This window comes from Streptosporangium jomthongense (assembly GCF_042650425.1).
In the GTDB taxonomy this organism is placed as follows: domain Bacteria; phylum Actinomycetota; class Actinomycetes; order Streptosporangiales; family Streptosporangiaceae; genus Streptosporangium.
This window is the reverse complement of sequence record NZ_JBHSBC010000049.1, coordinates 1-57095: the sequence shown is the minus strand read 5'-3', so window position 1 is coordinate 57095 and position 57095 is coordinate 1. Positions and strand designations below refer to the sequence as shown.

The 57095-nt window shown below is 70.5% G+C and carries 48 protein-coding genes and 1 tRNA gene; 19 read left to right on the top strand and 30 right to left on the bottom strand.

What is annotated here, in order from left to right:
- Window positions 1-132: 132 nt before the first annotated feature.
- From ACFOYY_RS37070 to eno, 5 genes are all read right to left on the bottom strand, one after another.
- Complete coding sequence (locus tag ACFOYY_RS37070) at window positions 133-1482, bottom strand: hypothetical protein (protein ID WP_352013889.1); 1350 nt, start codon at window positions 1480-1482, stop codon at window positions 133-135.
- 201 nt (window positions 1483-1683) lie between these two features.
- Complete coding sequence (locus ACFOYY_RS37065) at window positions 1684-2643, bottom strand: Ppx/GppA phosphatase family protein (protein ID WP_352013890.1); 960 nt, start codon at window positions 2641-2643, stop codon at window positions 1684-1686.
- Window positions 2640-3179: a DUF501 domain-containing protein gene (locus ACFOYY_RS37060; protein WP_352013891.1), complete on the bottom strand. Its 540-nt coding sequence runs from the start codon at window positions 3177-3179 to the stop codon at window positions 2640-2642. The genes ACFOYY_RS37065 and ACFOYY_RS37060 overlap by 4 nt, the downstream gene beginning before the upstream one ends.
- A gap of 40 nt (window positions 3180-3219) precedes the next feature.
- Window positions 3220-3642, bottom strand: a complete 423-nt coding sequence (locus ACFOYY_RS37055) for a septum formation initiator family protein (protein WP_352013892.1) — start codon at window positions 3640-3642, stop codon at window positions 3220-3222.
- A gap of 112 nt (window positions 3643-3754) precedes the next feature.
- Window positions 3755-5032, bottom strand: a complete 1278-nt coding sequence (gene eno, locus ACFOYY_RS37050; protein WP_352013893.1) for a phosphopyruvate hydratase — start codon at window positions 5030-5032, stop codon at window positions 3755-3757.
- A gap of 112 nt (window positions 5033-5144) precedes the next feature.
- Here eno and ACFOYY_RS37045 point away from each other — a divergent pair, with 112 nt between their 5' ends.
- Window positions 5145-5909, top strand: a complete 765-nt coding sequence (locus ACFOYY_RS37045) for a methyltransferase domain-containing protein (protein WP_362914029.1) — start codon at window positions 5145-5147, stop codon at window positions 5907-5909.
- Between the two features lie 6 nt (window positions 5910-5915).
- Here the strand turns inward: ACFOYY_RS37045 and ACFOYY_RS37040 are convergent, their stop codons facing one another.
- Genes ACFOYY_RS37040 through mfd form a run of 3 tightly spaced genes read right to left on the bottom strand, consistent with a single transcriptional unit; the run spans window position 5916 to window position 11082 of the window.
- Window positions 5916-6893: a MazG family protein gene (locus ACFOYY_RS37040; RefSeq protein WP_362776780.1), complete on the bottom strand. Its 978-nt coding sequence runs from the start codon at window positions 6891-6893 to the stop codon at window positions 5916-5918.
- Window positions 6894-6903: 10 nt separating this feature from the next.
- A complete protein-coding gene (locus tag ACFOYY_RS37035) occupies window positions 6904-7524 on the bottom strand; it encodes a SurA N-terminal domain-containing protein (RefSeq protein ID WP_352013896.1) in 621 nt (206 codons plus the stop codon).
- Window positions 7525-7551: 27 nt separating this feature from the next.
- Complete coding sequence (gene mfd, locus ACFOYY_RS37030) at window positions 7552-11082, bottom strand: transcription-repair coupling factor (protein WP_352013897.1); 3531 nt, start codon at window positions 11080-11082, stop codon at window positions 7552-7554.
- A 213-nt stretch (window positions 11083-11295) separates the two neighbouring features.
- Between mfd and ACFOYY_RS37025 the strand changes: the two genes are divergently transcribed.
- The 3 genes from ACFOYY_RS37025 to ACFOYY_RS37015 all read left to right on the top strand — a co-directional run bounded on the left by ACFOYY_RS37025 (window position 11296) and on the right by ACFOYY_RS37015 (window position 14352).
- Window positions 11296-12024 carry a class I SAM-dependent methyltransferase gene (locus ACFOYY_RS37025; RefSeq protein ID WP_352013898.1) on the top strand — a complete coding sequence of 243 codons (729 nt, stop codon included), beginning with the start codon at window positions 11296-11298 and terminating at the stop codon, window positions 12022-12024.
- Between the two features lie 78 nt (window positions 12025-12102).
- On the top strand, window positions 12103-13332 hold the full coding sequence (gene cysC, locus ACFOYY_RS37020; protein ID WP_386195926.1) for an adenylyl-sulfate kinase: 1230 nt from the start codon (window positions 12103-12105) through the stop codon (window positions 13330-13332).
- Window positions 13333-13446: 114 nt separating this feature from the next.
- Entirely contained in the window at window positions 13447-14352 is a 906-nt protein-coding gene (locus ACFOYY_RS37015; protein ID WP_386195924.1) for a sulfite exporter TauE/SafE family protein, read from the top strand.
- Here the strand turns inward: ACFOYY_RS37015 and ACFOYY_RS37010 are convergent.
- Window positions 14287-15360, bottom strand: coding sequence for a glycoside hydrolase family 26 protein (locus tag ACFOYY_RS37010; protein ID WP_386195922.1), 1074 nt, complete (start codon window positions 15358-15360; stop codon window positions 14287-14289). The genes ACFOYY_RS37015 and ACFOYY_RS37010 overlap by 66 nt on opposite strands.
- A 340-nt stretch (window positions 15361-15700) precedes the next feature.
- Between ACFOYY_RS37010 and ACFOYY_RS37005 the strand changes: the two genes are divergently transcribed.
- From ACFOYY_RS37005 to ACFOYY_RS36980, 6 genes are read left to right on the top strand one after another with little or no spacing between them, the layout of a single operon-like run.
- On the top strand, window positions 15701-16972 hold the full coding sequence (locus tag ACFOYY_RS37005) for a YveK family protein (protein ID WP_352013902.1): 1272 nt from the start codon (window positions 15701-15703) through the stop codon (window positions 16970-16972).
- Window positions 16969-18261, top strand: a complete 1293-nt coding sequence (locus ACFOYY_RS37000) for a hypothetical protein (RefSeq protein ID WP_352013903.1) — start codon at window positions 16969-16971, stop codon at window positions 18259-18261. Before ACFOYY_RS37005 ends, ACFOYY_RS37000 begins: the two co-directional genes overlap by 4 nt.
- Entirely contained in the window at window positions 18258-19178 is a 921-nt protein-coding gene (locus ACFOYY_RS36995) for a hypothetical protein (protein WP_386195920.1), read from the top strand. Before ACFOYY_RS37000 ends, ACFOYY_RS36995 begins: the two co-directional genes overlap by 4 nt.
- Before the next feature lie 5 nt (window positions 19179-19183).
- Window positions 19184-20032: a sulfotransferase family protein gene (locus ACFOYY_RS36990; protein ID WP_386195918.1), complete on the top strand. Its 849-nt coding sequence runs from the start codon at window positions 19184-19186 to the stop codon at window positions 20030-20032.
- Entirely contained in the window at window positions 20020-21336 is a 1317-nt protein-coding gene (locus tag ACFOYY_RS36985; RefSeq protein WP_386195916.1) for a lipopolysaccharide biosynthesis protein, read from the top strand. Before ACFOYY_RS36990 ends, ACFOYY_RS36985 begins: the two co-directional genes overlap by 13 nt.
- Entirely contained in the window at window positions 21333-22247 is a 915-nt protein-coding gene (locus tag ACFOYY_RS36980; RefSeq protein ID WP_352013907.1) for a sulfotransferase, read from the top strand. The genes ACFOYY_RS36985 and ACFOYY_RS36980 overlap by 4 nt, the downstream gene beginning before the upstream one ends.
- Window positions 22248-22254: 7 nt before the next feature.
- Here ACFOYY_RS36980 and ACFOYY_RS36975 read toward each other — a convergent pair whose 3' ends face one another.
- The 12 genes from ACFOYY_RS36975 to ACFOYY_RS36920 form a co-directional block, all read right to left on the bottom strand.
- Entirely contained in the window at window positions 22255-23112 is an 858-nt protein-coding gene (locus ACFOYY_RS36975; protein WP_386195915.1) for a WecB/TagA/CpsF family glycosyltransferase, read from the bottom strand.
- Window positions 23112-24035, bottom strand: a complete 924-nt coding sequence (locus tag ACFOYY_RS36970) for a glycosyltransferase family 2 protein (protein WP_352013909.1) — start codon at window positions 24033-24035, stop codon at window positions 23112-23114. Before ACFOYY_RS36970 ends, ACFOYY_RS36975 begins: the two co-directional genes overlap by 1 nt.
- Window positions 24032-24973: a sulfotransferase gene (locus tag ACFOYY_RS36965; RefSeq protein WP_386195913.1), complete on the bottom strand. Its 942-nt coding sequence runs from the start codon at window positions 24971-24973 to the stop codon at window positions 24032-24034. The genes ACFOYY_RS36970 and ACFOYY_RS36965 overlap by 4 nt, the downstream gene beginning before the upstream one ends.
- Window positions 24974-25177: 204 nt before the next feature.
- Window positions 25178-26440 (bottom strand): sulfate adenylyltransferase subunit CysN, encoded by a 1263-nt coding sequence (gene cysN, locus ACFOYY_RS36960; protein ID WP_352013911.1) that lies wholly within the window; start codon window positions 26438-26440, stop codon window positions 25178-25180.
- A gap of 115 nt (window positions 26441-26555) precedes the next feature.
- Complete coding sequence (cysD, locus tag ACFOYY_RS36955) at window positions 26556-27470, bottom strand: sulfate adenylyltransferase subunit CysD (RefSeq protein ID WP_352013912.1); 915 nt, start codon at window positions 27468-27470, stop codon at window positions 26556-26558.
- A 19-nt stretch (window positions 27471-27489) separates the two neighbouring features.
- Window positions 27490-28257 carry a 3'(2'),5'-bisphosphate nucleotidase CysQ gene (locus ACFOYY_RS36950; RefSeq protein WP_352013913.1) on the bottom strand — a complete coding sequence of 256 codons (768 nt, stop codon included), beginning with the start codon at window positions 28255-28257 and terminating at the stop codon, window positions 27490-27492.
- Window positions 28257-29723, bottom strand: a complete 1467-nt coding sequence (locus tag ACFOYY_RS36945) for a sugar transferase (protein ID WP_352013914.1) — start codon at window positions 29721-29723, stop codon at window positions 28257-28259. The genes ACFOYY_RS36950 and ACFOYY_RS36945 overlap by 1 nt, the downstream gene beginning before the upstream one ends.
- Before the next feature lie 98 nt (window positions 29724-29821).
- Window positions 29822-30427 (bottom strand): aminoacyl-tRNA hydrolase, encoded by a 606-nt coding sequence (gene pth, locus ACFOYY_RS36940; RefSeq protein ID WP_362914002.1) that lies wholly within the window; start codon window positions 30425-30427, stop codon window positions 29822-29824.
- Between the two features lie 197 nt (window positions 30428-30624).
- A complete protein-coding gene (locus tag ACFOYY_RS36935; protein ID WP_386195910.1) occupies window positions 30625-31236 on the bottom strand; it encodes a 50S ribosomal protein L25/general stress protein Ctc in 612 nt (203 codons plus the stop codon).
- Between the two features lie 251 nt (window positions 31237-31487).
- Window positions 31488-32480, bottom strand: coding sequence for a ribose-phosphate diphosphokinase (locus ACFOYY_RS36930; RefSeq protein ID WP_352013916.1), 993 nt, complete (start codon window positions 32478-32480; stop codon window positions 31488-31490).
- 76 nt (window positions 32481-32556) lie between these two features.
- On the bottom strand, window positions 32557-34008 hold the full coding sequence (gene glmU / locus ACFOYY_RS36925; RefSeq protein WP_352013917.1) for a bifunctional UDP-N-acetylglucosamine diphosphorylase/glucosamine-1-phosphate N-acetyltransferase GlmU: 1452 nt from the start codon (window positions 34006-34008) through the stop codon (window positions 32557-32559).
- Window positions 34009-34174: 166 nt separating this feature from the next.
- Window positions 34175-34246, bottom strand: a tRNA-Gln gene (locus ACFOYY_RS36920).
- A 319-nt stretch (window positions 34247-34565) separates the two neighbouring features.
- On the opposite strand from ACFOYY_RS36920, the gene ACFOYY_RS36915 reads away from it, so the two are divergent.
- From ACFOYY_RS36915 to ACFOYY_RS36900, 4 genes are all read left to right on the top strand, one after another.
- Complete coding sequence (locus ACFOYY_RS36915; RefSeq protein WP_386195908.1) at window positions 34566-35507, top strand: acyl-CoA desaturase; 942 nt, start codon at window positions 34566-34568, stop codon at window positions 35505-35507.
- 144 nt (window positions 35508-35651) lie between these two features.
- The gene (locus ACFOYY_RS36910; RefSeq protein WP_362913996.1) at window positions 35652-36656 is read left to right on the top strand and encodes a TetR/AcrR family transcriptional regulator; all 1005 of its coding nucleotides are present in this window, start codon (window positions 35652-35654) and stop codon (window positions 36654-36656) included.
- A 62-nt stretch (window positions 36657-36718) separates the two neighbouring features.
- Window positions 36719-38782 (top strand): RNA degradosome polyphosphate kinase, encoded by a 2064-nt coding sequence (locus tag ACFOYY_RS36905; RefSeq protein ID WP_352013920.1) that lies wholly within the window; start codon window positions 36719-36721, stop codon window positions 38780-38782.
- A complete protein-coding gene (locus tag ACFOYY_RS36900) occupies window positions 38775-39653 on the top strand; it encodes an NUDIX hydrolase (RefSeq protein ID WP_352013921.1) in 879 nt (292 codons plus the stop codon). The genes ACFOYY_RS36905 and ACFOYY_RS36900 overlap by 8 nt, the downstream gene beginning before the upstream one ends.
- Here the strand turns inward: ACFOYY_RS36900 and ACFOYY_RS36895 are convergent.
- Together ACFOYY_RS36895 and ACFOYY_RS36890 are read right to left on the bottom strand one after the other, a co-directional pair.
- Window positions 39646-41133: a CYTH and CHAD domain-containing protein gene (locus tag ACFOYY_RS36895; protein WP_352013922.1), complete on the bottom strand. Its 1488-nt coding sequence runs from the start codon at window positions 41131-41133 to the stop codon at window positions 39646-39648. The genes ACFOYY_RS36900 and ACFOYY_RS36895 overlap by 8 nt on opposite strands.
- 155 nt (window positions 41134-41288) lie before the next feature.
- Window positions 41289-42065, bottom strand: a complete 777-nt coding sequence (locus ACFOYY_RS36890) for a trans-aconitate 2-methyltransferase (protein ID WP_386195906.1) — start codon at window positions 42063-42065, stop codon at window positions 41289-41291.
- 56 nt (window positions 42066-42121) lie between these two features.
- Between ACFOYY_RS36890 and ACFOYY_RS36885 the strand changes: the two genes are divergently transcribed.
- Window positions 42122-42664 (top strand): MarR family winged helix-turn-helix transcriptional regulator, encoded by a 543-nt coding sequence (locus ACFOYY_RS36885; RefSeq protein ID WP_386195904.1) that lies wholly within the window; start codon window positions 42122-42124, stop codon window positions 42662-42664.
- Window positions 42665-42702: 38 nt separating this feature from the next.
- On the opposite strand, the gene ACFOYY_RS36880 is transcribed toward ACFOYY_RS36885, so the two are convergent.
- Complete coding sequence (locus ACFOYY_RS36880; RefSeq protein WP_352013925.1) at window positions 42703-44496, bottom strand: ABC-F family ATP-binding cassette domain-containing protein; 1794 nt, start codon at window positions 44494-44496, stop codon at window positions 42703-42705.
- A gap of 738 nt (window positions 44497-45234) precedes the next feature.
- Between ACFOYY_RS36880 and ACFOYY_RS36875 the strand changes: the two genes are divergently transcribed.
- A complete protein-coding gene (locus ACFOYY_RS36875; protein ID WP_386195902.1) occupies window positions 45235-45678 on the top strand; it encodes a DUF732 domain-containing protein in 444 nt (147 codons plus the stop codon).
- Window positions 45679-45693: 15 nt separating this feature from the next.
- Here the strand turns inward: ACFOYY_RS36875 and ACFOYY_RS36870 are convergent, their stop codons facing one another.
- Together ACFOYY_RS36870 and rsmA are read right to left on the bottom strand one after the other, a co-directional pair.
- Window positions 45694-46596 carry a 4-(cytidine 5'-diphospho)-2-C-methyl-D-erythritol kinase gene (locus tag ACFOYY_RS36870; protein WP_386195900.1) on the bottom strand — a complete coding sequence of 301 codons (903 nt, stop codon included), beginning with the start codon at window positions 46594-46596 and terminating at the stop codon, window positions 45694-45696.
- Window positions 46597-46679: 83 nt separating this feature from the next.
- The gene (gene rsmA / locus ACFOYY_RS36865; RefSeq protein WP_352013928.1) at window positions 46680-47525 is read right to left on the bottom strand and encodes a 16S rRNA (adenine(1518)-N(6)/adenine(1519)-N(6))-dimethyltransferase RsmA; all 846 of its coding nucleotides are present in this window, start codon (window positions 47523-47525) and stop codon (window positions 46680-46682) included.
- 138 nt (window positions 47526-47663) lie between these two features.
- On the opposite strand from rsmA, the gene ACFOYY_RS36860 reads away from it, so the two are divergent.
- Complete coding sequence (locus tag ACFOYY_RS36860; protein WP_386196170.1) at window positions 47664-49145, top strand: serine/threonine-protein kinase; 1482 nt, start codon at window positions 47664-47666, stop codon at window positions 49143-49145.
- The gene (locus ACFOYY_RS36855) at window positions 49142-50485 is read left to right on the top strand and encodes a hypothetical protein (protein WP_386195897.1); all 1344 of its coding nucleotides are present in this window, start codon (window positions 49142-49144) and stop codon (window positions 50483-50485) included. Before ACFOYY_RS36860 ends, ACFOYY_RS36855 begins: the two co-directional genes overlap by 4 nt.
- 166 nt (window positions 50486-50651) lie before the next feature.
- On the opposite strand, the gene ACFOYY_RS36850 is transcribed toward ACFOYY_RS36855, so the two are convergent.
- The 3 genes from ACFOYY_RS36850 to ACFOYY_RS36840 all read right to left on the bottom strand — a co-directional run bounded on the left by ACFOYY_RS36850 (window position 50652) and on the right by ACFOYY_RS36840 (window position 54642).
- The gene (locus tag ACFOYY_RS36850) at window positions 50652-51512 is read right to left on the bottom strand and encodes a TatD family hydrolase (RefSeq protein WP_386195895.1); all 861 of its coding nucleotides are present in this window, start codon (window positions 51510-51512) and stop codon (window positions 50652-50654) included.
- Window positions 51513-51539: 27 nt separating this feature from the next.
- Window positions 51540-53315 (bottom strand): methionine--tRNA ligase, encoded by a 1776-nt coding sequence (gene metG / locus ACFOYY_RS36845; protein ID WP_352013932.1) that lies wholly within the window; start codon window positions 53313-53315, stop codon window positions 51540-51542.
- Window positions 53316-53394: 79 nt separating this feature from the next.
- Window positions 53395-54642, bottom strand: a complete 1248-nt coding sequence (locus tag ACFOYY_RS36840; RefSeq protein WP_386195892.1) for a glycosyltransferase — start codon at window positions 54640-54642, stop codon at window positions 53395-53397.
- Between the two features lie 101 nt (window positions 54643-54743).
- On the opposite strand from ACFOYY_RS36840, the gene ACFOYY_RS36835 reads away from it, so the two are divergent.
- Complete coding sequence (locus ACFOYY_RS36835) at window positions 54744-56270, top strand: hypothetical protein (RefSeq protein WP_386195890.1); 1527 nt, start codon at window positions 54744-54746, stop codon at window positions 56268-56270.
- On the opposite strand, the gene ACFOYY_RS36830 is transcribed toward ACFOYY_RS36835, so the two are convergent.
- Window positions 56218-57095 (bottom strand): dolichyl-phosphate-mannose--protein mannosyltransferase (locus tag ACFOYY_RS36830; RefSeq protein WP_386195888.1); only part of this gene is annotated, 878 nt, incomplete at its 5' end. The genes ACFOYY_RS36835 and ACFOYY_RS36830 overlap by 53 nt on opposite strands.

Sequence of the window (57095 nt, the reverse complement as noted above, 5' to 3'; positions counted from 1 at the left end):
CACGCCCTTAACCTCGGGCACGCGAAAGCGGCGCCCGCCTGAGGCGAGCGCCGCTCTCTCAACTCGTTTCCGTCCCCACGTCAGACGTGGGACGGGCCGTCACGGAGCCGGGAGGGTTCCCCCGGCACGCGCTCAGGCCTGGCAGACCGCGTTGAAGTTCACCGACTGCGAGCCGGCCCCGTCGATCGCCAGCTTCGCGCTGCCGCCGTGGGTGCCGTTCGTCGCCTTGGTGAAGGTCACGGTCTTGGTGCCGGCCTCGGTGAAGACCAGCGGGCCGGACTCGACGGTCACGCCGTCAACGGTCCAGCGGTAGGTGAGCGTGGTCGCGCCACTGGCGTAGATCTGGCCGGAGCCGGACAGGGAGGCCGCGGGGCAGGCGCCCGCGGTCTGCGTGGCCGAGACGCTCTCGCCCACGACCCAGACCTTCACCTCGGGAGCGGGGGCCTGGCAGGTGACCTTGCCCTCGACGGTGCCGGTGGTCGAACCACGGTAGAGCTCGATCGCCCGCTTGCTCGTCCCGGAGGCCGAGGCGCCCCAGGAGTCGGTCACGGTGCGGGACTGGTAGCCGTGGCCACCGAAGTAGACGTCCTGCCAGGAACCGGCGACGCCGTCACGGATCCAGCGGTACTTGACGCTGCCACGACCCTCGGAGACCGAGATCGTGCCGGTGAAGTTACGGGTGACCGGGCAGGTGCCGGTGTAGGAGTCGGGAGCGCTGACGGACGCGGTCACCTTCGGCGACTCGTCCTTGCACCAGACCCTGAAGCCGACGCGGTTGGAGGAGTTCTGAACCGGGTCCACGATCTCCAGAACGGCCCAGCCGCTGAGGCTGTGACGCGGCCTGATCACGTGGAACACCTTGGTCGAGCTGCTGACGCGGACGACGTCACGGTCGACGACGTCACCGTTGACGACCCAGCGGTACCGCACCCAGGTGGGGCTGGAGGCGGTGATGCGGCCGACCAGCGTGGCCTGGCAGTTGCCCTCGTTGACCCACGCGCGGGCGCCGACGCCGACCTGGATGACTTCCTTGCCGCCGCCCTCGTCGCCACCACCACAGGAAACCCGGAAGCTTCCCTTCTTGGAGGTCGCGCCCCTGGGGGCCAAGACCTGCAGGGCCTGCCAGCCCTTGACGTCACCCTTGAACTTCGAGGTCTCCTTGACGGTGACCGACTTGTTGCCCTTGCCCTTCAGAACAAGGGTCTTGACCTTGCTCTTGGAGCCGTCGCCGCGCAGCCAGCGGTAGGCGACGGTGGTCCGGGAGGCGACGGCCTTCACCTTGACGGTCGAGGAGAAGGTCACGTTGACGGGGCAGTCACCCTTGTAGTTCGAGGGGGACGCCTTGGGGGTGCCGACCGAGACCGCGGGCCTCGGCTTGGCGACGGCCGTGGCGGCCGTCTGGGTGGATGCGCTCGCAGCGGCCGCGGGCGAGGCCATCAGGGCCGTCGCCATCGTCGCCAGCATGGCCGTGCCGGCGCTCACCGCGGCTAGCCTGCGTGCTAGTCCGGACTTCATGAGGGGTTGCTCCGTTTCGTTAGGAAGCGAATGCGCTCCGGAGACGGTTGCCGCCCCGACACCAGCTGTGCCGGGCCCCACGGCAAAGCCTCGCTAAAGCCCCTTTACCTAATCATGAACGGAACGATCTCTCAATACCCCATCAACAAGTCAAATGTCTAGATCTCATTAAAGTTTAGATGTCAGCCATGCGATTCCATCGAGGATGTCACGTTCGCTGACAACGACTTCGTCGAATCCGTACCGCTGCAGGACGCGGTCGAGAATGAGGGCACCCGCGCCGATGACGTCCACCCGGCCGGGATGCATGACCCCTATGGCCGCGCGTTCCTCGTGGGTCATCCCCAGCAGTCGACGGGAAATCTCATGCGCCCGATTTGCCGGAATTCGCGAGTGGTGAATTTTATCCGGGTCATATTCCGGCAGGTCAAGCGCTATTCCCGCGACGGTCGTCACCGAGCCCGCGAGACCCACCAGCGTCAGCGCCCGCTCTACCGGAACCTTCTCCGCGACCCGGTCGAGCGCGTCGTCGATGTCGGAGGTGATGGCCTCGACCACCTCGGGGGACGGCGGCGCCGTCGAGCCCCGCAGGTGCCGCTCGGTCAGCCTGACGCAGCCGATGTCCACCGAGATCGCCTCCTCGGCGTGCGTCGAACCGAGCACGAACTCGGTCGAGCCACCGCCGATGTCGAACACGAGGTAGGGCGGCCTGGTTCCCTCCGGGGTCGGCAGGCCGGTCTCCGGCGAGAGCCGTACCAGGTCACGGGTGGCCCCGGTGAAGGACAGCTCGGCCTCCTCGGCTCCGGTGATCACCTCGGGCTCGACGCCGAAGATCTCCCTGACACCGTCGACGAAGTCCTGGCGGTTGGCGGCGTCCCTGGTCGCGCTGGTGGCGACGACCCGCACCGCCGAGGCGCCGTGCCGTTCGATGAGCCCGGCGTAACCGCGCATCGCGGCGAAGGTGCGTTCGAGCGCCTCCGGGGCCAGCCTGCCGGTCCTGTCGACGCCCTGTCCCAGCCTGACGATCTCCATCTGACGCTCGACGTCGGTCAGGACGCCCCCGTCGATGTCGGCGATGAGCAGGCGGACGGAGTTGGTGCCACAGTCGATCGCGGCGACACGGGTCACATGGTCTCCTCGTTGGTTGTCGTGTCTGAAGACTGGGTTTCCCCGGCGCAGCAGGGGCCGTCCGCCCACCACTCGCCGAGCGCGTCCAGCGCCTCGCGGCCGAACGGGTTGGTCCCCGGCGCCGCCAGTTCGTGCCCGACCAGGGCGTGCAGGCACTTGACCCTGACCGGCATGCCCCCGGTGCTCTGCATGTCCCTGGGCAGCGGCTCGATGCCCAGCTCGGCCGCGGCCTTGTCGCGGCGCGCGACGTAGTCGTCGTGCGCGGCCTGGTAGGCCCGGGCCAGCTCGGGGTCCTCGGCCAGCCTGGCCTGCATGTCCCGCATCATCCCCGAGGTTTCGAGCCTGCCGATGGCCGAGGCCGCCCTGGGGCAGGTCAGGTAGAACAGCGTCGGGAACGGCGAGCCGTCGGGCAGCCTGGGAGCCGTCTCGACCACGTCCGGCAGTCCGCACGGACAGCGGTGCGCGACCGCCCGCAGACCCCGTGGGGTCCGGCCGAGCTGCCGCTCCACAGCCGCGACGTCGCGGTCGTCAACCATCTGTGACACCCCCTGAAAGACGACATCCAGGGTATCGGGGTCATCCGCCGGTCCCGGCCACCTTCGCACCGGTTCCCGAGTCCGCCGCCTCGACCGACTCCCAGAGCGTCTGGTACCACGGCGACGTCACGGCCTTCTTCCCCCCGGCCGGGATGCTTCCGCCCTGCCCCTGGCTCTGGCCCTGCCGCTCCCGCATGACGACGTAGCACTTGCGGCCCGGGTCGCAGTAGAAGAGCCGCTCCCTGCCCTGCCGCTTGATGTAGCCGGGGTCGAAGTGCTGGCGGTAGCGGTCCTCCTGCTCCTTGATCTCGGCCAGTTCCCTGGCCCGTTGCTGTTCGAGCTGGGCGATGTAGCGCCGCTGCGCGACGTACTCCCTGATCGGGTAGGCGAGGCTCATGGCGATCGCGCACACCACGATCGCGAGGACCGCGGCCCGTCCCGTCAACTGCGGCCGTCTCGCCACCCGCGCCTCCCCGTCCCCGCTCGCTTCGCCCGCCTCGCCGTACGGCCGGGCCCTGAGCGCCCGCCGTATGGCTCGCGCCCGAGCAAATCGGGCGCAAGCCATACAGGCGAAACTACCGCTGGAAGCGCGGGAAAGCGGCGCGACCCGCGTAGCGGGCGGCGTCGTCGAGCAGTTCCTCGATGCGCAGCAGCTGGTTGTACTTGGCCACGCGGTCGGAGCGGGCCGGGGCTCCGGTCTTGATCTGACCGCAGTTGGTGGCCACGGCGAGGTCGGCGATCGTGGTGTCCTCGGTCTCGCCGGAACGGTGGCTCATCATGCAGCGGTAGCCGCTGCGGTGCGCCAGGTCGACCGCCTCGAAGGTCTCGGTCAGGGTGCCGATCTGGTTGACCTTGACCAGCAGGGCGTTGGCGGTGCCCTCGGCGATGCCCCGGCCGAGCCGCTCGGGGTTGGTCACGAACAGGTCGTCACCGACGATCTGGATCTTGTCGCCGAGCGCCTTGGTGATGGCCTTCCAGCCCTCCCAGTCCTCCTCGTTCAGCGGGTCCTCGATGGAGACCAGCGGGTAGTTGGCGACCAGGTCCTCGTAGAAGGCCACCAGTTCGGCGGAGGAGAGGCCCTTGCCGTCGATGGTGTAGACGCCGTCGGAGTGGAACTCCGAGGCCGCGACGTCGAGCGCGAGGGCGACGTCCTCACCGGGCACGTAACCCGCCCGCTCGATGGCGACCAGGATCAGGTCGAGCGCGTCACGGTTGGAGGGCAGGTTGGGCGCGAAACCGCCCTCGTCGCCGAGCCCGGTGGCGTAGCCCTTCTCCTTGAGCACGGCCTTGAGCGCCTGGTAGACCTCGGTGCCCATTCGCACGGCCTCACGGAACGACTCGGCTCCGATCGGCGCGATCATGAACTCCTGGATGTCGACGTTGGTGTCGGCGTGCGCGCCACCGTTGAGGATGTTCATCATCGGCACGGGCAGCACGTGCGCGTTCGGGCCACCGAGGTAACGGAACAGCGGCAGCTCCGCGCTCTCGGCCGCCGCCTTCGCCACGGCGAGGGAGACACCGAGGATCGCGTTCGCGCCGAGACGGCTCTTGTTCGGCGTGCCGTCGAGGTCGATCATCACCTGGTCGATGCTGCGCTGCTCGGCCGCGTCGAACCCGAGAATCTCGTCGGCGATCTCGTCGGTCACCCCGAGCACGGCCTTCTCGACGCCCTTGCCGCCGTAGCGGTTGTCGCCGTCACGCAGCTCGACGGCCTCGAACTGACCGGTCGAGGCGCCGCTCGGCACCGCTGCGCGCCCCTCGCTGCCGTCGTCGAGCAAGATGTCGACCTCAACCGTCGGGTTGCCCCTGGAGTCAAGGATCTCGCGGGCGGTGACACCCTCGATGGAAGCCACGAAGCGCTCCTAAAGTCGCAGGACAGATTGCCGCAGAAGCCTATCGAGGCCTACCTCCCAGTACGGTGGGCGGCTTCCCCCTTCGAATTCCGGATGTGCTCAAATCAGAACCATGAGCCAAGCCACGGCACTCGACCGGGTCCGTGAACTGCTGGACCCCACCCTGCTCGACCTGGCGGGACGGGACGCCACGGCCGGCGGCTACCTGGACCTGCTCGGCGCGGAGCCCGCCGGATCGCCCGTCCAGTGGCTGATGCGTTCGGGATTCCTGCCGGGGATCTACGAGCGGGTCTGGCGCCCGGCGGTCCTCGGGGCGATGAAGGGCCCCTTCGGGCCGGGCACCCGCCAGGAGCTGGCACTGGTCGGCAGGATGCTCGAACTCGGCCCCGGCGACCGGGTGCTCGACGTCGCCTGCGGGCCGGGCAACGTGACCCGGGCGCTGGCGGACGGCGTCGGCCCCGCGGGCCTGGCCGTCGGCCTGGACGCCTCGGCGTCGATGCTCGCCCGCGCGGTGCGCGACACCCGGGCGCGTGACCTCGGCAACGTCGGCTACGTCCGGGGTGACGCCGCCGGCCTGCCGTTCCTGCCCGGCTGCTTCGACGCGGTCTCCTGCCTGGCGGCGCTCTACCTGTTCGAACACCCCTTCGAGGCTCTCGCCGGGATGGCCAGGGTCCTCAGGCCGGGCGGCAGGATCGCCGTCATGACGACCAGGCGGGTGCCGTACGGCGGGCCGCTCAACGCCCTCGTCGGCGTGGCCTCGGGGGTGCGCCTGTTCGGGGACGAGGAGGTGGTCGAGGCCCTGAACAGGCTCGGCTTCTCCGGCCTGCGCCACCGCGCCTACGGCCTCGTCCAGTTCGTCAACGGCCGTCTGGTCTGACCCGGTTCAGGCCTCCCCGGTCTCCCCCGCCTCCCAGGCGCGGACCCGGTCGCGGTAGCGGCGGGCGGTGGCGCGCAGTTCGGCCTCGGGGTCGAGACCGGCCTCGTGCGCCCGCCGTACGAGGGCGAACAGGCGCGCTCCCAGGTCGTCTCCGGCGGCCTCGGGATCGACGAGCAGGCCGTCCGGTGCGCCGACCCGCCCCGCGCGCCGGATGAGCTGCGCCGCCAGGGAGAGAGCGGGCTGGCCCATCGGGACCCCGTCGAGGACGGACCCGGCGTCGCCGTCGTTCTTGGCCGCGCGCTCGGCGGCCTTGATGGCCTCCCAGTTGTCGCCGACCTGCTCGGCGCCGGTGACCTTGACGTCCGCGAACACGTGCGGGTGGCGGCGGACGAGCTTGGCGACGATCCCGTCGGCCACGTCGTCGATGTCGAACCCGCCCTCCCCCGCGGAGCGCTCACGGGCGAGCCTTGCGTGGAAGGCCACCTGGAGGAGCAGGTCGCCGAGTTCCTCACGCAGCGCGGCGTGGTCGCCCTCCTCGATGGTCTCCAGCACCTCGTAGGCCTCCTCAAGGAGGTACGGCGCCAGCGACTCGTGGGTCTGTTTGGCGTCCCACGGGCAGTTCGTCCTGAGACGGTCCATCACCTCGACCAGGTCGAGCAGCCGCCCGCCCGGCAGGTCGTACGACCCCGGCACCACCTCGATCACCGGCGGGTCGTCGAGGGCGAGCGCCGCGTGCCCGACCGCGCGCATCAACGCCTCGTCGGCCCCGAGCCAGACCACGGTCCCGTCACGGGCCTCGCGCACCAGGGCCGCCGGATCGGGCTCGACGACCTCGACGGTGACGCCGGCCTCCTCCAGATGGGGCAGGTGCGGATGTCCGGCGGAGCCGGTGCGCACCGGCCCCTCCCTCAGGACCTGCCACGCGTGGTGGCTGAGCAGCCCGGGGGCGACCCTGGGCGAGGTGGTGACGACGATCAGGGGCATGCCCCCGAGACTACTGGGCCCGTGCGGCGGGAGGGATCGCGCCGAAACGGCCCGCGTCCACGAACAGCTGCGGAGACTGCTCGCTGCGGTTGTCGTTCAACACGCCGTAACGCGGGCTCCAGGTGACCTTGACGGCCTGCAGGTCCTTGATCGCCTGGGCCTGGCCCCGCTGGAGCGCCTCCTGGTCGGCGCCGCCGCCGTACTTGGCCATGAGCTTGGTGAGCATCAGACCGGCCTTGGTGAACTCGCGCGAGTGCGACGGCGCGACGGCCTGCTGGAGCATCCGCTGCTCGTGCTGGGCCTCGCCACCGGAGGCGGCGACCACCTGGTCGATCTCGGCCTCGGTGACCGTGATGCCCTGCCGCTCGGCCGCCTTGGTGTACTGCTTGGCGGTGGCCAGCTGGAACAGCACCACCTGCGGGACACTGCCGGGGAACTGCAGGTCAGCGGGGGAGACGTTGGCCTTGGCGAGGGCCTCCTCGTACTCCTTGACGCTGCTGTCCAGCTCGCCGGTGCTGATCCGCTCACCGCCGACGATGGCGGCGGTGCCTGCCTGCCCCGGAGAGCAGGCGGTCAGCGCGGCTCCTGCGGCGGCGACCGCCAGGATGACGCGCAGTCGAGTCGACTTCACTTGCGATCCCTTCACGACAGACGCCGTTTACTTTACCGGCTGGTTCTCAAGGAACATCGCCTGGACCAGGTCACCGCACCACCTGAGCAGGTCCAGGTCGCGCAGCGGCTGGCCGCCGAGCGGCCTGGTCTTCGGCACGGGTACGAGCAACGTACCGGCCGCCTGCTTCAGCAGTGCCTTCGGGTACAGCCTCTGCAGCCTGACCTGCTGGGAGTCCCTCAGGTCCACGGGGGCGAAGCGGATGTTCTGCCCCTGGAGGGTGACGTCGGTCAGCCCCGCCGTACGGGCCCGGATCCTGAAGCGGGCGACCTCAAGGAGGTTCTCGACCGGCTGGGGCGGCCTGCCGTACCGGTCGAGGAGCTCGTCACGGACCGCGGCGACCTGCTCGTCGGACTCGACGGCGGCGATGCGCTTGTAGGCCTCCAGGCGCAGTCGCTCGGAGGTCACGTAGTCGTGCGGGATGTGCGCGTCGATCGGCAGCTCGACCTTGACGTCGGCGCGTTCCTGGGTGACGGGGGCGCCGGACAGCTTGGCCTTCTGCTCCTGGACGGCCTCGGCCATCATCCGCACGTACAGGTCGAAGCCGACTCCCGCGATGAACCCGGACTGCTCGGCGCCGAGGATGTTGCCCGCGCCCCGGATCTCCAGGTCCTTCATCGCCACGTACATGCCCGCGCCCATCTCGGTGTGCTGGGAGATGGTGGCCAGGCGCTCGTGGGCGGTCTCGGTGAGCGGCTTCTCCGGCGGGTACAGGAAGTAGGCGTAGCCGCGCTCACGGCCACGCCCGACCCTGCCACGCAGCTGGTGGAGCTGGGACAGGCCGTAGTTGTCGGCCCGGTCGACGATCAGCGTGTTGGCGTTGGGCACGTCCAGGCCCGACTCGACGATCGTGGTCGAGACGAGCACGTCGAACTCGCGCTCCCAGAAGCCCACCATGATCCGTTCGAGCTGGTGCTCCTGCATCTGGCCGTGCGCGACGGCGATCCTGGCCTCGGGAACCAGTTCGTGCAGCATGGCCGCGACCTTGTTGATGCTGGAGACCCGGTTGTGCACGAAGAACACCTGGCCGTCACGCATCAGCTCGCGCCGGATGGCGGCGGCGATCTGCTTGTCGTCGTACGGCCCGACGAAGGTGAGGATCGGGTGCCGCTCCTCCGGCGGGGTGAGGATCGTCGACATCTCCCGGATGCCGGTGAGGCCCATCTCCAGTGTGCGCGGGATCGGCGTCGCGGACATGGCCAGCACGTCGACCTGGGTCCGCAGGTGCTTCATGGCCTCCTTGTGCTCGACGCCGAAGCGCTGCTCCTCGTCGATGATGATCAGGCCGAGCTCCTTGAACCTGATCTCCGGGGAGAAGAGCCTGTGGGTGCCGATCACCACGTCGACGGAGCCCTCGCGCAGTCCCTCCATCGTCGCCTTGGCCTCGGCGTCCGTCTGGAAGCGCGAGAGCGGCCTGACGTTCAGCGGGAATCCGGAGAAACGCTCGGTGAAGGTCGACAGGTGCTGCTGGACCAGCAGCGTCGTGGGCACGAGCACCGCGACCTGCTTGCCGTCCTGGACCGCCTTGAACGCCGCCCGCACCGCGATCTCGGTCTTGCCGTAGCCGACGTCGCCGCAGATCAGCCTGTCCATCGGGACGGCCCGCTCCATGTCGCGCTTGACCTCGTCGATGGCCTCCAGCTGGTCGCCGGTCTCGGCGTAGGGGAAGGCGTCCTCCATCTCCCGCTGCCAGGGGGTGTCGGTCCCGAAGGCGTGCCCGGGTGAGGCCATCCTGGCGGAGTAGAGGCGGATCAGCTCCCCGGCGATCTCCTTGACCGCCTTCTTGGCCTTGGTCTTCGCCTTGGCCCAGTCGGCGCCGCCCATCCGGTTGAGCGTGGGGGCCTCTCCGCCGACGTAGCGGGTGACCTCGTCGAGCTGGTCGGTCGGCACGTAGAGGCGGTCGCCCTTGGCGTACTCGATCACGAGATACTCGCGGGTCGCGCCCTGCACGGTCCGCTGCGCCATCTCGACGTAGCGTCCGACGCCGTGCTGCTCGTGCACCACGTGGTCGCCGACCTTGAGCTGGAGCGGATCGACCATGTTGCGCCGCTTGGAGGGCAGCCTGCGCATGTCCTTGGTCGAGGCCTTCTGCCCCACCAGGTCCAGATGCGTCAGTACGGCCAGCCCCGGCGCGACGAAACCGTGCTCGACCAGGCCGGTCGTGACGTGCACGACCTTGGGGTCGGGGGCCGTGTCGAGCCCGGCCTCAAGACGGGCGGGCAGGTCCACGCCCTTGAGCAGCTCGACCATGCGCTCGGCGGGGCCGTGGCCCTCGCTGAGCAGCACGACGGCCCTGTCCTCCTCAAGCCAGCCCTTGATGTCGCCGAGCGCCCGCTGGGTGTCGCCCCGGTAGCTCTCCGCCTCCTTGGCGGGCAGGAGCAGCCCGTCGCCCAGGTCGTCGCCGCCGAACGGCGCGATCGACCACCAGGGCTGGCCCAGCTCCCGCGCGTGGTCGCGGACCTCCTCAAGACTGCGGAAGGCCGCCGCCCCGAGGTCGATGGGCGCCTCGCCGCCCGAGGCGGCGTTGATCCACGACGCCTCAAGGAACTCCTGGCTGGTGCGCACCAGTTCCTCCGCCCGTCCCCTGATGCGCTCGGGGTCGCAGACGAACACCGCGGCGCGCGCGGGCAGGTGGTCGACCAGCAGGTCCATCTCCCCGGCGAGCACGGGCGCGAACGCCTCCATGCCCTCGACGGCGACCCCCTCGGCCAGCTGCCCGAGGATCTCGGTCAGCGCCGGGTGCTCCTCGGCCAGCAGCCGTGCCCGCTCCCTGACCTCCTCGGTCAGCAGCAGTTCCCGGCAGGGGGCCGCGAACAGGCCGCCCTCGGCCACCTCAAGGGAGCGCTGGTCGGCGACCTTGAACCAGCGGATCTCCTCGACGGTGTCGCCCCAGAACTCAAGGCGCAGCGGGTGCTCCTCGGTGGGCGGGAAGACGTCGAGCAGCCCGCCCCTGACCGCGACCTCGCCGCGCTTCTCCACCATGTCGACCCGGCTGTAGCCGTTCTCGACGAGCTGGGCGACGACGGCGTCGAGGTCGGCGTCCTGACCGGCGCGCAGCCGTACCGGGCGCAGGTCGCCCAGGCCCCGCACGATCGGCTGGAGCACGGCCCTGACCGGGGCGACGATCACCCGCAGCGGCCCGGCGGCGGCGTCGCCCGCGACGGGGTGCGCCAGCCTGCGCAGTACGGCCAGCCGCTGCCCGACCGTGTCGCTGCGCGGTGAGAGGCGCTCGTGCGGCAGGGTCTCCCAGGCGGGGAAGACCGCGACCGAGTCACCGTCGATGAGGCTGGTCAGCGCCGCGGCGAGGTCCTCGGCCTCGCGGCCGGTCGCGGTCACCGCGAGAACGGTCCGCGCGCCGTCCTCGGCCCCGTCCCTGGACAGCGCGGCCACGGTGAACGGCCGCAGCGCGGGCGGCGCGATCAGCGAGACGTCGGAGAGGTCGCCCCCGCGCACGTCACGGAGGACGGAGGCCAGCTTCGGCTCTCCAGCGACAAGGTCAAGTAGTCCGGAAAGGCTCATCAGATTCGCCCACAGCCCCACGACGGCAACACGGCAGGCCCCGGGCCGGGTCCGGCACGGGGCTCTCCCAGGCTACCGGTGTTCGCCCACGGTGTTCCGGCCCGCCGTCCGCCCGGTGGGCACGTGGGGCCCCTGGGGCGGGGACCGCAATCGTCACCGTCGGGCGATGGCCAATGCGCGACTATCGGTGCGCAATTGACTACTGTCGGTTGCATGTCTGAGGTACGGTCGGTCGTCTCGCGGGACGACATATTCAGCAGGCGGATTCGTGAGCAGGCGGCGGGGCAGCCCGGCAGACGGCTGGACATCCTGGTCGCCGGGTGCGGATGGCCGGAGCCGCTCGACCTCGAAGGGGTCCAGGCGCGGGTCACCGGGATCGACGAGGACCTGCCCGCGCTGCGGGTGAGCGCGGGGGCCCGCAAGGACCTCGACGCGCTGGCGCTGGGAGATCTGCGCTCGGTGCCCGTGCCGCCCCGCGCGTTCGACGTCCTGCACGTACCGTTCCTGCTCGAACGGATCGAGCACCCGGAGCTGGTGCTCGACCGGCTGCTCGCCGGGTTGCGCCCGGGCGGCCTGGTGCTGCTGCGGATGCGCGACCGCGCCTCGGCCTACGGCACGTGCGAACGGCTGCTGCCCAACGTGCTACGGCGGCTGCTGTGGCCGAAGCTGGCCCCCGAGGGCGCGGTCGGCCCGCTGCGCCCCTTCTACGGCGAGATCACCTCGCGCGAGGGAATGCACTCCTACTGCCTGACACGCGGCCTGATGGTGACCGACGACGTGTCGGCCACGAGCGGCCCGGCGCTGAGCGGGCCGAAGCACGCCCTGGTCAAGCTCGTCTGCTCCATGGTCGAGACCGTCTCCCGGGGGCGGCGGCCCGCCTCGCACGACGAGATCACCATGGTCGTCCGCAAGCCGCAGAACCACTTCGCCCGGTTGATATGAGCCGGAGGGGTTGGTGTGGGACAACTGGAGTAGGTAAGGTGATGAAATCCGACTAAGTTGATCGGGATTGTGGAGCAGATGACGGCCCCTTTCGAGTGGACCCCCGACGCCCATGAGCTGGCCGACCTGGAGCTGCTGCTCTCCGGTGCCTTCCAGCCTCTGACGGGCTTCATGAGCTCGGCCGACGCGCACTCCGTCGACGGGCACGGCGTCCTGACGGACGGCACGAGCTGGCCCGCGCCGGTCACGTTCGCGCTGCCCGACGACCACCCGGCCGCCCCCGGCGACCGGGTCACGCTGCGCGACCCCGAGGGCGCCGCGCTGGCCGTGCTCACCGTCACCGACCGTCACGACGGCCTCGTCGCCGGTCCGGTCGAGGCGCTCGACGCCCCGGAGCACGGCCCCTTCGCCAGGTTGCGCCTCACCCCGGCGGAGATCCGCAAGGAGCTGGGTGAGCGGCCCGCGCTCGCGGTCACCATGCGCGGGCCGCTGGACGACCTCGGCGAGATCGAGGCGACCGCGCGGGAGCTGGGCGCCGTGGTGCTGCTGCTGCCGCTGGCGTTCGGTGAGAACGGCCCCGCGGTGGTCCGCGCGGCGCTGAAGGCGCGTGAGAGGCTCGGCGAGGACGCCCTCCTGGCCGTGGTGCCCCTGGCCCGCAGAGACGACCCCAGCATCGATCTGGAGCTGCGTGAGCGTGTCGCGGAGGCCTACGGCGCCACCGAGCACCTGGCGGGCCCCGAGCCGGTGACGCTGCCCGGCCCGCCGCACCGGCGCGGCCTGGTGGTCTTCCTCACCGGCCTGTCCGGCTCAGGGAAGTCCACCGTGGCCAGGGGCCTGCGGGACGCGCTGCTCGAACGCGGCGGCCGTACGGTCACCTATCTGGACGGGGACGTGGTCAGGCGGCTGCTGTCCGCGGGGCTGACCTTCTCCAAGCAGGACCGCGACCTGAACATCCGCAGGATCGGGTTCGTCGCCGCGGAGGCGGCCAGGCACGGCGGGCTGGCGATCTGCGCGCCCATCGCGCCCTACGCCGCGACCCGCGAGGAGGTCAGGGAGATGGTCGAGGCGGTCGGCGCCGACTTCCTGCTGGTCCACGTGGCCACTCCGCTCGAAGAGTGCGAGCGCCGTGACCGCAAGGGGCTCTACGCCAAGGCGCGCGCGGGTCTCATCCCCGAGTTCACCGGGATCTCCGACCCCTACGAGGAGCCCGACGACGCCGACCTGGTCGTCGACACCACCTCGATCAGCGTGGACCAGGCGGTACGGCAGGTGCTCGACCCGTTGATCCGGGGAGGGTGGGTCCGTTGACCCCGGGGCCCGGGGCGCCGGGCCCCCGCAACGGGCGGCCCCGCGCCGCCCGCCACACAGTGACCCTGAACGACCCAGAGTGACCCAGAGTGACCGAGAAATGGTGAGCGACCGATGGCCATCGACATCCCCCTGGCAGCCGGCTCCTTCATCGTCGCGATCATCGTCGGGCTGACCGGCATGGGCGGCGGCGCGTTGATGACGCCGATGATGTTGCTGTTCTTCAACGTCCCTCCCCTGGCCGCCGTCTCCAGCGACCTGGTCGCCTCCGCCGTCATGAAGCCGGTGGGCGGGGTCGTCCACATGCGGCGCGGGACGGTGAACCTGCGCCTGGTCGGCTGGCTGTGCGCGGGCTCGGTGCCCGCGGCCTTCTGCGGGGTCTTCGCCGCCAGGGCCTTCGGGGACGGCGAGCAGGTCCAGGAGGTGGTCAAGTACGCCCTGGGCGTCGCCCTGCTGCTGGCGGTCGTCGGGCTGGTCACCAAGGCCTGGATGTCACGTGACGACCAGGGGAAGGCCTCGGCGGAGCTGTCGTCCATCGTCGTGCGCCCTATTCCGACCTTACTGGTCGGTACGGTCGGAGGCTTGGTCGTCGGCATCTCGTCGGTCGGCTCGGGTTCGCTGATCATCGTGGCGCTGCTCGCGCTGTATCCGGCGCTGAAGGCCAACCAGCTCGTCGGCACCGACCTGGTCCAGGCCGTGCCGCTGGTCGCCTCGGCCGCCCTCGGCCACCTGCTGTTCGGCGACTTCCAGCTGTCCATCACCACCTCCCTGCTGGTCGGCTCGATCCCCGGTGTCTACATCGGCGCCAGGATCTCCGCCTGGGCGCCGGGCGGCGTCATCCGCGCGCTGCTCGCGGTCGTGCTGCTCGCCTCGGCGTTCAAGCTCCTGGGCGTCGGCAACACGGCCCTGCTGTGGAGCGTCGGCGGGATGTCCGTCGTCGGCGCCGTGGCCTGGTCACTTCTGCGGAACCGCGGGGGCGCGCAGGTCGGGGTCGTGCGCGAGGCCGGAAAAGGCCTGTAGGGCCCCCGGGGTGGTGTCGAAGCGGGTGTCCCCCCTCGGGGCGTGCGGCGAGTCGAAGTAGACCAGTGCCTTGATCCGGGGATAGTCGCGCACCTGCCGCCGCGCCCCGGCGAAGAACCTCTCCTTGAAGGCGGGGTCGCCCGGCCGCTCGAACACGCCCCACTCGGCGAGCATGACGGGCTTGCCCGGCAGGTGCGCGTTCATCCACCGGTAGGCCCCCGGCCAGCGGGCGAACCCCTCGCGGGTCCTGTCGACCAGGTCGCCGAAGTTCCGCACCCGCTCGTCGGCGTAGGGGTCCATCGCCACCCAGTCGACCACGTCGTCGCCGGGGTAGAGCCGGTCGAACCAGGGGCTCGCCCCCCAGTTGGGCGCGCCCATGTAGGTCATGACCGTGACCGCGTTGCGCACGCCGTCCCCCCGCAGGCGCAGCACCACGTGCCGGAACATCGCGGCGTAGTCCTCGGCGGTCATACCCGAGCCCGGGCGCTGCCGTACGTCGTTCTCCGGCTCGTGATGGACGGTGAGGAAGAACCTCTCGGGGAAGCTCCCGGTGATGTGCGCGGCCAGCCGGTCGATGCGGGAGTCGATCGCGCCCTTGGCGACCTGCGCCCAGGTGTGGTCGAGGGACGGCTTCCAGTTGACCAGCAGGATTCTGCGGCCCTTCGGGTCACGGGCGATCCGGCGCTCCTGAGGGGTCGGGAACAGCTCGGTGCCCCGGTGGTAGAGGTGCACGATGTCGGCGCGGCGGCCCATGCGCCGTTCGGCGCGGGCGATCGCCCGCTGCGGGGGCCTGCCGGTGAAGATCTCCGGCGCGATCCCCCACCAGGCGCCGCAGGCGGGGACGAGCTTGGCGTCGACCGCGCAGGCGGACGGCCTCACGTCGGCCCGTGCCGGAGTGCTCCGCGGCCGGTCGCGGGAGGCGCCCTCGGAAGGAGCGCACGCCCCCGTTCCGAGCACCAGTGCCAGACCCGAAACGGCGAACAACGCCTTCCGCGAAAAAAGCCGCATCGCGGCATCACACAAATACACCGTCAGAACCACCGTTTCCTCACGAACATTCCGACCATTCCGGTCATTCCGGTTTCTGGCTCCGCGGTCACCGCCGCGCCACAAGCCTGCCACCGCGTGGACGTGCCACGTCACCGGCTTCGAGGTTCCCGAGCCGCCCCCGCATGGCAATCGCAAGGAAATATCGGATAAATGGTGTTTATTTTCTTTCGGCCGCGACGGCGCCCGCCACGAAAATCTTGTGTATCGGATCGAGAAAACAACAGGCGGACCTATAGTTCCTAGCGTTCGAAATCATCGAACCCTCATATCAAACCCCCTCGAAAAGGACTCGAAACATATGAGCCCTCCGCCGGACGCCTCGGTCCGCCGCTCCGGCGGAGACCTGACGGACTACGTGTCCTTCCTCCGCCGCCGCTGGCCGACCATCCTGTTCCTGCTCGCCGGTGGCGCGGGCGCGGGTGCCGTGCTGCTGTGCGTGATCCCCCCCTCCTACACCGCCTCGGCCCAGGTGCTGGTCACCCCGACGGGCCTGCAGGAGCAGACGAACCAGGTCACCAACCGGCAGCGCGAGGCGCTCAACCTCGACACCGAGGCCCAGGTCGCCCAGTCCGCCGTGGTCGCGAGAAAGGCCGGGCGCACGCTCGGCGGCACCCCGGGGCCGGTGGAGGTCTCCGTGCCCCCGAACACCTCGGTCCTGGACATCTCCTACACCGCCTCCGACCCGGCCGCCGCGGCGGCGGGAGCGGGCGCCTACGCCAGGGCCTACCTGGACAACCGGCGCGAGGCCGCGGCACGGGCGATGGACGCCCAGCTGGGGGCGCTCCAGTCCAAGCTGAAGCAGGTCAACGCGAGCCTGTCCGCCGTGGTCGCCTCGCTCCCCAGCCTGCCCAAAGGTACGGCGGAGCGGACCCTGGCCGCGCAGCGGCAGAACGTCCTCGGCCGCCAGGTCTACAACCTCACCGTGAAGTACGACGCGCTGCGGACGGTGGCCGTGACCCCCGGCACCGTGATCAGCGAGGCCGTCCCCCCGACCGCCCCCAGCCAGCCAAGCCCGCCCCTCTACCTCGGCAGCGGCCTGATGGCCGGACTCCTGACCGGGGTCGGCCTCGCCTGGCTCCGCGACCGCCCCGCCAGGCAGAACGCGCCCGCGACCGGAGGGACGGGACCCGGCGCCGTCCTGCGGGCACGCCCCGAGGAGATCGAGAGACTGGCGGGCGAGGAGGGCGCGGTGCTGCTGGTCAGCGTCGCCGGGATCTCCCCACGCGGGATGGCGCGGGCCGTACGGCGACTCGGAAGGCAGGGCATGCCGGTGGTCGGCGGCCTCCTCACCCCCCCGCCTCCCCCGCAGCGAACGGTGGAGCGCCCCGCCCAGCAGATCCCGCCGCAACCCCCGCAGGACACACCGCGCCATACGCGCAGCGTCGCGTCGCGCCGTGACGAGGCCCCCGGCGACTGGCCCACCTCCTTCCCGGTGAGCCGCCCGACGCCCCGCGCCGCCGGCCGTGCCCCGGAGAGCGTCCCCGAGCCGGGCAGGTGGGTCGCCGGGGCCTCGATGCCCACCGTGCCGATCAGGACGTTGTCCCCGCCAGAGACGGCCTTCCCCCCGTGAGAGGCCTGGACCGGGCGGCCTGGCCGATCGCCGCGCTGCTCGTCGGCTACCCCGTCTGGTGGGCGCTCGGTTTCGGCGGCCTGTCGATCGTCGTGCTGGCCCCGGCGATGGCGGCGGTGCTGTGGCGGCGACGGCCGATCAGGGTTCCCCGGGGGTTCGGCCTCTGGTTGATGCTGCTGGCCGGTTACCTCATCAGCGCGCTCATGCTGGGGGAGATGCCGCCGGGGACCTACGGCGACTTCGGTCTCGGGCGGGTGCTCGGCTACCTGATGCGCCTGGCCCTGTACGTCTCCCTGCTGATCATGGTCCTCTACCTGGGCAACCTGACCCAGCGGGAGCTCCCCCAGCTCACCCTGGTGCGCATGCTCGGCGCGCTGTTCGTCACGACCGTCGTGGGCGGCCTGCTCGGGGTTCTCGTCCCCGGCGCCGACCTCACCTCACCGGTCGAGATGGTGCTGCCCCACTGGATCGCCGACAACCCCTACGTGCACAACCTGATCCACCCGACCACGGCCCAGGTGCAGAAGGTCCTCGGCCACGCCTCCCCCCGCCCCGAGGCCCCCTTCGAATGGGCCAACGCCTGGGGAAGCAACGTCTCGGTGTTGCTGGTCTGGTTCGTGGTCGGCTGGTGGACGTACGGCGGGCCGCGCAGACGCCTGGCCGTGGCCCCGCTGCTCGCGCTGTGCGCCGTCCCGGTCGTCTACTCCCTGAACCGGGGCCTGTGGATCGGCCTCGGGGTCGCGGCCGTCTACCTGCTGCTGCGCCTGGGCGCGCGGACCCGGATCATGGCCTGCTCGGCCATCGCCGCCGGGGCGCTGCTGCTGCTCCTGAGCCCGTTGCGCACCCTGGTCGCCGAGCGGCTGGACAACCCGCACAGCAACGACATCCGCGCCTTCACCGTCTCGGCGACCGTCGCCGCGGCACGCACCTCGCCGATCATCGGCTACGGCAACACCAGGAACGCCATGGGCAACCACAACACGATCACCACCGGCAGGACCGACTGGTGCGAGGGGTGCGGCCATCCACCGCTGGGCAGCGACGGTCAGCTCTGGCACCTGATGATCACCCAGGGGTTCGTCGGGGCCGGGCTGTACGTGGCGTTCTTCGTCGGGGCGATCCGCCGCCACTGGCCCGACCGGAGTCCCGTCGGCCTGGCCGGGGTGCTGGTGATGATCCTGACCCTGCTCTACATGTTCGTCTACGACGGGCTGGTCACACCGCTCAGCCTGTATCTGATCTCTTTCGCGCTGCTCTGGAGGAACTCGATGACGAGTGGGGCCGCATGAACGACACCCGTGTCCGGCTGCGCTACCTCACCAGGACGGTCGGCCTGCTGTTCCCCTCGGAAGGCGAGCCCCGCCCCTACAGCCTGCTCCCCCACCGCACGCTTCCCCGCAGGCTGGCGCCCCGCGCGTGGTGGCACCCGGGAAGGAGGGTGCTGGTGCCCTCCGGGGACGACACCATCGAGACCTACCTGAGCCAGGCGCTCGGCACCCCGATCCGGGTCGTGCTGCACGTCCGTCCCCCCAGGCGCGCCAACCGCAAGCCGATCCTCGAAGCCCACGCGCGGGACGGGCTGGCCGCCTTCGTGAAGATCGGCGACACGCCCCGGGTCCGTGACCTCGTCACACACGAGGCGCGCACGCTCGCCATGCTCGCCGACATCCCCCTGAAGACCGTCGTCGCCCCGACCGTGCTCCACCACGGGACGTGGCGCGGCCTGTCCGTGCTCGCGCTGTCCCCCCTGCCCGTACGGCGGAACGCCCGAGCGACCCCCGTGCTCGGCCGTCTCCTCGTCGAGGCCGTCACCGAGATCGGCCACCTGCCCGTCCCGCACAGGCGGGGCTTCGCCTGGCACGGCGACTTCGCCCCCTGGAACATCGCACGCGCGGCGGACGGCAGGCTGCTGGTGTGGGACTGGGAACGGTTCGGCACCGGTGTCCCGTTCGGCTTCGACGCCGTCCACCACCTCTTCCACCGCCTGCTGCGCCGCAACGGCCCGGCGACGACCGCCAGGGCCTGCCTCGCCCAGGCCCTTCCTGCGCTGGCCCCCTTCGGGCTCTCCGCGGCCGAGGCCAAGCTGACGGTGATCCGCTACCTGATCGCGCTGGCTGACCGGCACGCGGCCGACGGCCACGCTCCTCTCGGCCCGCCGGAGCGCTGGCTCAACCCCACCGTCGACTTCCAGGAGCTCCTGTCGTGAAGCCCATGCTGAAACGTTCCGTGCACGCCGTCGCGCGGACCGCAGGCCGGTTCACCGCCGCAGGACGGGTGCTGCCCTCCTTCCTGATCGCCGGGGCGCAGCGCACGGGCACCACCTCGCTCTACCGGGCGCTCTCCCAGCACCCGCTGATCCTCAAGCCCGGCCTCCACAAGGGGGTGCACTACTTCGACGTGGCCTATGACCGTGGCCTGTCGTGGTACCGGGCGCACTTCCCTCTGCACGCAGGAACCTCCAGGCTGACCCGCCGGTACGGCTGCCGCCCCCATGTCTTCGAGTCCTCCCCCTACTACCTGTTCCATCCGCTGGCCGCCTCCCGCATCGCCCGTGACCTGCCGGGTGTGAAGCTGATCGTCCTGGTGCGCGACCCGGTCGAGCGCGCCTTCTCCGCGCACGCCCACGAACTGGCCAGGGGGTTCGAGACGGAGCCCTCCTTCGCCAGGGCGGTCGAGCTTGAGGAGGAACGGCTCGCCGGAGCCACGGACGGGCTGTGCGCCGCGCCGTACTCGACGAGTCACGCGCACCGTCACCACGCCTACCTCGCCAGGGGCCGCTACGCCGAGCAGCTCGCCCGGTTCGAGCCGCTGATCGGCAGGGACCGGATACTCGTGATCGACAGCGGGCGGTTCTTCGGCGAACCCGAGATCGTCTACGACCGGGTGCTGGAGTTCCTGGGGCTGCCGCACATCGGCGATCCGGTCTTCGAACGGCACAACGCCCGTCCCCGGCCCGGTCCGATGCCCGATTCGTTGCGCCGTGAACTCACCGACCACTTCGAGGAGTGGGACGCCAAGCTGCCCCACTGGCTCGGCGCGTCCCCCTCGTGGCGCCGCTGATCTCCGCGGGCCTGGCCAGGCTGCCGCGCGTCGGAGGAGCGGCCAGGGACGGCCTGGCGGGACTCGTCGGCGCCGGAGTCGGAGCGGGCGCCCAGTTCCTGACGGTCGTGCTGGTCACCAGGGGCACCGACCGGCAGACGGCGGGCGCCTTCTTCACCGCGACCGCGCTGTGCCTGACCGTCGCGGGCGTCCTGCGGCTCGACGCGGGCAACGGACTCGTCCACGCCATCGCCGGGACCGGCGCCTGCGGTCACGACCGGGCGCGAGGGCAGGTCCGTGCGGCGCTGGCGCCGGTCGCGGCGCTCTCGGTGGCCGTGGGGACGGTCCTGTTCGCCTGCCTGTCCGACCCGGCTTTCCGGGTGCTGGCGGTCGCACTGCCCGCCGTCGTGTGCGCGGACGTCCTGGTCTCCGCCACACGCGGCTTCGGGATGATGCTGCCGACCCTGCTGCTCGACGGCCTGCTCCAGCCCGTCGCCCAACTCGTGCTCGTCTCCCTCGCCGTCGCCTCCGGAGTGCGGACGGTTCCGGTCTTGGTGGCCGCCTGGGCGTTGCCGTACGTCCCGGTGCTGTGCCTGGCGGCGCTTTGGCTGCGTGGACGGCTGCCCCACACGCCCTACGCCGGGCCGTACGCCCTGGAGGCCGCGCGTGAGCTGTGGTGCCACACCTGGCCCAGGTCGGCCGCCGCCGCGATCCAGGCGGTGTTCCAGCGGCTGGACGTCATGGTCGTCGCGGTCCTCGCCGGGCCGGAGGAGGCCGCCGTCTACACCGCCGCCACCCGTTTCAAGGTGGTCGGCCAGCTCGTCAACCGGGGTCTGGCCCAGGCGGCGCAGCCCAGGCTGGTCGAGGCGCTCACCGCCGGGAACCTGGGCCGCGCCCGCGCGCTGTACCAGTCGGCGACGACGTGGCTGGTGGCGCTGACCTGGCCGCTCTGGCTGGGGTACGCCCTGTGCGCGCCGTGGCTGCTCGGCCTCCTCGGCGACGGGTACGCCTCGGGTGCCGCCGTGGCGCTGGTCCTCGCCGTGACGATGATGCTCGCCGGGGCCTGCGGCATGGTGGACGTGGTGCTGACCGCCGCCGGGTACACCCGCTCCAGTCTGGCCAACCTGGTCGCCGCGATCACGGTGACCACGGCCTGCGGGGTGTTCCTGACCCCCGCGTACGGCGCGGCGGGCGCGGCCCTCGCCTGGGCCTCGGGCACGCTGGTCAAGAATCTGCTGCCGCTGTGGCAGATCCACCGCCGCCTCGGCCTGCGCCCCTTCGGCGCCCACAGTCTGGGGGCGTTGCGGCCCTGGCGGCCCCGGTGACGGGCCGGGTTCCCGTGCTCGTCACGGGGCTGCCCAGGAGCGGCACGAGCTGGACGGGCAAGATGCTGGCGGCGGGCGGCGGCCTGGTCTACGTCAACGAGCCGCTCAACCCCCAGCACCCGCCCGGCCGCTGCCCCGGGGTGCTGAACGCCCACGTCACCCACCGTTTCCAGTACATCTGCCCGGACAACGAGGACCTCTGGCTGCCCGCCTTCACCGACACGGTCGCGCTGCGCTACCGGTTCCTGGCCGAGCTGCGGCGCAACCGCTCGCCGTACGACCTGGCACGGATGGCCAGGTACGGCGCGGCCTTCACACTGGGGCGGCTGACCGGGCGGCGGGCGCTGCTCGACGACCCGTTCGCGTTGTTCTCCGCCGGGTGGTTCGCAGAGCGCCTCGGCTGCCAGGTGGTCGTGCTGCAACGTGACGCGGTGCCGTTCGTGGGCAGCTGGCAACGGCTCGGCTGGACCGTCTACTTCCACGAACTGCTCGAACAGCCGCTGCTCATCAGGGACCACCCCCACCTGGAGGCGCTGCGCGCGTTCGTCGGCTGCCAGGACCGCATCGCCAAGGCCGTCGCGCTGTGGCGGGCGGCCAGACGGGTCGTCACGACCCTGGCGGCCGGGCACCCGGGGATCACCCTGGTCCGCTACGAGGACCTCGCCGCCGCCCCCGAGGAGGGCTTCCGCGCCCTGTACGGCAGGCTGGGCCTGACCTGGTCGGCCCGCGCGCGCGAAAGGGTCCTCAGGGCGTGCACGGCGTCCACGGGGCCGGCGGGCGGCTTCGTGTGGCACGGCCTGTCCCGTACGGCCTACCGTCCCATGGACTCCCGGCTGGCCCTGGCCCACGCCGCGAACCGGCTGAACCCCGAGGAGACCCGCCGGGTCCTGGAGCTGGCCTCCGGCGGGTGAGCCTCCCTCAGGAGAACAGACGCCGCAGCAGACAGACCGTGAGCAGCTTGAGCGCGAACGGCAGGTCGTGCAGAAGATAGCGGCGGGCCAGCCTGCCGGGCTCGTTGACCAGCCGGAAGAGCCATTCGAGCCCGGAGCGCCGCATCCACGCAGGCGCCCTGCGGGCCGTACCCGCCGCGAACGAGATCGCCGCGCCGCAGCCGATGAACCAGGTCGCGGGCATGTCCTGGCGGAGCCTCGCGATGAGCCGGTCCTGCTTGGGGAAGCCCAGGCCGACGAACACCACCCGGGGCGCGGCGGCCAGCATGGCGTCCTTGACCTCCGCGTAGCCCTCCTCGGTCGTCTCGAACCCGTGCGGCGGGGCGTCGGCCCCCACCACGCGCAGCCGGGGATGGCGGCCGCGCAACCGGGACGCCGCCTGCGCGGCCGCGCCCTGCGGGCCGCCGAGCAGGTAGACCGGGTAGCCGTAGAAGGCCGCCGCGTCCGAAAGGGACCAGATCAGGTCGGCGCCGGTGACCCTGCCGGGGACGGGTGTGCCGAGCAGGTCGGCCGCCCACACCAGCGGCATGCCGTCGGCGACCGCCAGATCGGCCTTCTCGACCAGCTCGCGCGCCTCGGGGTCGCGGGCGACGGCCCAGCCGATGTCCACGTTGGGGGTCACCAGGTGGCCGCCCTCGCCGCGTTTCAGCGAGGCGACCACATGCTCGACGACCTCGCCCTCGGTCATCGGGTCGAGGACGAGACCGGCGACCCGCACCCTGCGGCGTTTACGGGCCTCCTCGTCCCTCCCCTCGTCCTGGCTCTTGTCCCGGCGCCGCCTGCCGTGGGCCGGGCCCGGGGTCTGCCTGGCCGTACCGGTCGCCATCAGATGCCGTGCCCGCGGTGGTGCAACGCGCCCAGCACCGTGTGGGCGGAGACCAGACCGGCCGCGACGGCCAGCGCGATGGGCGTGCGTGGCTCGCCGCGCCGTACGGTGAACGCCCGCAACGCCCAGCGTCCGGCCTCCCTGCGCCTGCCGAGGGCCGCGTTGTGGAAGGCGATCTGACCGTAGACCCGTGCCGCGCCGCGCGGGTCCACGGCCAGATCCGGGTGCCGGGCGAGCATCCACTCAAGCCCGGCGATGCGGTCCGCCCATCTGGTCGCATACTGCGAGGCGCCCCAGCGGACTCGCACCAGCGGACGGTCCACATGCACGATGGGACGGCGCTCGGCGGCGCGCAGCGCCAGGTCCCAGTCTTCGTTCTGACCGTTCGGCGCGCTCTCGTCGACCAGGAACGCTCCACGCCGGAACAGGAACGTCGAGGAGTGCACCATCGCCATCCGCGAGCGCAACAGGTGGGCCCGGGTGATGGAGGAGGTTCCCGCCAGGCGCCGGACACTGCGGGAGCCGTACTCGATCTCGATGGCGCAGCTGGCGAACTCCGCGCCGGGCCGCGCCGCGAGCGCGCCCATCTGGGCGGCGAGTTTGCCCGGTGCCCACTCGTCGTCGTCGTCGCAGAAGGCGACCAGGTCGGTGTCGAGCGCCTCGATGCCCGTGTTTCGCGCCCCGGGAAGACCGGGGAGACGCCGGTTGGCCACGACCCGGACACTCCGCGAGGTCGTTCCCGCCCCCCGGGCGAGGAAGTCGGCCAGCTGGTCGGTGACCCCGGCGGTGTCCGTGCCGTCGACGACGACGACCACCTCGACCGATCCGGAGCACACCTGGCCGAGGGCGGCGCGCGTCGCGGCGCGCAGGTGCTCCGGCCTGTGACCTCTCGTGGGGATGACCACTCCCACCGACGGACTCACACAAGCCTCCCGCGATAGCCGTACTTGATCATCAGTGGCCAGGTCAGTGCGGTGACCAGGCTCCGGTGCAGGACGGGGGCCGCGGTGCGCCAGGCATCGTCGGGGACCAGCCCGATGGGGCCGACCGCGAAGCGCATCGGGTTCCCCGCGACCGTGTGCGCCCTGGAGAGCAGGGCCTTCTCACCGGTCAGGAAGTCAAGGCCGACGGGCAGGCCGATCCTGGCGGCCAGGTGCCCGAGCGTTTCCGCCGGGGCCCGGACGAGGTCCTCGTAGCGGACCCTGGTGACCGGCACGCCGCCACGGGCCAGCAGTTCGATGCCGAGGTTCTGCGCCAGCCAGTGCACCGAGGTGCGGCCGGGCGACCAGCGGGTCATCGGGGAGCCGCTCTCCGGGCGGATGACCCGCCTGTGCCAGGAGTGGGCGACCGCCCGAGGGTCGCGCACGACGTGCACGACGTGCACGTCGACCCCGGAGGCGGCCAGGCAGAAGGCCAGGGAGGCGTGCTTGCTCGAATCGACGACGACCGGGCAGCCCGCGACCTCACTCGCCGCGTCGTAGAGACGGCGATGGGCGGCGACGTACTCGCCCAGTGCGGCGGGCCTCCGCGACGACCGGCCGTCGGCCAGGAGCCGGGCCAGGGCGGGGATGCGCCGGGTGCGGTCGACCCGCAGGCCGAGTGTGACGACCCTTTCAGCGAGGTCCTCCGACCAGCCGCCGAAGGCGCGGGCGCCGACCTCGCGCCAGAAGGGGCAGGTGCCGAACGGCCTCGCGCACCCGCAGTCCTCGTTCGCGAGCACGCCCCGCGTCCAGAGGTGGGCGACCTCGCCGAGCGGCGCGATGCCGGGGACCTCACCGAGCAGCCGTTCGAGCAGTGTGGTGCCGCTGCGGCCGAGACCACCCAGGAAGACGACCCTGGCGGGAGACGGACTGTCAGACACGGGCACGAATCCTCACCGGATGGATACGGAACGTGCCGAGACTAGCGCGGAGAGTCACATTCGGGTTGGGGAACGGTCAAACGATCTACCGACCCCCACGCGGCGCGGCTTCGGGACCCGCTGGGACGGCTCGGCCGCGTGAACGCGAAGGTCCCCTCCCCCACCCGCGTACGGCGGGCGGTGAAGGGGACCGGAGGCAGGGCGTTATCGGGCCTCGACGATCATCCCGGCGCCGACGGTGTTGTTGGTCGTTTCGTCCACGAGGATGAAGCCGCCGGTGAGGCGGTTCCTGGCGTAGTCGTCGACGAACAGTGGCTGGGTGACGCGCAGCGAGACCCGTCCGATCTCGTTCAGGCCGAGGGCCTCGGCCGACTCGTCGCGGTGCAGGGTGTTGACGTCGAGCCGATAGTGCAGGTCGCGGACCAGCGCGCGGGCCGTACGGGTGGTCTGCTTGATGGTCAGCTTGGCGCGCGGGCCCAGCTTGCTGGCGTCGGTCATCCAGCAGACCATCGCCTCAAGCTCCTGGGCGGCCTGCGGCTGGTTGTTCGGGCGGCAGATCATGTCGCCCCGGGAGATGTCGATGTCGTCCTCAAGGCGGAGGGTCACCGACATCGGCGGGAAGGCCTCGTCCACGGGGCCGTCGAAGGTGTCGATCGAGGCGATGCGCGTGGTCAGCCCGGAGGGCAGGTGCATGACCTCGTCGCCCGGCTTGAGGACGCCGCCCGCGACCTGGCCCGCGTAACCCCGGTAGTCGTGGAAGGCCGGGTCGGTCGCCCGCTGCGGCCTGATCACGTACTGCACGGGGAAGCGCACGTCCACCAGGTTGCGGTCGGAGGCGATGTGCAGGTGCTCAAGGTGGTGCAGCAGCGAGGAGCCGTTGTACCAGGGCATGTTCTCCGAGCGGGAGACCACGTTGTCGCCGTGCAGCGCCGAGATCGGGATGAACGTCAGGTCCGGGGCGTTCAGCTTGGCGGCGAAGGCGGTGAACTCCTCGCGGATCTCCTCGAACCGCTCCTGGGAGTAGTCGACCAGGTCCATCTTGTTGACCGCGAGCACCAGGTGGGGCACCCGCAGCAGCGTGGTCAGGAAGGCGTGCCGCCGCGACTGCTCGACCACGCCCTTGCGCGCGTCGATCAGGATGATCGCCAGGTCCGCGGTCGAGGCGCCGGTGACCATGTTCCGGGTGTACTGGATGTGGCCCGGGGTGTCGGCGATGATGAACTTGCGCTTGGGCGTGGCGAAGTAGCGGTAGGCCACGTCGATCGTGATGCCCTGCTCCCGCTCGGCCCGCAGGCCGTCGGTGAGCAGCGACAGGTCGGTGTACTCGGTGCCGCGGTCGCGGGAGGTGCGCTCGACGGCCTCAAGCTGGTCCTCGAAGATCGCCTTCGAGTCGAAGAGCAGGCGGCCGATGAGGGTCGACTTCCCGTCGTCGACGCTTCCCGCGGTGGCAAAGCGAAGAATGTCCATCAGAGCTGCTCTCCAGAGATCGTACGGCTGGCACGGGAAGGCCGCGCGGCGCGCGGGCCGAGGGGGCGGGGCCGCTCCCGGGAGGGAGCGGGCCGGTGCGGCGGGACCTCGCGCACTAGAAGTACCCCTCCCGCTTGCGGTCCTCCATCGCCGCCTCGGAGGCCCGGTCGTCGGCGCGGGTCGCGCCGCGCTCGGTGAGCCGGGTCACCGCGATCTCCTCGATGATCTCCTCGACCGTGGTGGCGGTCGACTGGACGGCGCCGGTGCAGGTCACGTCGCCGACCGTGCGGTAGCGGACCGTCATCTCGACGAGCGGCTCGTCCTCGTCGCGGGGGATGAACTCGGTGTCGGACAGCAGCATGCCGTCGCGCTCGAACACCTTGCGCCGGTGGGCGTAGTAGATCGACGGGATCTCGATGCCCTCACGCCGGATGTAGTCCCAGACGTCGAGCTCGGTCCAGTTGGACAGCGGGAACACCCGGATGTGCTCGCCCTTGCGGATTCGCCCGTTGTAGAGGTTCCACAGCTCGGGCCGCTGGTTCTTCGGGTCCCACTGACCGAAGTCGTCACGGAAGGAGAAGACCCGCTCCTTGGCGCGTGCCTTCTCCTCGTCGCGGCGGGCGCCGCCGAACACGGCGTCGTACTCGTTGTCCTCGATCGCGTCGAGCAGGGTCGTGGTCTGCAGCCGGTTGCGGGAGGCCCTGCGGCCCGTCTGCTCGGTGACGCGCCCGGCGTCGATGGAGTCCTGCACGCTCGCCACGACCAGGCGGGCGCCCAGCTCGGCGGCCCTGCGGTCGCGGAACTCGATGACCTCGGGGAAGTTGTGCCCGGTGTCGACGTGCATCAGCGGGAAGGGGATCGGCGCCGGCCAGAAGGCCTTCTCCGCGAGACGGAGCATGACGATCGAGTCTTTACCACCGGAGAAGAGCAGACAGGGACGCTCGAACTCGGCCGCCACCTCACGCATGATGTGAATGGCCTCTGCCTCAAGGACATCGAGCTGCGACGTGGTGTAGTCGCACTGAAGCATCTGACTCTCCTAGCGGGGATTATCGGTGGAGATCCCGGATTCCGGCGAGCAAGGTCGGCGCCAGTCCCGGTAGGGAAACAAGGATATCCGGCAGCGACGGGTCGCCCTGGTTGTAGGTCAGGGGTGAGCCGTCGATCCGGCTGGCGTGGGCTCCCGAGGCGAGGGCGACGGCGACCGGGGCCGCGGAGTCCCACTCGTACTGGCCGCCCGCGTGCACGTAGGCCTCGACCCTCCCGGTGAGGACCGCGGAGATCTTGGCGCCCGCCGACCCGATCGGCACCAGGTCGGCCCCCGTACGGCGGGCCAGTTCGACGACGAACTCGGGGGGCCTGCTCCTGCTGACCGCGATCTTCGGCCTGGTGCCGGCCGTGAGCTGCGGGAGGACGGGGGGTTCCAGAGTGGACAGCGTCGTGCCGGCGGCGGGCAGCGCCACCGCCCCCGCGCGCAGTGCGCCGTTCTCCCACAGCGCCACGTGCACCGCCCAGTCGTCGCGGCCCTCCTCGGCGAACTCGCGGGTTCCGTCGAGCGGATCGACGATCCACACCCGCTCCGCCGTCAGGCGCCGGGGGTCGAGGCGCTCGTCCTGAGTCGCCTCCTCGGATAGCACACTGTCACCTGGACGTGAGGTCGCCAGGGCGTCCATCAGCAGGCGGTGCGCGGAGGAGTCGCCCTCGGCGCGCAGCGCGGCCGGGTCGTCGAAGCCCCTCTTGTCGCGCAGGGCGAGCAGCAGTTCGCCCGCCTGAGTCGCCAGGTCCGCGGCGAGAACGTGGTCGTCGCGAATCGTCATCAGTATGCTCCAGCCCCTCGCGCGACAGCCGACCAGGTCTTCCACAGGATCTGCAGGTCCAGCGTGAGGGACCAGTTCTCCACATAACGTAGGTCCAACCGTACAGATTCCTCCCAAGATAGGTCAGACCGCCCACTGACTTGCCACAGGCCGGTCATGCCCGGCTTTACCAGCAGCCGCCGCCGGACGTCGTCGCCGTACCGGGCGACCTCCTCGGGCAGCGGGGGTCTCGGGCCGACCAGCGACATCTGACCGAGCAGCACGTTGACAAGCTGCGGCAACTCGTCCAGGGAGTGACGCCGCAGCCGGGCGCCCACCGGGGTGATGCGCGGGTCGTTGCGGATCTTGAAGAGCACGCCCTGGCCGTCTCCGGTCAGGGTGATCCGGCGCCGCTCCGCGTCGGTGGTCATGGTGCGGAACTTGTAGATCGTGAACTCGGCGCCGTCCCTGCCGACCCGCCGCTGCCGGAAGAACACCGGCCCCGGCCCCGAGGCCCGTACGGCCAGCGGCAGCACGGCGAACAGCGGCAGCAGCACGACGAGCAGCACCCCGGCGCCGACCCGGTCGAAGAGGTTCTTGACCAGTTGCCGCGGGCCGGTGAGCTCGGGGTGCTCCACGTGCAGCAGCGGCAGGCCCGCGGCGGGGCGGATGGTGATCCGCGGCCCGGTGACCTCCATGAGCGCCGGGGCGACGACCAGGTCGGTCTCGGTGCGTTCGAGGCGCCAGGCCAGACGCCGCAGCGCCACCCCGTCCATCTCGGGACAGGCCAGGACCGCGACCGTGTCGGCCGACACCTGCGGCACGGCGATCGGGACGTCCGACAGGCCGCCGAGCACGGCGACCCCCTCCACGTCCCCCATCCCGTCGTACGGCACGCAGACCCCGACGACCTCCATGCCGTGGTAGCGCTCCCTGCGGAAGCGGCGGACGAGGTCGGCGACCGCGGCGCGGTGACCGACCGCGACGACCCGGCGCATGCAGGCCCCCTGGGCCCGCCTGCGGTGCAGACGACGGCGCAGGCCGTACCTGGCGAGGATGGTCAGCAGCGTCGCCAGCGGCAGGGCGAGCACGACGTATCCCCTGGCCACGTCGGTCTTCGTCACGTATGCGCCGATGGCGAGGGCCGCGGTGAGGGTGAACCCGCACTGGAAGATCCGCTGGAACTCCTCGGCCCCCAGCCCGATCAGGCGAGGCTCGTAGGCACGGTTGATCCTGATCGCGCAGACCCAGACGACCGGAAGCGTGAGGCTCAGCAACACGTACGGGGTCACATATGGGGTGACCTCGCCGAACCGGACGAACAGCGCGAGCGTCCCGGCCAGGGAGGCTGAGCCGAGATCGGCCACCGCGGCTCGCACCCGGTAACGACGGACCCAGTCCGGCAGACTCGGACGGACCGCCCATGCGGTCCTCGGCCTCGCCCGGTCGACGATTACGTCACGCACGCACTCCCCCTGCGTAACCATGCACCAACGGACAGTGACCGAATGTTAGCGTCAGGAACGGGAGGTACGAGGTTCGAAGGCCGAAACGCGCGCCGTTCGTACGAACGGCTAGAAGTCGATCACCGGGGCGGACCCGAGATGTTCAGGTCGGTCGCGTGGAAGGCGTTCTGAGTGGGTTCGAGCCCCGCCTTCATCAGCGACTCGACCACGTCCGCCGCCTTGTCCACCAGGAACGGCAGGTCCTTGCGCTCGGCGGTCACGAAGTCACGCAGGACGAAGGAGGCGGCGTCCATCCGGCCGGGCGGGCGGCCGATCCCGAAACGGACCCGCAGGTAGTCACGCGTCGCGAGGGACTTGGTGATCGACTTCAGCCCGTTGTGGCCGTTGTCGCCGCCGCCGAGCTTGGCCCTGAGCGCTCCGTAGGGGATGTCCAGCTCGTCGTGGACCACGATCACCCGGGCCGGTTCGACCTTGTAGAAGTCGGCCAGGGCCTTCACCGGGCCACCGGAGAGGTTCATGAACGACAACGGCTTGGCCAGCACCGCGGAAAGGCCGGCGACCCGCCCCTCAAGCACCTCGGCCCGTGACCTGTGGGCCTTGAAGCGCCCCCCGGCCCGCGCGGCGAGCTCGTCGAGCACCATGAAGCCCGCGTTGTGCCGGTTCCCCGCGTACTCGGGACCGGGGTTCCCCAGACCAACGACCAGCCAGCGGTCCACGGTCGGCATCCCTTCTCGCATGCGCGTCAGGTCTCGCACGCGCGTCAGGGCAGCCCGGTCCCGGACTGCCCTGACAGGGGACGACGCGACGACCGCGCACCCCCGGCGTGCTCGGTTTCCCCGCCGCCGTACGGCGGAGCGGGGAAACGGGCCGGGCCGGCGCCCGTACGGCGCGCGACCCGGTTGTACCGGTCTTACCCGGTGTCCTACTCGGCGGCCTCGGCGGCCTGCTCGCCCTCGGCGGACTCGGCGGCCTCACCCTCGGCGGCCTCGGGCTCCGGCTCGGCGGTCGGGGCGGCGGTGACGTGCAGGACCAGCGTCTCGGGGTCGGCGACCAGCGTCGTGCCCTTGGGCAGCTTCAGGTCGCCCGCGGTGACCTGGGCGCCGATCTCCAGGCCCTCGACGTCGACCTCGACACCCGTCGGGATGTGCGTGGCCTCGGCCTCGACGGAGACGGAGACGAGCTGCTGGTCGAGGATGCCGTCGGCGACCTCACCGGTCGTGGTGACCGGGATTTCGACGGTGACCTTCTCGCCGCGCTTGACCAGCAGGAGGTCCACGTGCTCAAGGAAGCCCTTGAGCGGGTCACGCTGGACGCCCTTGGGCAGCGCCAGCTCGGAGACCGCACCCTGGAGGCGGATCAGGACGTTCGGGGTGCGCAGCGCGAGCAGCAGCTCGTGGCCCGGCAGGGACAGGTGCTGGGGCTCGGTACCGTGACCGTAGAGGACGACGGGCACCTTGTGCTCGCGACGGATCTTGCGGGCGGCGCCCTTGCCGAAGTCGTTGCGGGACTCGGCGGTGATGACTACCTCGGACACGGTGGATCTCCTAGGGATCTTCGTCGGTGGAAAAGGACGCGCTCTCCCTCACCCGCCCTAGCGGAAGGCGTTACGAGCGCTGCGTCTCTTTGCCGGGCCGGCGCCCGGCGGCTCGGATGCCTTTCGAGCCGATGTCTTCGCCCGTCGTGCGGTCTCGGACATCTGCGGCATCCTCGCGGCGAACCCCATCAGCTTAGTGGGTTCCGCGGGGAGGTACGGCCCGGGACGCCGGGCCGTACCTCAGGGGAGGGTCAGCTGTCGCCCTCGAAGAGGCTGGTCACCGAGCCGTCGCTGAACACCTCGGTGATCGCGCGGGCGATCAGCGGGGCGATCGACAGCACGGTGAGCTTGTCGAAGCGCTTGTCCTCGGCGAGCGGGAGCGTGTTGGTGACGATCACCTCGGAGACCCTGGAGTTCTTCAGCCGGTCGACCGCCGGGTCGGAGAAGACCGCGTGGGTGGCGGCGACGAGCACGTTGGTCGCGCCCTGCTCGTAGAGCGCGTCGGCCGCCTTGCAGATCGTCCCTGCGGTGTCGATCATGTCGTCGATCAGCACACAGGTACGGCCCCTCACCTTGCCGACGACCTCGTTGACCGTCACCTGGTTGGCCACGTCGAGGTCGCGGCGCTTGTGGATGAAGGCCAGGGGGGTGCCGAGCGTGTCGGCCCACCGTTCGGACAGGCGCACCCGGCCCGTGTCGGGCGAGACGATGGTCGTCGTCTCCAGGTCGAGCTTGTCCCTGAGGTAGTTGACCAGCACGGGCATGGCGAACAGGTGGTCGACCGGGCCGTCGAAGAACCCCTGGATCTGGGAGGTGTGCAGGTCGATCGACATCAGCCGGTCGGCCCCGGCCGTCTTGAACATGTCGGCCATCAGGCGGGCGGTGATGGGCTCGCGGCCCCTGCCCTTCTTGTCCTGCCGGGCGTAACCGAAGAACGGCATGATCACGGTGATCCGCTTGGCGGAGGCGCGCTTGAGCGCGTCCACCATGATCAGCTGCTCCATGATCCACTTGTTGATGGGCCCGGTGTGACTCTGCATCACGAAGGCGTCGCATCCCCGGACCGACTCGAGGTACCGGGCGTAGATCTCCCCGTTGGCGAAGTCCCGCAGGGCCGTCGGCGTCGTCCTGACACCGAGGTGGCTGGCCACCTCCTCGGCCAGTTCCGGGTAGGCGCGTCCGGAGAAGAACATCAGGTTCTTCTGGCCGGTCTGCTTCATACCGCTGCTCGTACCGCTGGTCATGCCGTCCTCCCGCCGTGACGGCCCGCCGTTGCATTAGCGACGCCGCCGCGCCTGATGGCCCGCTTGCTTCGCTCGCTCACGTCTTGCTCCCCTGCTGGTTTTCGGCCTCGGCTGCCCGCAGTGCCGCCTCCGCCGACCTGGTGCCCGCGCGCCTGCGCGCGACCCACCCTTCAATGTTGCGCTGCCGCCCGCGGGCCACCCCTATCGCCCCGGGAGGGACGTCGCCGGCGATGACCGAGCCCGCGGCAGTGTAGGCGCCGTCGCCGATGTTCACCGGCGCGACGAGCATGGTGTCGCACCCGACGAAGGCGTGCTCGCCGACCGTCGTCTGGTGCTTGTCGACCCCGTCGTAGTTGACGAAGATCGTCGAGGCACCGATGTTGGCCCCCGCCCCGATGACCGCGTCTCCCGCGTAGGTCAGGTGCGGCACCTTCGCGCCCTCGCCCACCTTCGCGTTCTTCATCTCGACGTAGGTGCCCGCCTTGGCCTTTCTGGCGAGCACGGTGCCGGGGCGCAGGTAGGCGTAGGGGCCGACGAGGGCCTCGGGGCCGATCTCCGCCTCGACGCAGACCGCGTTGCGCACGACCGCTCGCTCACCGACGAGCGTGTCGGTCAGCGTCGTGGCCGGGCCGACCTCCGCGCCCTCCGCGATCGCCGTACGGCCGTGCAGCTGGGTTCCGGGGTGGAGGACCACGTCGGGCTCCATGGTCACCTCGACGTCGACCCAGGTGCTGGCGGGGTCGATCACGGTGACCCCGGCGCGCATGTGGGCTTCGAGCAGCCGGGTGTTGAGCACCTTGCGGGCGAAGGCGAGCTGCACCCGGTCGTTGACGCCCTCGACCTCGACGTGGTCGGCGGCCACGTGCGCGCCGACCCGGTGGCCGTCCTCCCTCAGGATGGACAGCACGTCGGTGAGGTACTCCTCGCCCTGGGCGTTGGTGGTCGAGACGCGCTTGACCGCGTCGGCGAGCAGGGTCCCGTCGAAGGCGTAGACGCCGGAGTTCATCTCCCTGATCGCCCGCTGCTCCGCGGTCGCGTCCTTCTCCTCGACGATCTGCAGGACCGCCCCCGTGGTGTCTCGCACGATGCGGCCGTAGCCGTACGGGTCGGGGACCTCGGCGGTCAGGACGGTGACGGCGTTGCCGTCGGCCTCGTGCCGCTCCAGCAGGGCGGCGAGGGTCTCGGTGCGCAGCAGCGGGGTGTCGCCGTAGGTCACCAGGACGGTTCCCTCGATCGCACCGACCGTTTCGAGCACGACTCTGACCGCGTGGCCGGTTCCCCGCTGGTCCTCCTGGATCACGGGCAGCGCGTCGGGACCGGTTCTCGACAGGTGTTCCCGGACCCGGTCTCTCTCATGACCGATGACAACAATGAGCCGCCCGGGTTCGAGGCCTCGGGCGGCTGCGAGCATGTGGTCGACCAGGGTGCGGCCGCACAGCTCGTGCAGGATCTTGGGTGTTTTCGATTTCATCCGGGTGCCCTCGCCTGCGGCGAGGACGATGACGGCGGCCGGGCGCGGCACACTCACGGACGAGGCTCCCTCGGCGTCGCAGCTGAGACATGACAAAGCGGGATGAGATGCGATTACCGCCTGGGAACCGTCCCGTCACCCACTCGACAACGCGAGGATACCTTCCCGTCCACCAACCCACCCAGCCGACCAGCCGGGTTGCCAAACTAGGCAGAACGGACAGCTCCGGCACCAGGACTCGAACCTGGACAACAAGGACCAAAACCTTGCGGGCTGCCAATTACCCAATGCCGGATCAGCCTGGCGACTCGGATCACATCCGATCGCCCGACTCCCCTACGATACCGACCCCTTGCTATCAAACGCGCCTCGTTTGGAGACCTCATCTGATACAGGGCGTGCCGGTCGCCGGAACGGCACCGGACAGGCGCAGGCCAAGTGCCGTCTAGCAGACGGCCGGGTGGCGCGCAAGTCGTTAAACCCCTAGACGACGTTCCCCCAAGAGTCACCTTCCCCACATTAAGCACTTAGGGATTCCTAACTTACGATGGCGTAGGTTACGGTTGCGTAGCCCGACAAACGCCCACCTCCTCCCAGCTTCCGTGAGGTAGTGCATGACCGTCATCGAAGAACGCCCCGCGCCCGGCCCGAAGCCGGAGGCGGACCCAGAGCCGAAGACCACGATCGAACTCGTCACGTTCGGCGTGGTCGTGGCCGCGCCTCTGCTCGCCTTGCTCGCCGCCGTTCCCTTCGCGTGGGGATGGGGGCTCGGCTGGACCGACGTCGCGATCTTCTTCGTGTTCTACGCGGTTTCCGGGCTGGGTGTGACCGTTGGCCTGCACCGCTACTTCACTCACGGTTCCTTCAAGGCCAAGCGCCCGATGAAGATCGCGCTGGGCATCGCGGGCAGCCTCTCGCTGGAGATGTCGGTGCTCGACTGGGTGGCCACCCACCGCAAGCACCACAAGTTCTCCGACAAGGAGGGCGACCCGCACTCGCCGTGGCGGTTCGGCAGCGGCTTCCTGTCGCTGACCAAGGGACTGCTCTGGGCGCACGCGGGCTGGCTGTTCGAGACCGACCGGGTCAACCGGGAGAAGTACGCCCCCGACCTGCTCAAGGACCCCGACATCGTCAAGCTGCACAAGTTCTTCCCGGTGATGGCGATCTCCTCGATGGTGCTCCCCCCGCTGCTCGGCGGCCTGCTGACCTGGTCGTGGTGGGGCATGCTCACCGCCTTCTTCTGGGGCACGCTGGTCAGGATCGGACTGCTGCACCACGTGACCTGGTCGATCAACTCCATCTGCCACGTCTTCGGCGAGGAGGTCTTCGAGTCGCGTGACAAGTCGCGCAACGTGTGGTGGCTGGCCATCCCGTCGTTCGGCGAGTCCTGGCACAACCTGCACCACTCCGACCCGACGTGCGCCAGGCACGGCGCGCTCAAGGGACAGATCGACCTCAGCGCCGGGGTCATCCGCTGGTTCGAGAAGGCGGGCTGGGTTCACGACGTCCGCTGGCCGACGCCGGAACGACTGGCGGCCAAGCGCATATCCGCCTGAATCATGACACCGCGCCGCACCTCCGGTGTCCCCCCTAACACCTTGGACAACACGCCCGCGCCCCCCTCAAGAAGGGGGCGACGGCCCCCGGTCCGGCGAAATACGGTTCCCGTTTCGCAACCTGGGAGCGCCATCATTGGAAACGTGAGCGAACCCCGACGACGCATGTCAGGCAAGGAACGCCGGGAGCAGCTGATCCAGATCAGCCGGACCCTGTTCGCTGAGAAGGGGTTCGACGGCACATCGGTCGAAGAGATCGCGGCGACCGCCAACGTCTCGAAGCCCGTGGTCTACGAGCACTTCGGCGGCAAGGAGGGAGTCTACGCGGTCGTGGTCGACCGGGAGATGCAGAAGTTGCTCGGCCTGGTGACGGAGGCCCTCTCCGCCTCACACGCGCTGATCAAGCTGGAGCGGGCCGCGCTGGCGCTGCTGGCCTACGTCGAGGAGAACAGCGAGGGCTTCCGCATCCTGGTCCGCGACTCACACGCGGCCTCGGGGACGGGCACGTTCGCCAGCCTGATCAACGACATCGCCAGCCAGGTCGAGGACGTGATGGTCGACCAGTTCGCCGAGCGCGGCTACGACCCGAAGCTGGCGCCCATGTACGCCCAGATGCTGGTCGGCATGGTCGCGCTGACCGGCCAGTGGTGGCTCGACGTCCGCAGGCCCGCCCGCGAGGAGGTGGCCGCGCACCTGGTCAACCTGGCCTGGAACGGCCTCACCGGTCTGTCCCCGACCCCCCGCCTGACCTCCTTCTCCCACGGCCTGGAACCCCGCGGCCTGGAACCCCGCGGCCCCGAAGCTCACGGCGTCGTGGCCCCGGCGCCGACCGAGAAGGAGCTTCGCGAGCGGGAGAAGGCGCGCGAGCGCGAACTGAAGGAGCAGGAGAAGGCCCGCGAGCGCGAGCGGCGCGAGGCCGACAAGCTCGCCCGCGACCTGGAGAAGATCAGGCAGCGGGAGCTGAAGGAGCAGGAGAAGGCCCGTGAGCGCGAGCAGAAGGAGCGCGAACGGCTGCTCAGGGAGCAGGAGAAACTCCGCGAGCGGGAGCTGAGGGAGCAGGAGAAGCTCCGTGCCAGAGGGGCGAGGACACCCGCGGGAGGGTCGGCGACAGCCTCCGGAGATGGGGAAAACCTGGAAACAAGCGAGTAACCAACAGCAGCCGTTGATCCCAAATTAACGTTCCGTTCAATCAAAGCGGGCATTCTGGTCATATGTCCGCCGATCCCGCGCACCCCACCCCCGAAGGACTTCCTCTCCCCCAGGAACGCTTCCTCAACCGCGAGGAGAGCTGGTTGCAGTTCAACCAGCGGGTTCTTGAACTGGCCGAGGACACGTCCCTGCCCCTGCTTGAGCGGGTACGGTTCCTGGCGATCTTCGCCAGCAACCTGGACGAGTTCTTCCGGGTACGGGTCGCGGGCCTCAAGCGGCGGATGGCCACCGGCCTGCTGCTTCGCACCAAGAGCGGGCTCAAGCCCCGCGAGGAACTGGCCAGGATCGCCGCGATCGCCGACGAGCTCGCGCAGCGGCACTCGGCCTGTTTCCACGAGCAACTGCGCCCGCAGCTCGCCTCCGAGGGCATCGAGATCGTGCGCTGGGACGACCTCGGCCGGGACGAGCGCACCGAGATGCGCAAGCTGTTCCGGGAGCGGATCCGACCGGTTCTGACCCCGCTGGCCGTCGACCCCGCCCATCCTTTTCCCTATATTTCCGGACTCTCGCTCAACCTTGCCGTGACCGTCCGAAACCCGGCGACCGGCAACACCGTGTTCGCCAGGGTGAAGGTGCCCAGCAGGCTCCCCCGGTTCGTCGCGGCCTCCAAGGACCGCTTCGTCCCCCTCGAAGACGTCATCGCCGCCCACCTGGGACAGCTCTTCAAGGGCATGGAGGTCGTCGAGCACCACGTCTTCAGGGTGACCCGCAACGAGGACCTGGACGTGGACGAGGACGTCACGGAGAACCTCATGCAGGCCCTGGAGCGGGAGCTGCTCAAGCGCCGCTTCGGCCCTCCGGTGCGCCTGGAGGTCGAGGACACCATCACCCCCGAGGTTCTCGACCTGCTGGTCGACGAGCTGGGGGTGGCCCAGCACGAGATCTACCGGGTGCCCGGTCCGCTCGACCTGACCGGGCTGCACGCGATCTCCGACCTGGAGCGGGGCGAGCTGAGCTTCCGCCCCTTCGTGCCCGCCGAGGTGGTCCACGTCGAGGACGACATCTTCGCCGTCCTGCGCGAACGGGACGTGCTGCTGCACCACCCCTACGACTCCTTCTCCACCAGCGTGCAGCGCTTCATCGAGCAGGCCGCCGCCGACCCGAACGTGTTGGCCATCAAGCAGACGCTCTACCGGACCAGCGGTGACTCGCCGATCGTGGACGCGCTGATCGACGCGGCCGAGGCGGGCAAGCAGGTCGTCGTGGTCGTGGAGATCAAGGCGAGGTTCGACGAGCACGCCAACATCACCTGGGCGCGCAAACTGGAACGGGCCGGATGCCACGTGGTCTACGGGGTCGTCGGCCTGAAGACCCACTGCAAGCTCGCCCTCGTCGTACGGCAGGAGCCCTCCGGCGAGCTGCGCAGCTACTGCCACATCGGCACGGGCAACTACAACCCCAAGACCGCCAGGCAGTACGAGGACCTGGGTCTGCTGACCGCGGACCCGCTGGTCGGCGAGGACGTCACCGACCTGTTCATCCACCTGACCGGCTACTCCAACCACTCGGCCTACCGGCGGCTGCTGGTCGCCCCGCACTCGCTGCGCGGCGGTCTGGTCGCCAGGATCGAGCGGGAGATCTCCCACCAGGAGGCGGGCCGCCCGGCCAGCATCAGGATGAAGACCAACTCCCTGGTCGACGAGCTGGTCATCGACGCCCTCTACCGCGCCTCTCAGGCGGGTGTCCCGGTCGACCTGTGGGTGCGCGGGGTGTGCACGTTGCGTCCCGGCGTTCCCGGGCTCTCCGAGAACATCCGGGTCAGGAGCGTGCTCGGCCGCTTCCTCGAACACTCCAGGATCTACGAGTTCGGCCACGGGCGCAGGCCGGAGATCTGGATCGGCAGCGCCGACCTCATGCGACGCAACCTGGAGCGCCGCGTCGAGGCGCTGGTCAAGGTCACCAGCCAGCAGCAGCGGATGTACCTCAGCTCGCTGCTCGACCGGGCCATGTCGGAGGAGACCTCGACCTGGTGGCTCAACGCGGACGGCAGCTGGGCCCAGCACCCCGGTGACGACCTGCAGAACCATCTGATCAGCACCCGGCGGTGGAGGACGATAGATGACTGAACTGGACGTCCACCCGACCGACATGATCCGCGCCGCGGGGGCGGTGGTGTGGCGAGGGCAGGAGACGGCCCCCGAGGTCGCACTCGTCCACCGTCCCAAGTACGACGACTGGACCTTCCCCAAGGGCAAGTTGAAGCCGGGTGAGCACGTCATCGCCGGAGCCCTGCGCGAGGTGGCCGAGGAGACCGGGATCACCGCGCTGCTCGGCCGGGCGTTGCCGCCGATCCACTACCTGAAGGGCAAGCGGCTCAAGCGCGTCGACTACTGGGTGGCCAGGGCCGCCACCAGCGAGCCGTACACCGACGTCGAGGAGGTCGACGAGGTCGTCTGGCTCTCGCTGAAGGAGGCCAGGCGGCGGCTGACCTACGAGTGGGACGCGGGCCTGCTGCGCGCCCTCACCGCGGTCCCGCTCGCGACCACCCCCCTCGTCTTGGTACGGCATGGCATGGCCGGTTCGCGCCAGGATTGGGAGGGTGACGACGACGAACGTCCCCTGGACGAGGTGGGAAGGCTGCAGGCCGAGGTCCTCACCGACGCCCTGGCGGCCTACCGTCCCGTCGAACTGATCAGCTCGACGAGCAGCCGGTGCGTGCAGACGCTTGAGCCGTACGCCGAGAGCGCCGGGCTTGAGATCCGTCAGGAGCGGCTGCTGTCCGAGACCTACCACGACCCGAGGGCCGCGCTGCGGCTGGTGTCGAAGGTGCTGGACTCGGAGCGTTCGACGGTGCTGTGCAGCCACGGCAAGGTGCTTCCCGAGCTGATCGCCGGGATCACCGACCGGCCCGGGGACGTGCAGTTACGCAAGGGCGCCTTCATGGTGCTGCACCACGCCGGCGGCAGGGTCGTCGGCGTGGACCGCTACATCACCTGAAAGCCGACAGAAGCTCCTCCACGGCCTTGGAGGTCTCGGCCCAGACCGCCGGGAACTCCTCCCACGCCCGTGCCGCTCCGGCTCGCTCAAGGCCGGTCAGCACGCCGTAGGTGAAGGTGTCCTCCCCCGCGAGCCTGGCGTTGGCGGCCTCGGCCGCGAGCCGTTCCTGGGCGACGACGCCGTCTTGGTGGGTGCCGAGCACCTCCTGTACGGCCTCTGCGTGCTTGGCCAGCTTGCCCAGGCCGAGCACCTCGGCGGTGTAGCGGGCCCGCTTGGCCGTCTTGCGCACCTCGTGCATGGCCTCCTCGCGCTCCGGGCCCTCGACGGCCTGGGCCGCCGCGTACGCCTTGGTGACCCGGTTCCAGCCCTTGGCCGCGACGGCTTCGAGGGAGTCGGCGGGCCGCTTGGCGGCCTTGGTGAGCGTGGGCGTGGCGACCAGGTCGTCCAGCGCGTCGAGCAGCGCGAAGTAACGCTCCCCGCCGAGCACCTCCCTGATCCGGTCGTAGGCCTCGTGCTCGGCGTCGAGCAGGTCGGAGCTGAGGCGGGTCCCGACCGGGCCCACGACCAGCTCCTGGTCGAGGGTCGCGAGGCTGCGGGCGAAACGCTCCCTGATGACCTCCAGGTCACGGGCCTCGCCGAGGACCCCGGCCAGCCACTTCAGCTCCTCCTGGAGGGTCTCGGTCCCCTCGACGACCGATTTGAAGGACTTCAGCGCGCTGCGCAGCCTCCGGGAGGCGACGCGCATCTGGTGGACGGCGTCCTCCTCGGCGCGCCGTACCCGGGGGTCCTGGGCCAGGAGAGCGGCCACCTGGGCGCCGAGATAGCCCATGACGACCTCGCCCGCCGAACCGGACTTGGTCTCGGCGAGCCGTACCGTGGGGACGGGGGCGGCGGAGTTGAGCAGGCGGGCCAGCTTGCTCGACGAGTCGGCGGGCGAGGCTCCCGCCTTCGTCAGCCGCTTGCCGACCTTGGCGAGCAGTTTGACGTCGCCCTCGATCAGTTCGGCCTCGACCTCACGCCAGCGTTCGAGGTGCGGCTGCTCACCCAGCACGGTGCCCTTGACCCGGTCGTCGGCGATCTCGACGAGCCGAACCCCGGCCCCGTTCACCAGGTGGGTCACCGAACGGCGGGTGTCGAGCTCGGCGACGGGGGTCAGGGGCGCGCCCCTGGTGTAGGCGAGCACGAGGTCGGCCAGCTCCCTGGGCACGATCTTGGCGCTGCGGGTCAGCGGGTGGACGATCTCCTGCCGGACGCCCTTCGCCTTGGGGAGCTTCAGGTGCCAGCCCGGGTCGGTGCCGCCCCGGCGCCGCCGCAGGGTGATGCCCCGGGCCGCGAGCCGCAGGTCAGGGGTGTCGAAGTAGAGCGCGACGAGCTGGTGGGTCTTGGGACCGACGACCCCCGAGCAGCCCGGCAGACCGGTCAGTTCGGGCAGCTCGTAGTCCACCGGCACGTCGAACTTGTCTTCTATTTCTATAGCCACAGGCCGTCCCCTGATGTGCCCAGATATCTCTCTCAGTCCCTGCAGTATTTATTGACGTCCCACCATTCGTCCACAACTCCGGACGATCGACCTGCAATTACCCATCGGGTACAGACCCCACCCTGTCCGGACAACGCCTTTCGTTAAGGATTTGTTCATTTTTCGGTCATCTTTTGGGCCACCACGAAAATCCGCCGGAAGGGGAACAGGGTGCCGTGGGGACCGCAGGGGTAGGCCCGCGCGAGCACGTCGGAGCAGTCGTGCAGGAAGTCGTCCGCCTCCTCGGGAGACAGCCGGTCGAGCATGGGACGCAGGAAACTGCCGGTGATCCATCCGAGCACGGTCTCCTCGCCGGTGAGAACGTGCAGGTAGGTGGTCTCCCAGGCGTCGACCCGGCAGCCCACCCCGGCCAGCAGGTCGTGATACTCGGCGGGCTCACCGACCGGAGTCGGCCTGACCAGGTCGGCGAGCCGATCACGCCAGGTCGTACGGCACAGCTCGTGCACCAGCGCGTGGCTGGGCGCGCCGAAGTTGCCGGGGACCTGGAAGGCGAGCCAGCCCCCCGGCGCGAGCGCCTCCACCCAGCGCGGCAGCAGGTCACGGTGGCCGGGAACCCACTGCAGGACGGCGTTCGACACGATCACGTCGACCGGTTCGCGGGGACGCCACCGGGTGACGTCCCCGACGGAGAAACTCAGCCCACCCGCCGCCGGGGCCCCGGCGAGCATCGCGGGCGAGGAGTCGAACCCGTGCACCTCGGCCTCGGGCCAGCGTTCGGCCAGCGTGGCGGTCAACTCACCGGTGCCACATCCCGCGTCCACCACCCGGCGCGGGCTCCGCGCCGCTATCCTCGCGACCAGGTCGAAGAAGGGCCGCGACCGCTCGTCGGCGTACCGGCCGTAGACCCGTGGGTTCCATATATCTCTTGACATCAAGACAACTCATAACGGGTTATTTATCTCGATGTCAAGACAGATAGACTCACCACATGACCGTGCACCGCTCCGGCCGCGACCTCGACCGGCCCCGCGACGAGGTGGACCGGCTGGTCACCGCCTGGCGCCAGGAACGCCCCGACCTCGACGTCGAGCCTCTCCAGGTGCTGAGCCGGGTCTCCCGGCTGGCCCGTCACCTGGACCGCGCCCGCCGGGCGGCCTTCGCCGAACACGGCCTGGAGAACTGGGAGTTCGACGTCCTCACCGCGCTGCGCCGGGCGGGCGAGCCGTACGAGCTGAGCCCCGGCGCGCTGCTCAGGGCCACCCTGGTCACCTCGGGAACCATGACGAACCGGATCGACAGGCTCGCCGCCGCCGGTCTGGTACGGCGCCGCCCCGACCCCGAGGACAGGCGAGGGGTGCTGGTCTCCCTGACCGACGCCGGACGGGTCCGGGTCGACAACGCCTTCGCCGACCTGCTCCGCCGCGAACGCGACTTACTGGCAGGCCTCGGAAAGCATGAACAGCAGGCCCTCGCGGGCCTGCTGCGCACGCTACTCGTCCCTTTTGACGCGACCGACATCGGAGCGCACTGACCCCACTGCCCTCACGTCAGGGGACAAACCTCTGACTTTCACTCGCCCAGGCGGTCGGCCAGCTCCAGCCACTCGGTCTCCACGGCCTCCTTCTCCGCGAGGACCTCCTTGAGCTCGGCGTCGAGGGAGGCCAGCCTGCCGTAGTCGGCGGCGGCGTCCGCCATGGAGGCGTGCAGCTTCTCCTCGCGGGTGCCCAGCTTGTCGAGCTGACGCTCAAGACGCGAGAGCTCCTTGCGCAGCTCCCGCTCCTCCTTCGCCGACAGGCCGGTGGTCTCCGTCGGCTGCGGCGTGGCACGGACGTCCGTCGAAGCCGCGGCCCTGGCCGACAGCGCCCCGCCGGAGGCACGCCGTTCGAGATACTCGTCGACACCGCCGGGCAGCATCGACAGCCTGCCGTCGCCCAGCAGCGCGACCGTCCTGTCCGAGACCCGCTCCAGGAAGTAGCGGTCGTGGCTGACCACGATCAACGTGCCCGGCCAGCCGTCGAGCAGGTCCTCAAGCTCGTTCAGTGTCTCGATGTCGAGGTCGTTGGTCGGCTCGTCCAGCAGCAGCACGTTGGGGTCGTCCATCAGCAGCCGCAGCAACTGCAGGCGGCGCCGCTCGCCACCCGACAGGTCACCGACCACCTTCCACTGCGCCTCACCCCGGAAACCGAGGCGTTCCAGCAGCTGGGAGGCGGTCCACTCCTTCTTGCCGACCTGGATGAACTTGCGGATCTCCTCGACGGTCTCCAGCACCCGCCGTGTGGGGTCCAGCTCGGCCAGCTCCTGCGACAGATGAGCCAGCCGGACGGTCTTGCCCCGCACGACCTTGCCGGAATCAGGTCGCACCGTGTCGGCCAGCAGCCGCAGCAGCGAGGACTTGCCCGAACCGTTGACCCCGATCAGGCCGACCCGGTCACCGGGGCCGAACTGCCAGGTCGCGTGCTCCAGAACCAACGGCCCCGCCCCGGGACCGCCCGCGTGCAGCGTGACGTCCTCAAGGTCATAGACCGTACGGCCCAGCCTGGCGGCGGCGAACTTCACCAGCTCGACGCTCTCCCTGGGCGGCGGCTCGTCCGCGATCAGCGCCTGGGCCGCCTCGATGCGGAACTTCGGCTTCGAGGTACGCGCGGGCGGGCCCCGGCGCAGCCAGGCGATCTCCTTGCGCATCAGGTTCTGCCGCCGGGCCTCCGAGGCGGCGGCCACCCGGGCCCGTTCCGCCTTGGCCAGCACGTAGGCGGCGTACCCGCCCTCGTAACGCTCGACCGTGCCGTCGACCACCTCCCACGTCCTGGTGGAGACCGCGTCCAGGAACCACCGGTCGTGGGTGACCACCAGCAACGCCGTACGGCGCGCGGACAGGTGCCTGGCCAGCCAGTCGATGGCCTCGATGTCCAGGTGGTTGGTCGGCTCGTCCAGAATGATCAGATCGTGCTCGCCGACCAGCAGCCTCGCCAACGCCGTACGGCGCCGCTCACCACCCGACAGGGTCCCGGCCAGCGCGGTGAGGTCGATGTCGCCGAGCAGACTGGCCATGATCTCGCGGATGCCCGCGTCACCGGCCCACTCGTGCTCGGGCCTGCCGCCGACGACGATCTCCTGCACCGACAGCGCCGGGTCGAGGTCGTCGCCCTGGGACAGAACCCCCACGTGCAGACCCCGGTTGTGGGTGACCCGTCCCGCGTTCGGCGTGAGGGCACCCGCGATCACCGAGATGAGCGTGGTCTTACCACCACCGTTGCGGCCGACCACCCCGACACGGTCACCGGCCTCGATGCCCAGGGAGACATCCCTCAGCAGAGGCTTGGGACCGTAGGAGTGGGAAACCGACTCAAGATTGACCAGATTCATCGTTTCATAAGGTTACTGCGTTGATGGCGGGGNNNNCGGGGCTTGGGCGCCCCGAGTCGGCGCTTTCCCTCGTCACTCCGTCGCTGCGCTCCTTCGCTCCTCAGTCCAAGCACCGACGCACCCAAGCCCTGTCTCTTTGCTCCGCCTGGCGGCGTCGCAGGTTCGGGCGCCTTGAGCCAACGCTTTCCCTCGTCGTTCGTCCGCTTCGCTCCCTCACTCCTCAGTCCAAGCGTCGGCGCGCCCGAACCGAAACTCCACACGCTTGGGGCCGGGAAAGCACAAGGTGTGCCGCTTTGCGGCGTCGCGGGCTTGGGCGCTTCGGGTCGGGGTCTTCCCTCGTCGCTCCTTCGCTCCTCAGTCCAGACACCGACGCGCCCAAGCCGGACACTCCTCACGCACGGCATCGGTAAGGCCGAGATCGAACCCTTCATGGCCGGCGCCGATGGTTGTGAGTCGGACTGGGGAGGGCGGCACCTTGGCCGAGCTGTCGCGCTGTCTTGCCGGGGATCGGGGCCGCCTGGAGGGGCTGGGAACAAGGGAGTGGGGCGGGGTGGGGTTTGGGACTCCTCTGATGATCATTTTTGGGTGTTCGCATTGGCTGTTTGCTGATCAAGCGGTGAATATGTGGCATATGGTGCGCGGATGCGTCCTCCTGAGCAGCCTTCCCCCACGGGCCCGCCACCCGGTCGGCGGCCGGAATCGCCGCCGCCGCGGAGTCGCAGGAACATCGCGGTCTTCGTGGTCATCGCGGCCGTCGCGGTGATAGGCGTGCTCAGGCTGTTGGGCGGCCTGGTAGCCCCGCCCGACGGCGGCGGCGGGACACCCGTGGCGGAACCGGTGGCCTCGACGCCGACGCCCATGAGGACACCGCCCCCGGTCGAGGAGGACACCGGGCCGAGCACGCCGAGCATGGAGCCGACGGCGGCACCCGACCCGTCGGCGTCGGCACTCGAAGCGGCGTTCACGGCGGCGGTGAGGCAGCGGAAGGCGCTGAGGGACGCCGACCCCTACAAACTGGGATGGCTCGGCCGGAACATGTGCGCGGCGCTGGAGGAGGGAAAGGGTTTCGCCGCGGCCGCGCACCTCGGGACCAGCGGGTTCGACCCGGAGACGTCCGCGTACATAGCGAAGCTCGCCATCGTCAACCTGTGCCCGCACCAGCGGGATGCGATTCCCGGTTAACGCGCTCCCCGGGCCTCAGACGACCGTGGGACCCGGAGTGGGGCCCTGGGCGGTCAGGACGTCCCTGGCCACTCCGGCGGCCCGCAGGCAGACGGCCAGGGTGACGGCGTGGTCGGCGGACTCGGCCAGGAAGGCGCAGGTGGGGCCCGAGCCGGAGACCAGGGCGCCCAGGGCTCCGTGTTCGCGGCCCGCGTCCAGGGTCCTGGCCAGGCTGGGGCGCAGGGACACGGCGGCGGGCTGCAGGTCGTTGGCCAGTTCGGCGCCCAGGGCCTTGGCGTCTCCGGCGCGCAGCGCGGCCAGCAGGGGCTGTGACGCCCGGGGCGGGCCGACCGGGTCACCGCTCTCGGCGCGCAGGCGGTCGCACTCGGCGTAGACCCTCGCCGTGGACAGGCCGCCGTCGGCCAGGGCGAAAACCCAGTGGAACGTGCCATCCGCCTCAAGGGAGGTCAGCCGCTCCCCCCTGCCGGTGCCGACGGCCGTACCGCCAAGCAGGGCGAAGGGCACGTCGCTGCCGAGGTCGGCGGCGATCTCCATCAGGTCCTCGACCGGCAGGCCGAGGCCCCACAGTTCGTTGCAGGCGACCAGGGCCGCGGCCGCGTCGGCGCTGCCGCCGGCCATGCCGCCCGCGACCGGGATCGCCTTGCGGATGACGAGACTGACGCCGTAGGACCTGCCGGCGTGCCCGGCGAGCGCGAGGGCGGCCCGGATGGCCAGGTTGTCGGCGTCCTGTGGCACCTCGCTCGCCGACTCACCCTCGACGCGGACCCGCATCCCGGTCTCCGCGACGGCCGTCACCTCGTCGAAGATCGACACGGCGTGGAAGACGTTCACCAGGTCGTGGAAGCCGTCGTCGCGGAGCGGCCCGACCGCGAGCCGCAGGTTGACCTTGGCGGGCACCCGGACGGTCACCGAGTTCATGCGTCCCTCTCATCGCTCGTCACGGTCCCCGATCGTAACGGGGTCCCCGCACACGTCCTCGCAAAGCTCCCCAGCAAATCAGCTCATGTGCGCTTTTCAGCGATTCGTGCGAAGTCCTCGATGGACAACTGCTCGCCACGGAGTGTGGGATCGACCCCGGCGGCGCGCAGCGCCTGCTCCGCGGCGGCGGCCGTACCGGCCCAGGAGGCGAGGGCGGCGCGCAAGGTCTTGCGGCGCTGGGCGAAGGCGGCGTCCACCACCGCGAAGACCTCCTCGCGCGAGGCGGTGGTCTCCGGGGGCCGCCTGCGGGTCATCGCGACGAGCCCGGAGTCCACGTTGGGCACCGGCCAGAAGACCGTCCTGCCGACGGGACCGGCTCTGCGGACGTCGGCGTACCAGGCCGCCTTGAGCGAGGGGATGCCGTAGACCTTCGAACCCGGCGCCGCGGCCAGCCGGTCGGCCACCTCGGACTGGACCATGACCAGGACGGCACGCAGGGACGGCAGCGTCTCCAGCAGGTGCAGCACCACCGGGACCGACACGTTGTAGGGGAGGTTGGCGACCAGGGCGGTCGGCCTGTCCTCGGGCAGTTCCTCGGGCAGCACCCGCATGGCGTCCGCGAGCACCACGGTCAGGCGGTCGGCGAGCTCGGGGGCGTGCCCGGCGACGGTCAGCGGGAGCTGTTCGGCCAGGACCGGGTCGATCTCGACCGCCACGACGCCGCGTACCTCGGGGAGCAACGCGAGGGTGAGCGACCCGAGGCCGGGCCCGACCTCGATGACCACGTCGTCGGGGCGCAGATCGGCCACCCGGACGATCCTGCGCACCGTACCGGCGTCGATCACGAAGTTCTGGCCGAGCTTCTTGGTCGGGCGGACGCCGAGCCGCTCCGCCAGCTCACGTATCTCGACCGGGCCGAGAAGGCTCATCGCCGCCCCTCACTCACCGCATGCTCCCCACGTCATCCGACAAGTGTCGCGCATGGAATCCCCCGGTGAGGACGCCCGGTCTTCCGGATAACGTGATCCGTACGGGGGTTCGTCGGCGATGGAAGGATTGCCCCCGTGATGGATGCCAACCGGCCCGGCGTCGAGGGGTTACGTCCCGGCGACCCCGGATGGATCGGGGAGCACCGGCTTCTCGGGCGCCTCGGTGAGGGCGGCATGGGCACCGTCTACCTGGCACGGAACCCGCAGGGGCGCCTGGTCGCGGTGAAGGTGATCAAGCCCGAGGTCGCCGTCGAGGACGGCTTCGCCGAACGGTTCCACGCGGAGGTGCGCAACGCCCGGCGGGTCGCCTCGTTCTGCACCGCCCAGGTGCTCGGCGACGGCAACGCCGACGACGGCAGGCCGTACATGGTCACCGAGTACATCCCGGGCACTCCCCTGTCACGCCAGATCAGCGTGTACGGCGCGCTCGACCCCGCCCAGCTGCACGGTGTGGCCCTCGGGGTGGCCGCCGCCCTGGCGGCGATCCACGTCGCCGGGCTGGTCCACCGCGACCTCAAGCCCGCCAACGTGATCCTGTCCCTGTCCGGGCCGCGGGTGATCGACTTCGGCGTCGCCAGGGCACTGGACTCCACCCGTGGCTTCACCCGTTCCGGCGAGGTGCTCGGCAGCCCGGGGTGGTGGGCGCCGGAGCAGGTGAAGGGGCTTGAGATCACCCCGGCCGCCGACGTCTTCGCCTGGGGGTGCCTGATCGCCTACGCGGGCAACGGCCGCCACCCGTACGGCCGGGGCGACATGATCACCATGGCGACGCGGCTGCTGAACACCCCACCCGACCTGGGCTCGCTTCCCGCCCCGCTCGACGACCTGGTCCGCAGGGCGACCGCGATGGACCCCGGAGCGCGCCCGACCGCGCAGGACCTGCTGATCGCGCTGGTCGGCGGCTCCCCGGCCCCTGCGGGCCCCCTGACTGCGGGCCGGCCGGCTCCGGTCGTCGACGTGCTCGGTGACACGTGGCGGCCTCCGGCCAACGTGGAACCGGACACCACCCAGGTCCTCGGTGGCCTTGGCGCCCCCGGGGCGCCCCCCGCGGCCCGGTCCCGGCGGAGGAAATCAATCATGGTGGGACTCGTGGTGGCCGCCGCGCTCGCGGTCACCGTCGCGGTGCTGGCCCACGTCCTCGGGAGCCCTGACAGCACAGGAGGCGGAACCTCCTCGGGCGGCGGTCCGACCGACGTGGGCAGGCGGATCCCGATCGGCTCTCCGGTCGGAGATCCGCAGCTGATCGTGCCACGGGCTCCACGCTGCGGCCTGACCTCCTACGAGGGCACGACGGCGCGCGGCAGGTTGTGCGTGGTCACGCTCACCCTGCTCAACCCGGGTGGCGAACGCGTCCCCCTCAGTCGTGACCCGTTCACCCTGCTCGACGACGCGGGGACGCCCCACACCCCCGAGGCGCCCGTGGCGGGCCTGACGGACACGCTGGCCCCCGGGGGCAGGCTGGACCGGGTCCTGGTCTACGACCTGCCTCCCGAACGGCGACCGGCCCGGCTGAGCGGCCAGGTGACCGGCGGCGGACGGCGGATCGAGGTGCGGCTGTGAGGTTCCTACCGCAGGCCGCCGTGCCGTTCGCGCTGCTGTTCACCCTCGTGGCTGTGCCGTCGTCGCCGTCGTCGCCGTCGTCATCCCCGTCGCCCGCGGGCTGTGGCGGGGACACCGCCGTCGGCGACCCGTTCGCCTCCCCGGGAGGGGTGACCGGGGCGGGAGCCGTACACGTCCTGTCCGGCAGGGGCGACGAGGCAAGGGCCGTGCGCGCCCCCGCGCCCGCGGCGGGCGACGGGTTCGGCTGGTCGGTACGGCTGGCCGACCTCGACGGCGACCGCTGCGCGGACCTGGTGGTCGGCGCGCCGTACACGGACGTGGCGGGGCGGCCGGACGCGGGTGCCGTCTACATCGTGTACGGCACGGCCTCCCGCCCTCCGGTGCGCCTGCTCCCCTCCTCTCCCGAGGCGGGCGCCCACTTCGGCTGGTCGCTGGCCGTGGGGCGGGGCACGCTCGCCGTCGGCGCCCCGCACGAGGACGCCGACGGGGTCGAGGACTCCGGCGCGGTCCATCTGTTCGACGTGGGGGCCGGGTTCGGTGAGGGGCGGCGGATCTCCCAGGACACGCCGGGGGTGCCGGGCAGCGGTGAGCCCGGCGACATGTTCGGCTGGTCGGTGGCCGTCGGCAGGATGGGCGGCCGACGGGACGCGGCCGACCTCGCGGTCGGCGCGCCGTACGACAACGACGACGGAACGGGACGCCAGGAGAGCGGGGGCGCCGCGGACGCGGGCTCGATCGCCGTGATCTACGACGTGTCCGGCGCGAGGGACGCCTACGCCAGCAGGAAGTGGGACCTGCGCCGGATCGTGGAGACCCACGCCGGCGACCGGTTCGGTTACTCCATGGCCTACGCGGAGGAGGGGGAGGCGGGCTACCTCGCGGTCGGGGCGCCGCTCGGCGACGGCGGTGGGGTACGCGACTCGGGGCTGGTGCGGCTCTTCCACTCCTCGGCGACAGAGGAGATCACCTCGCTGGCCACCCTCGACCAGGGTTCCCGAGGCGCCACGGGCGACGGGTACGGCTTCTCGCTCGCCCTCACCGGGGAGGGCGGCGCCCGGCTGGCGGTCGGCGCCCCGTTCGGCGGTCCCGGCGGACGCGGCCGGGTCGTGGTGGTCCCGGTGCGAGATCCGTCCGCAGCCCGGGTGGTCGAGCGGGGGAAGGCGGGAGACCGGTTCGGCTGGGCGGTCGGGTTCGGCGGCAACCGCCTCGTGGTCGGCGCTCCGGACCGCGACGGCTCTGGGGCGGTGACGGTCCTCGGCCGCAACGACACCGTGGGAACCCCGCTGCCCCCCGCCCAGGACGACGGGGAGCCTGCGGAGTTCGGCGCCTCTGTGGGCTGAGCCTCTGTGGGCTGAAGACGAGGTGAAGCCGCCGTGGCCCGGACATCGTGGGCCGAGCGGCGCTGTGGGCAGAAAGCCGTTGTGGCGGGGCGTCGTGTGGCCTGGTTGTGTTCTGGCGGTGCTCTGGCGGTGCTCTGACGGTGCTCTGGCGGTGCTCTGGCGGTGTTCACCAGGTGCCGAAGACGGCCTCCCCGTTGGCGCTGATGGCCGTGGCCAGCTCGCCCGGGTCGATCCCCTTGACCTCGGCGAGGCAGCGCAGCGTGAGGGGGATGAGATAGGGGGTGTTCGGCTTGCCCCGGTGCGGCGTCGGCGGAAGGTAGGGCGCGTCGGTCTCCACCAGCATCAGCTCCACGGGCGCGAGCGCGGCGGCCTCCCGGAGATAGCCCGCGTTCTTGTAGGTGACCGGGCCGGAGAAGGACATGTGATAGCCCGCCTGGACGCACCTGGCGGCCATCTCGGCGTCACCGGAGAAGCTGTGGAAGACCACGACGTCCGGCGCCCCCTGGTCGGCCAGGACGTCCAGCACGTCGTCGTGGGCCTCCCGGTCGTGGATCACCAGGGCCTTGCCGGTCCGTTTGGCGATCTCGATGTGCGCCCTGAAGCTGGCGTGCTGGTCGTCCTTCGACGCCCAGTCGCGGTAGTAGTCGAGGCCCGTCTCCCCTACCGCCCTGACGTGCGGCAGCCGGGCCAGCGCCTCGATCTCGGCGAGCACCTCGGGCGTCGAGGCGTGCGCCTCGTTCGGGTGGATCGCGACCCCCGCGTAGACGTCGGGGTGCAGTTCGGCCACCTCCGCGTTCCACCGGGAGGAGGGCAGGTCGTAGCCGATCGTGACCAGCCGGGTCACCCCGACGGAACGGGCCTGGTCGAGGATGCTCTCGACGCTCGCCTGGGCCGCCTGCGCCGCCTGGGCGACGGGGTCACCCGAGGACGCCTGACGGTTGCCCACCATGATGTCGAGGTGGCAGTGGCTGTCGAACACCTCCGCGGCCAGGGGCTCGGGAGGGGCGGGAAGCTTCGTCGTGCTCACCCGCCCCAACCTATCGAGCCTGTCACGTCACCCCAACCGGGCGAGCTCCTCATCGACGATCTTCGGGTCGAGCTTGGTGAAGAGCCTGGTCGGCGGCGCGAGCGGGACCCCGGGCCGGATCGGGGTGTGCTCCCAGCGCGCCTGGCCGTCGTAGTCGCCGGTGATGATGGGGTACGGCCTGCCGTTCTCCTCGACCTCCCTGATCTCCGGCATCCCCGACCAGACGCCGGTCCCGCCGAGCATCTCGTGGATCTTGTTGGAGGAGGAGGGCAGGATCGGGGTCAGCAGCGTCTTGGCGTCGTCGACGACCTGCAGGGCCACGTGCAGGATCGACTTGACCCGCTCGGGGTCGTCCTTGATCTTCCACGGCTCCTGGTCCGCGAGGTACTTGTTGGCCTCACGGATGACGTCGAACGCCTCGTTCGTGGCGTTCTTGAAGCGGGAGCGCCCGAGCTCGGCACCGACCCTGGGGAAGGCGGCCCGGCTGCGTTCGAGCATGGCGCGGTCGGCGTCGGTGAGGTCGCCCGCCTCAGGGATGGCGCCGAAGTTCTTGGCGGCCATCGAGATCGACCGGTTGACCAGGTTGCCCCAGGCCGCGACCAGTTCGCCGTTGTTGCGGTTGAGGAACTCCGACCAGGTGAAGTCGGTGTCCTGGTTCTCCGGACCGGCGACCGCGATGTAGTAGCGCAGCGCGTCGGCGTCGTAGCGGGCCAGGAAGTCACGGACGTAGATGACGACCTGACGGGAGGAGGAGAACTTGCGCCCCTCCATGGTCAGGAACTCGCTGGAGACGACCTCCGAGGGCAGGTCCAGCGCGCCGAGCGCCCCCGGCGTGCCGTTCCTGGCGCCCTGGCCGTTGTAGCCGAGCAGCAGCGCCGGCCAGATCTCGGCGTGGAAGACGATGTTGTCCTTGCCCATGAAGTAGTAACCACGGGCGTCGGGGTTCTGCCACCACTGCCGCCAGGCCTCGGGGTCGCCGGAGCGGCGGGCCCACTCGATGGAGGCGCTGAGGTAGCCGATGACGGCGTCGAACCAGACGTAGAGCCGCTTGTTCGCCTGGTCGCTCCAGCCGTCGAGCGGGATCGGCACGCCCCAGTCGAGGTCACGGGTGATCGCCCGGGGCTGCAGGTCGCCCAGCAGGTTGAGGGCGAACTTCAGCACGTTTGGCCGCCAGTCGCCCTGCTTGGACTGCAGCCAGGTGGCGAGCACCTCGGCGAAGGCGGGCAGGTCGAGCATGAAGTGCTCGGTCTCGACGAAGACCGGCTTCTCGCCGTTGATCCTGCTGACCGGGTTGACCAGCTGGATCGGGTCGAGCTGGTTGCCGCAGTTGTCGCACTGGTCGCCACGCGCGCCGTCGTAGCCGCAGATGGGGCAGGTGCCCTCGATGTAGCGGTCGGGCAGGGTGCGCCCGGTCGACGGGGAGATGGCGCCCATCGTCGTCTTGGGGAAGACGTAGCCGTTGGCGTGCAGCCCCTTGAAGACCTCCTGGACCACGGCGTAGTGGTTGTCCGTCGTGGTCCGGGTGAACAGGTCGTAGGACAGGCCGAGCGCCTGGAGGTCTTCGGCGATGACCCGGTTGTAGCGGTCGGCGAGCTGACGGGCGCTCAGCCCCTCCTTGTCCGCCTGGACCTGGATCGGGGTGCCGTGCTCGTCGGTCCCGCTCACCATGAGGACCTTGTTGCCCACCATCCGCTGGTAGCGGCTGAAGATGTCGGACGGCACGCCGAATCCGGAGACGTGCCCGATGTGGCGGGGGCCGTTGGCGTACGGCCAAGCGACCGCGGTCAGGATGTGCTGGGACATGTAGCCAAGCCTAAGGGACGCCGACTCAGGCCTTGGTGCGCTCCCGGGGATCGGGCCGTGCCGCTCTCCCGGGAGGGGCTCAGGCCTTGGTGCTCTCTCGGGGGACCGTCTGCTCCTCGCCGTCCAGGCTGACGGCTTGGGCGGCCTCCTCGGCCGCGGAGGCGGCCACGTCGATCGGCGTCTCCTTGGAGCGGCGGATGCCCAGGATGCTGATGAACAGGGCGGCGAAGATGGTCTGGAAGCTCATGATCAGCGCGGTCGCCGAGGGGACGACCAGGCGCAGTGACTCCGACGGGATCAGCGGGCCGAAGCTGCGCGTCTGCCAGTGGACCAGCGAGGCGCCCAGGCCGAAGAGTCCGGCCAGGGCCAGCAGGCCTCCGGCGATCAGGCCCTTCTCCAGGGTCACGATGTCGACGAGCTTGCGCACGCGCCTGTCTTCGGGCAGGAAGCCCTCCTCGGCCGCGTAGACCTTGGTGAACAGGGCGAACAGGACCGCCTGGAAGCCGATCACCACGGCGGCCGATGCGCCGACCAGGGTGTCGACGTCGAAGCCGAGCTTGCCGATGTAGATCGGCCCGAAGCTCAGGGCGGCGCCCGCGACCAGGCCCAGGGTCATCAGGATCAGGCCGGGGATGAAGAACAGCCAGCGCGGGCTGTACAGCATCAGGAAGCGCAGGTGGCGCCAGCCGTCGCGCCAGGAGCGCAGGTGCGGCGGGCGGGAACGGCCGTCGGGCGACAGGGTGGTCGGCACCTCGCGCACGTCGAGACCGGACAGGGTCGAGCGCACGACCATCTCGCTGGCGAACTCCATGCCGCCGGTCTGCAGGCCGAGCCTGAGGATCGAGTCGCGCCGGAAGCCGCGCAGGCCGCAGTGGAAGTCACCGATGGCGCTGGGGAAGAACAGCCTGCCGATGAAGGACAGCACCGGGTTGCCGAGGTAGCGGTGCAGCGGGGGCATGGCGCCGGGGGCGATTCCGCCCTTGAAGCGGTTGCCCATCACCAGGTCGGCCCCGTCGCGCAGCTGCTCGACGAACGGCAGCAGCGCGGTGAAGTCGTAGGAGTCGTCGGCGTCGCCCATGATGACGTACTTGCCGCGGGCGGCCCTGATGCCCCCCATGAGGGCGTTGCCGTACCCCTTGGCGTCGACGTGCACGACGCGGGCGCCCGCGTCACGGGCGAGCTGCTGGGAGCCGTCCGTGCTGCCGTTGTCGGCGATCAGCACCTCTCCGTCTATCCCGTGCTCCCGCATGCAGGCCAGTGCCTTGCGTACGCAGGTCTCCACGGTCTCCGCCTCGTTCAAGCAAGGCATGACCACGGTCAGTTCCACGTCTCAACCTCTCAGTTACGGCACAGCCCAACCTCATCATGATGCCCTCTAACGTCTACTGTGCGGGTCAACTCCACCAAACGGCTGGCATCCTGTAATGCATGGTGACCGTCACCGAGGCGCCGCGCCTCGACTCACCCGCGGCGGGTGTGCTCTCGCGCGCGCTGGCCCTCCTCGGCCGCCACCGGCTGTTCGCCGTGGCCGTGGCGCTGGCGTTCGCGCTGCGTGTGGTCACGATGCTGGGATACGGTCCGGCGCTGTGGTTCAACGACTCCTTCGAGTACGTCTCGGGGGCGGTCAATCCTGGCAGACCCAGTGCCCTGCGACCGAACGGTTATTCCTTCTGGCTGCTCCTGCTGCGGCCCTTCCACAGCTTCTCCCTGGTGGTCCTCACCCAGCACCTGATGGGCCTGGGTGTGGCGCTGCTGATCTACGTCCTGCTGCGCAGGAGGTTCGGGCTGCCGGGGTGGGGGGCGACGCTGGCCACGCTGCCGGTGTTGTTCGACGCCTACCAGATCCAGCTCGAACACCTGATCATGTCGGACGCCATGTTCATGCTGCTGGTCGTGGGCGTCGTGACGTTGGTGCTCTGGCACAGGAAGATGTCCTGGCAGGTCGGGGCCGTGGTCGGCCTGCTGCTCGCGCTGACCGCGCTGACCAGGTCGATCGGCCTGCCGATCCTGGCCCTGGTCGCGGTCTACATGCTCGTCAAGCGGACCGGCTGGAAGCCGATCGTGGCCATGGTCACGGCCTGTGGCGTTCCGGTGGCCGGTTACATGGCCTGGTTCGCCGCGACGTACGGCAACTTCGCGATGACCAGCAGCGACGGCGCGATCCTGTACATGCGGACCGCGCTGTTCGCCGACTGCAGGACGATGAGGGTCGATCCGCGCAAGGAGCTCGAACTGGCGCTGCTGTGCATCAGCGCCCCGCCGAGCGAGCGTCACTTCTCCGGGCAGAAGTACCTGTGGTGGGCGCAGCCCGGGCAGCGGTTCCACGCCTTCGGGCCCAACACCACCTTCACCCCCGACATCAACCGGGCCGCGGGGGCGTTCGCCAGGCGGGCGATCCTGGCCCAGCCGCTCGACTATCTCGGCGTCATGGCCGGAGACTTCTTCCGCGCCTTCCGCTGGGACCGGCCGCAGTTCCCCGACGCCAACACCTACCGGCAGTACGAGTTCCTGCCGGAGGGCAAGGTGCTGCCCACCTGGCCGTCGTACAGGGGCACCAGCGACCGTGACGCCCAGACCTACGACCCGAGCCTGCCGACCGCCCAGATCCGCGGCAAGCCCAGTGTGATCGGCACCGAGGTCCACGACCCGTGGGCGAGGTTCATGCAGGGCTACCAGCAGACGGTCAGGCTGCCCGGCATCGTGGTCGGCGTGCTGCTGCTGATCGGCCTCGCCGGGGTCGTGGCGCGCTGGCGCACCCTGGGCGGTCCGGTCCTGCTGCCGTGGCTGGGCGCCTTCGGGCTCATCCTGGCGCCCGCCGCGACTGCCGAGTTCGACTACCGCTACGTGCTGCCCGCCGTACCGCTGGCGTGCCTGGCGGCGGCGATCGCGCTGCGGCACGGGTTCAGACCCAACTCCGCAAGAGCATCCGGCGCCACCACTCCTCGTGCGGAATGACGTCGGCGGTCAGCACCGGATAGAGCCACCAGAAGTTGATGATCGCGAGGAGGGCGAAGAGGCCGACCACGCCCGCTCCCACGGCCCTGCGGTTCGGTGTGGCGTCCGCGGGGCCGATGATCAGCCCGGCGACCAGGGTGATGGCCAGGATCATGAACGGCACCATGGGGATCGTGTAGAAGTTGAACATGGTGCGGTGGTCGGCCAGCGCCCAGTAGAACCAGGGCAGCCAGCCCGCGGCGTAGCCGAGCAGGGCGGCCCCGGCCCGCCAGTCCCGGGACGACACGTACCAGACGATCATGGCGACCAGGGCGGCGAGCCCGCCGTACCAGATGACCGGGGTGCCGACGCCGAGGATGGCCGAGGCACAGGTCTTGACCCCGCAGACGTTGTCCGAGCCCTCGTAGAAGAACGCCACGGGGCGAAGCATCAACGGCCAGCTCCACGGCTCCGACTGGTAGGGGTGGGAGGCCGAAAGGCCGGTGTGGTAACCCAGCACCTGGAAGTGGTAGCTCAGCCAGGAGCGCAGCGAGTCGAAGACGAAGAAGACCGGTCCCTGTGAGGTGGCCTGCGCCCAGTTGCGGCCCCAGCCGAGCGGCGAGACGAACCACCCGGTCCAGGAGACGAGATAGGTCAGCGCGGGCAGCAGGCCCATCGCCCCGAGCAGCGTCGGCAGGTCCTTGCCCAGCGCCCCGCTGTACGGCCTGCCCAGGCCGACCGCCCTGCGGGCCCCGGCGTCCCAGATCAGCGACATGACGACGAACGCGACCAGGTAGAAGATGCCCGACCACTTCACCGCGCAGGCGGCGCCCAGGAGCACTCCGG

Excerpts from the sequence above, each read along its gene's own strand:
- ACFOYY_RS36880 (WP_352013925.1), bottom strand. The coding sequence starts at position 44,496 with ATGAATCTGGTCAATCTTGAGTCGGTTTCCCACTCCTACGGTCCCAAG.
- pth (WP_362914002.1), bottom strand. The coding sequence starts at position 30,427 with ATGCCGACCGTGGACCGCTGGCTGGTCGTTGGTCTGGGGAACCCCGGT.
- ACFOYY_RS36905 (WP_352013920.1), top strand. The coding sequence starts at position 36,719 with ATGTCCGCCGATCCCGCGCACCCCACCCCCGAAGGACTTCCTCTCCCC.
- ACFOYY_RS36930 (WP_352013916.1), bottom strand. The coding sequence starts at position 32,480 with ATGACCAGCGGTACGAGCAGCGGTATGAAGCAGACCGGCCAGAAGAAC.
- ACFOYY_RS36950 (WP_352013913.1), bottom strand. The coding sequence starts at position 28,257 with ATGACGATTCGCGACGACCACGTTCTCGCCGCGGACCTGGCGACTCAG.
- ACFOYY_RS37045 (WP_362914029.1), top strand. The coding sequence starts at position 5,145 with ATGAGCCAAGCCACGGCACTCGACCGGGTCCGTGAACTGCTGGACCCC.
- ACFOYY_RS37040 (WP_362776780.1), bottom strand. The coding sequence starts at position 6,893 with ATGCCCCTGATCGTCGTCACCACCTCGCCCAGGGTCGCCCCCGGGCTG.
- ACFOYY_RS36915 (WP_386195908.1), top strand. The coding sequence starts at position 34,566 with ATGACCGTCATCGAAGAACGCCCCGCGCCCGGCCCGAAGCCGGAGGCG.
- ACFOYY_RS36945 (WP_352013914.1), bottom strand. The coding sequence starts at position 29,723 with ATGGTTACGCAGGGGGAGTGCGTGCGTGACGTAATCGTCGACCGGGCG.
- cysC (WP_386195926.1), top strand. The coding sequence starts at position 12,103 with ATGACGGCCCCTTTCGAGTGGACCCCCGACGCCCATGAGCTGGCCGAC.
- rsmA (WP_352013928.1), bottom strand. The coding sequence starts at position 47,525 with ATGAGCCTTCTCGGCCCGGTCGAGATACGTGAGCTGGCGGAGCGGCTC.
- cysN (WP_352013911.1), bottom strand. The coding sequence starts at position 26,440 with ATGGACATTCTTCGCTTTGCCACCGCGGGAAGCGTCGACGACGGGAAG.
- ACFOYY_RS36860 (WP_386196170.1), top strand. The coding sequence starts at position 47,664 with ATGGATGCCAACCGGCCCGGCGTCGAGGGGTTACGTCCCGGCGACCCC.
- ACFOYY_RS36890 (WP_386195906.1), bottom strand. The coding sequence starts at position 42,065 with ATGTCAAGAGATATATGGAACCCACGGGTCTACGGCCGGTACGCCGAC.
- ACFOYY_RS37010 (WP_386195922.1), bottom strand. The coding sequence starts at position 15,360 with ATGCGGCTTTTTTCGCGGAAGGCGTTGTTCGCCGTTTCGGGTCTGGCA.
- ACFOYY_RS36975 (WP_386195915.1), bottom strand. The coding sequence starts at position 23,112 with ATGGCGACCGGTACGGCCAGGCAGACCCCGGGCCCGGCCCACGGCAGG.
- ACFOYY_RS36900 (WP_352013921.1), top strand. The coding sequence starts at position 38,775 with ATGACTGAACTGGACGTCCACCCGACCGACATGATCCGCGCCGCGGGG.
- ACFOYY_RS37005 (WP_352013902.1), top strand. The coding sequence starts at position 15,701 with ATGAGCCCTCCGCCGGACGCCTCGGTCCGCCGCTCCGGCGGAGACCTG.
- ACFOYY_RS36990 (WP_386195918.1), top strand. The coding sequence starts at position 19,184 with ATGCTGAAACGTTCCGTGCACGCCGTCGCGCGGACCGCAGGCCGGTTC.
- ACFOYY_RS36835 (WP_386195890.1), top strand. The coding sequence starts at position 54,744 with ATGGTGACCGTCACCGAGGCGCCGCGCCTCGACTCACCCGCGGCGGGT.
- mfd (WP_352013897.1), bottom strand. The coding sequence starts at position 11,082 with ATGAGCCTTTCCGGACTACTTGACCTTGTCGCTGGAGAGCCGAAGCTG.
- ACFOYY_RS36885 (WP_386195904.1), top strand. The coding sequence starts at position 42,122 with ATGACCGTGCACCGCTCCGGCCGCGACCTCGACCGGCCCCGCGACGAG.
- ACFOYY_RS37025 (WP_352013898.1), top strand. The coding sequence starts at position 11,296 with ATGTCTGAGGTACGGTCGGTCGTCTCGCGGGACGACATATTCAGCAGG.
- ACFOYY_RS36870 (WP_386195900.1), bottom strand. The coding sequence starts at position 46,596 with ATGAACTCGGTGACCGTCCGGGTGCCCGCCAAGGTCAACCTGCGGCTC.
- ACFOYY_RS36995 (WP_386195920.1), top strand. The coding sequence starts at position 18,258 with ATGAACGACACCCGTGTCCGGCTGCGCTACCTCACCAGGACGGTCGGC.
- ACFOYY_RS37015 (WP_386195924.1), top strand. The coding sequence starts at position 13,447 with ATGGCCATCGACATCCCCCTGGCAGCCGGCTCCTTCATCGTCGCGATC.
- metG (WP_352013932.1), bottom strand. The coding sequence starts at position 53,315 with ATGTCCCAGCACATCCTGACCGCGGTCGCTTGGCCGTACGCCAACGGC.
- cysD (WP_352013912.1), bottom strand. The coding sequence starts at position 27,470 with ATGCTTCAGTGCGACTACACCACGTCGCAGCTCGATGTCCTTGAGGCA.
- ACFOYY_RS37060 (WP_352013891.1), bottom strand. The coding sequence starts at position 3,179 with ATGGTTGACGACCGCGACGTCGCGGCTGTGGAGCGGCAGCTCGGCCGG.